The sequence below is a fragment of the Nocardia sp. NPDC004604 genome, assembly GCF_040609795.1.
Lineage (GTDB): Bacteria > Actinomycetota > Actinomycetes > Mycobacteriales > Mycobacteriaceae > Nocardia.
The window spans coordinates 1-57,671 of record NZ_JBEXLC010000032.1 but is presented as its reverse complement, the minus strand read 5'-3'; the positions used below and the strand labels follow the sequence as shown (position 1 = coordinate 57,671).

The window sequence follows — 57,671 nt, the reverse complement described above, 5'->3', positions numbered from 1 at the left end:
ATGGGACGAGTTCAAGGAATGGACGGCCACGGTGTCCGCCGAGACGCTGGACGCGCATTCCTTGCAGCTGAATCGCGCGTTGCTGGGAGCTCCCTCCCCGGCGCCCCGGCAGGTGTTCGCGGTGGGACTGAACTACCGGGCACACGCCGCGGAATCCGGATTCGAAGCACCCGAACACCTTCCGCCGGTCTTCACGAAATACGTCTCCAGCTTCAGCGGTCCCGACTCCACGGTGGTACTGCCCGAGGGCGGAAACGTCGACTGGGAAGTCGAGCTCGTCGTCATCATCGGGCGGGAGTTGCACCGTGTCGAGCCGGACCAGGTCTGGGAGTCGGTGGCCGGACTGACAGTCGGCCAGGACATCTCGGAACGGGTATCGCAGTTGCGGGGCCCGGCTCCGCAATTCGGCCTGGGCAAGTCGTTCCCGGGATTCTCCCCGCAGGGACCCTGGCTCGTCACACCGGATGAGTTCGAGAATCCGGATGATCTGGAGATCGGCTGCTCTATCGACGGCGAGGACATGCAGAAGGGCCGTACCCGCGATCTGATTTTCCCGGTGCCCCAGCTCATCTCGGGACTGTCGCAGATGGTCACGCTGTACCCGGGTGATGTGGTGTTCACCGGGACTCCGGCAGGGGTCGGTGTCGGCCGGGAGCCGCAGCGGTTCCTGCGGCCGGGTGAAAGCCTGAACAGCCGGATCGAAGGCATCGGGACGTTGCGTCAGACGTTCGCAGCCGCCGAATAAGGAACGGGACCATGGCACTGCACGGACTGGGCAAGGTCACCATCGGTGTCCCCAACCTGGATGAAAACATCAGCTATTACACGGATTTCGGGCTCGAACATCTCGGCGCGGGCCGGTTCGCCACGGTCAACGGCGGCGAACAGCTCGAACTCGTGCACGCTCCGCGGCGACGCCTGATCGAACTGTCGATCGCCGCCGATGACGCGGACGATATCGGTTCGGTGGCAGGCAAACTCGACGGTCTCGGAATCGCCGTTCAACGAGAACAGGATTCTGTGCGAACCGTAGAGCCGGTCACCGGAACGGTGGTTCGAGTCGCCGTCCGACCGCGGGTTGTCGTAGCGCCTCCCGTACCGGCGACGCCCTACAACGGGCCCGGACGAATCGACCGGTGGGGGCGGGCGCCGTTCATCTCCCGCACGGACCGGGTGCGGCCCCGCAAGCTCGGGCATGCGGTGATCGGCACCACGGATCTCGAGACCACGATGCGATTCTTCGTCGACGGTCTCGGATTCAAGGTCAGCGACTACATGGGCGACAAGGCGGCCTTCCTGCGGTGTTCCATCGAACACCACAATGTTCTGGTGATGGCCGCCCCGGTCAATTTCATGCATCACACCAGCTGGCAGGTCGACGATATCGATGAAGTCGGCCGAGGTGCGTTCACGATGCTGGAGGATCACCCGGAACGGCACATCTGGGGACTAGGACGTCACTACGCCGGCGCCAACTTCTTCTGGTATCTCAAGGATCCCGCGGGCAACTTCTCCGAGTACTACTCGGACATGGACACCTGCCCGGAGGACGAGCTGTGGAGCCCCGACGTGCTGCACGGGCTGCAAGGTTTGTACTCGTGGGGGCCGCCGCCTCCGGCATCGTTCCTCGAACCCGACGACCTCGCGGCACTGATGACCGGTGCCCACTCCACGAAGGGATGATTGATGAACCTCACCCACGTCGTGGCTTTCGGTTTCCGTGATGACCTGCCCGAAGAGCTGATGGCGGCCCTGGAGGAGGGCCTCGATGCCCTGTCGTCGTCGCTGCCGGGCGTCATGTCCTATCGGCACGGGCGCGATCTCGGCCTGCGGCCCGGCAATGTGTCGTACGCGATCACCGCGGTATTCGACAGTCAGGATTCGCTTGCCGCATATCTCGAGCACCCGGATCATCTGAGTCTGGTGGAACGACTCCGTCCATTCGTCGAAACCCGCTCCGCGGTGCAGTTCCGGTCGTCCGACGCCGCCTGATCACCCGAAAGACTGGGAGGAAGCCTCGCATGGAAATCACTCACTACGGCCACGCGTGCGTGTACGTCGAGATCACCGCCACCGACGGTGCGCCGCGCCGGGTATTGTTCGACCCCGGCACCTACTCGCACGGTTTCGAGCAGCTCCGCGATCTCGATCTGATCCTGATCACGCACAGTCACCCGGATCACCTTGATCCCGGCAGGTTTTCGCAGCTCCTCGCGGACAACCCGGACGCTGAACTGGTGCTCGGCGCGCACAGCGCGGGGGTCCTGGTGGAGGCGGGACAGCGGGATGTGGCGGATTCGCGCGGTCATATCGTGCGACCGGGCGACGAACGGTCGGTTCGAGGAATCGATATCAGCGTCATTGGCGGTGAGCACGCTTGTATCCACTCCGCGCTACCGCCGTCGGACAACCTCGGGTTCATCCTCGGCGGCGACCTGCTGCACCCCGGTGACGCTTTCGACGATCCCGCGCGACCCATCGATGTTCTGCTGCTGCCGATCGGCGGTCCGTGGATGAAGATCGGGGAGGGCATCGACTACCTGCGCGCTGTCGCACCCCGGGTGGCGATTCCGATCCACCAGGCCGGCCTGGCAGAAATTCATCAGAACATGCACTGCGGGCTGCTGAAGAGCCTCGCACCGGCTGGCACCGAGATTGCGGTACTCGAACACGGTGTGCCGCAGCGCGTTTCATGAGGATGCTGTCCCTCTGACTACGTTGCCGCTGGGGTGCCGCCCGGATCCCGGCGGCAACGTACCGCCCGGGTTTCGGATGCGCGCCTGGGCCGTGGGCCCGCTGAAGAGACTTTCAGTCACGCTCTTCAGCGGGCCCCACACTGATTTGGCCGCGCTGTCAGAGAATTACCACTGAGCGCAGCACGTGGCCGTGATGCATCCTGGTGAAGGCCGCCTCGACCTCGTCCAGCGCGATGGTCTCGGAGACGAACCCGTCGAGGTCCAGCCGGCCCTGCTTGTAGAGCTCGACGAGATAGGGGAAGTCGCGCGAGGGCAGGCAGTCGCCGTACCACGAGGACTTCAACGATCCACCACGCGAGAAGAAGTCGATGAGCGGCATCTCGAGGGTCATGTCCGGTGTCGGCACGCCCACCAGCACCACGGTGCCCGCCAGATCGCGCGCGTAGAACGCCTGCTTCCAGGTCTCCGGGCGCCCCACGGCATCGATCACCACATCCGCGCCGAAGCCGTCGGTGAGTTCCTGAACCCGCTCCACCGCATCCTCTTCGGCGGCATTGACGGTGTGGGTGGCCCCGAATCCGGCGGCCCTCTCCAGCTTCCGCTCGTCGATGTCGACCGCGATCACGGTGGTCGCACCAGCCAGCTTCGCACCCGCGATGGCCGCGTTGCCGACGCCGCCGCAGCCGATGACGGCGACCGAGTCACCGCCGCTCACCCCACCGGTATTGATGGCCGCGCCCAGCCCGGCCATGACACCGCAGCCCAGCAGCCCCACCGCGGCGGGGGACACGCTCGGGTCCACCTTGGTGCACTGCCCCGCGTGCACCAGGGTCTTCTCCGCGAAGGCGCCGATGCCCAGCGCGGGGGTGAGCGGGGTCCCATCGGTGAGCGTCATGGGCTGGGACGCGTTGAAGGTCGAGAAGCAGTACCAGGGCTGCCCTTGCGGCAGGCGCGACACGAACCGCACACCGCCCGCCAGTTCAGGATCACGAAATCTCCGGGCTCGACATCGGTGACGCTCTCGCCCACCGATTCCACGATGCCGGCGGCCTCGTGCCCGAGCAGGAACGGGAATTCGTCATTGATGCCACCCTCGCGGTAGTGCAGGTCGGTGTGGCACACCCCGCAGGCCTGCACCCGCACCACGGCCTCACCCGGACCCGGGTCCGGGATGACGATGTCGGCGACTTCCACCGGCGCGTTCTTGGAGCGGGCGACGACGCCTCGCGCGATCTGGGACACGGAAAACCCTTTCTCGGCAACGGTTGATACCCGGCCTCGCAGGTCCGGGAGAAGTCAGAAAGTACGTACTCGGATGATTTCCAAGAAAATTGATGCACCATCACTGGGTGCACTGGAAAGAATATAGTACGTATACATCCTATTTCGATAGTGGGCTTCACGGCTCAGCGGCTGATCAGGAGAGCACAACATGCGGCTGGTTTCGTACAACGATGGTCGAGCAGGTCAGTTGATCGGGGACGACGAGATCGTCCCGATCGCCGGAACCATGCGGAGCGTGATCGAGCGCTGGGCCCGGGACGGTGCGCGACCTACCCCGTTGTCCGAGGATGTGATCCCGCTGCACGACGCCGTATTGCGGACTCCGGTTGCGGATCCCTCGAAGGTCATCGCCGCGCCCGTGAACTACCGGGACCACCAGGTCGAGATGAATGTCGACGCCCAGGTCGGTGCGCTGGGTTTCTTCCTCGAGGCTCCGTCATCCTTGCTCGATCCGGGCGGCACGATCCAGCTGCCCTATCACGACCGGCGATTCGACCAGGAGGGCGAGCTCGCGGTCATCATCGGCCGGACCGCGCGCATGGTGGACGAACACGAAGCTCTCGAGTACGTGTTCGGTTACACGGGGCTGCTCGATATCACCATGCGCGGAGGGGAGGACCGCTCGACTCGGAAGTCGTTCGACACCTTCACCCCCATGGGGCCGTTGCTGGTGACCGCCGATGAGTTCGGTGACCCGGGCAATGTCGAATTGCGTTGCTGGGTCAACGATCAGCTGCGCCAGCACGCGAACACCTCGGACCTGATCTGGAGTGTGGCCAAACTGATCTCGTACGCCTCGTCCGTCACCACCCTCAACCCTGGCGATGTCGTCACCACGGGCACGCCCGCCGGTGTCGGGCCGATCCAGGCGGGCGACAATATCCGGCTCGAGATCTCCGGCATCGGACTTCCTCTCACGGCGCGAGTAGCCGCGGACGAGGCGATCGCGTGCCCGACCTCGGGACGCGATCGACGACCGGTCTCGCCCGCATGAGGTCGGAAGCCGTGTGAGCAGCGCCGACTCCGGCACCGGATCCCCGTAGACTCCGGATCGGCGAGCAGAAGATTACGGAGGCAAGGTGGCAAGCCGTCTTGTCGGAACGGAAGGTACGACGGTGCGAGCGGGTGGACCGCCTGCGTTGACGAGCGCTCCGGGGTATCTCATTCGGTGTGCTCAGCAAGCGCACGTCGCGGTCTGGCAGCACCTCGCACGAACCGAGCTCACCTCCCTCCAGTTCGGCGTACTGCTGGTGCTGGGACAACAACGGGAAGCCGACCAGCGAACCGTCGCCGAGCTGATGTCGCTGGACAAGGCGACCACCGCGGACATTCTGCGTCGACTGGTACGAAAGGGTTTGGTGGCCAGGCACCGCGATCACGCTGATGGCCGCAGGATGCTGGCGCGACTGACCTGCGACGGCCGGACCGCGCTGTTGACCACCGCACCGGCCGTGGTCGAGGTTCAGGACCGGCTGCTGCAACCGCTGTCCTTCGATGACGGTGAGCACTTGCTCGGGCTGCTTCGTGAGGTCGCCTACCGCGGTGAACCACCCAGCGGCACTGCGGATATCGCGGTGAATGCGCCCGTGCCCGGATGGCCATTGCGCCTGCCCGCACTGCGGTTGCACACAGCGCCGGGGCATCTGATCCGGCGAGCACAACAGCTCCACACCCTGTTGTGGACGGATCTGGTGTCGCCCGCGCTGACCTCCGTTCAATACAGCGTGCTGCTGGTGCTGGACGGGCATCCTCCAATGGACCAGCGCATGCTGGGGCGCCTTGCCTCTCTCGACAAGTCGACAGGCGGCGACGTTCTGTCCCGCCTGGAATCCCGCGGGCTCGTCATCCGTACTCGTGACGCGGTGGACGGGCGCCGGAACATGGTCCGGTTGACGACGGAGGGCCATCGCGTGCTCCTGGCGCACGCGCCATCGGTACGACAGGTGCAACAGGAACTACTCCGTCCGCTGAGCGACTCGCAATCGCAGCTCTTCATCGAACTGATGGGGAAGCTGATCGGAACGGTGCAATCGGAAGCGACGCGGCACAGGTCGAACTGACCGTGGCGGTCGCTTCGCTGCCGAGATGCCCTGCGCTTTCTGCACAGCGGAACGACATTGCCTCCATCAAGTGACATCGCCCACAGTTCTTGGCAAGGGTCGTATTCGTCGATCCAGGTGTGACGTGCCGAACGTCCGTCTCCAAAATCTTTCCAGCGCACCTCAAAGGGAGGCAATGATGCCCAGTCCCGAACCGTCCATGGGGGACATTCAAGAGGCGATCGTCGAGCTGCTGCGTGCCGAAGAGATCGGGACCCTCGCCACCATCGATTCCGAAGGGCGTCCCTCGGCGTCGTACATGCACTTCGCGAGCGATGGGCTCATCGTTTACACGCATACGTTCAGCTACACCCGTAAGCACCTGCAAATGCAGCGGAATCCCAACGTCAGCTACACAATCGGCCATCTGCCGCCCGAGGGCTACGCGGGTCGGCGGGAAACTCGTTATCTGCAGATCCAGGGGCATGCCACTCTTGTGACGGATCCGGCAGAGATCCAGCGGGTCGTGGAAGTCAGCCTCGAGCAATTTCCCTGGGCCGCAGACACATCCATGTACGACAACATCAAGGTTCCCGACCAGGGCCAGCAGGTCTTCTATCGCATCGAACCGGTCGAGGGATTGTGGTCCGACAATCGCATTCGGATGCTCTGGCGAGTCCTGCTCGAATTTGCCGACGGCGGCAAAGCCATTACCAATGCCGAGGACTACAACGTCGCGGTCGGCCGGCGAGCCCGCCGATAGCTGCCGGAAGGAACACCGGCGTTACCGCGGTCCAGCGGATCGACCATCGCAGTCTGAGTAGGAGTTGTCATGGGGAAGAACAGTTTTCAGCAGGTTTCCGGACGGGGGGCTCCGTGAGCGGCCGGCGTCGTCTGGTGGTTGTCGGAGGATCCCAGGCGGGTTGCGTCACGGCTGCGGCCTTACGGCAGTTCGGGTTCGATGGCGAGATCACTGTGATCGGCGACGAACGGCACCGGCCTTACGCCCGGCCGCCGCTGTCGAAAGGTGTTCTCGGCGGTACCGAGCCCGATGACAGTGTCTTTCTTTCTACCGCTGACGATCTCGACATCGTCGGTGGTGTGCGGGCGGTTCGTCTCGATATGGAGCGGAAGCTCGTCGAGCTGAGCGATAAGGACAGCATCCGATACGACGGCTTGGTCGTCGCGACCGGGGCCCGGGCTCGCCGGTTGTCGCGGCACGGCGAAGAGGTCACGCTGCGAACCCTCGACGATGCCATCCATCTCCGCGAACGCTTCGACAATGCTCGGGAGGTTGCGGTCGCGGGTGGCGGCTTCCTCGGCCTCGAGATCGCTTCGACCGCCGCGAGTCTCGGCAAGGCGGTCACGGTGATCGATCAGATCACTCCATTGGCAGGCCGTCTCGGCCCGCTGCTGTCGGACATGGTGTTGACCGCCGCCGCCGAGGCGGGAGTGAAGGTCCGCGTGTCCACCGGCGGTGTGGAACTCCGGCCGGGGCGGCACGGGGGTGATCGTTTGCAGTCGACGGACGGAACCGTGCTCGCCGAAGCCGACGTGGTCGTCACCGCGGTCGGCGACGTTCCGAACGTGGAGTGGTTGCACGGCAGCGGTATTGCCTTGAACGGCGGCGTCGTTGTCGACGCGGACTGCCGAGTTGCTCCGGATATCGTCGCGGCCGGCGATGTCACCAGCGCCCCTGGCGTCGACGGCCGATACGGACGCACTCCGCACTGGTGGAATGCGTCAGCACAGGCGACGACCGCGGCCTCGACCCTCCTCGGCCGTGAGCCGGAAACCCGGCCGGGCAGCAGGGCGTCCTTCTGCTGGACGGAGGCTTTCGGGCTTCGTATCCGAATCGCTGGGCAACTGCCTCCGATCGGTGAGCCCGTAGTGGTCGGCGGGTCACTCGAGGATCGGAGCGTACTGCTGGCCTGGTCACCTCCCGACGGAGGCACGGGCATCGGTACCGCCGCGGCGGTGAATTTCCCGATATCAGCGCCGAAACTCCGCCGGCTCGCCGAAGATCCGACCGCTCGAGGAGGTGCGCGGTGAACAGGCCCACCGGCACGATTCCACGCTCCGATGTCGATCTCTTCTCCGAAGCGGTCATGGCCGAGCCCTACTCGGAGTTTCGCGCTCTTCGTGATGCGGGCCCGGGGGTCTACCTGGATCGGCATGATGTCTCGGCCGTGGCCCGCTAACAACGTTCTGCGCGGCCTCGAGTCGTTGCCGGTCACCGTGATCGGCAACTGACATCCTCCGGCAGCCCAGATGCTCGACCCGCATTTTCGCGGGTGATCGGAAAGGAACGACATGATAACTCCTGTGGATTCGGATGAATTCTTCAATCCGCTGAATCCTGCGCACATCCCCGATCCCGACAACTTCATGGCGGCATCGAGAAGAGGATGCCCGGTCGGGAGGGTCAGCGATGTCCTCTACACCGCGAACACCGACGATCTCGTCCGCGCGGTATTCGATGACACCGAACACTTTTCGAGTCGCGGTAACTTCACGGTGGGCGTCGAGGACGTGCAGACCCCCGTCACCATGATCACCCAGTCGGACGAACCGGAACACGGGGTGCTGCGCGCCAGGCTGTTGAAGAATTTGGCGCCGGCGCGTCTGCGCAACCTCACGCCCGAGGTCGAAGGTATCGTCCGCGACGCGCTCGCGGCGCTTCCCAGCTCCGGCCGCGTCGACTTGTACACGGACTACACGCATTTCATTCCCGCTGCCGTCCTGTATGCCCTGATAGGAATCTCCAAGCCCGCTTGGCGTGAAGTCCAGGGGTGGGCCGACGTCATCGTGAGCGTCGTTCCGGAACCCGTCGACGGCTTGCCGGAGTTCGGTGCGCTGATGGGGTTTCTGGCCAAACTGGTCGAGGAGCGCCGGTCTCACCCGGAAGATCGTCACGAGGATGTGCTGGACAACCTCTGCTTCGCCGAACCCGGCGAGAAGGAGCTGCCAGCGCTCGATGTTGTCTGTCATCTCTTCCAGCTCGTCGTGGCCGCGACCGATACGACTCGTGGGCTGATCGCCAACTGCCTGTATCGCCTGCTCGAGAATCACAGTACATGGGAAGCCGTGGTGGCCGATCGATCGTTGCTGCCGAACGCGATCGAGGAGTCGCTGCGTCTGGACTCGCCCGCTCAGTTCATGGTCCGGTCGGTGATCGAGGATGTCAGTCTCGGCGAATGCCCCGTTCCGGCGGGTAAGAAGCTCTACCTGAACATCCAATCCGCCAACCACGACGAGAAGCGGTGGGGTGACGATTCACGCACCTATCGGATCGATCGACCGGATTCCGCCGCGCACTTGGCATTCGGACGTGGAATACACACGTGCATCGGCGCTCCGCTGGCGCGGATCGAGGCCCGCTTGGCTATCGGCGCGCTCATGGACGCCCATCCGTCGATGCGGCTGACACCGGATGCGACCTGGGAGAAATGCGACGGGATCTTAACCCGGCGGGTGGCGTCCGTTCCGGTCTCGATCAACGGGGAGGAGATTTGATGAAGATCGAACTCGATCGCAACCGCTGTGAAGGGCACGCTATGTGCGAGGCCGCCGCTCCCCGATTCTTCTCGGTGGATGACGAGGGTGATCTGACGATCCTCGAGGACGAGGTGCCGGAGTCCGAGAAATCGGCAGTGAACTCCGCTGTGCTCAGCTGTCCCGTCGCGGCGTTGAAACTGTTGTCACCGTAGGAGTTACGGCGCGTTTGGACGCGCACATCAGGGGGTCCCGGGCGCCTGGGCCGGGCACATCGTGGCCGCGGATCGGCTGTCGGGGCGTTGCGCTCCTATGGGCGGTGGCACGCTGGCTGGATAATCGACGAGACCACTGCCCTCATCGCGGCCGTCGCCGACCGCTTCAAGACCCGGCTGGAGAGCCTGGAGTTGGAGATTGCCGAGGCGGTCGTGGTGGAGGTCCCGGCGGTGGCCGCCGACCCCGCCGCGTCCGCCGAGGTGCGGATCGGCATGCGCGCCTCGTTGTCACCATGCCTGTTGCCGAATTGCTTTGCAGCACAGCGGAATCGAAACTGTGTCGCTAGCCGTGGACGTAAGCGGGCGCAGAGTCGGGGTAGGCGCGCCACGCCCATGACAGCGAGTCCAGCAGATTGCGTTTGAGCGTTCGCGCATCACGAGTGTCGCCGGGGCGTTGAACGAGGGCCTCGCGAATCATCTGGACGAACCGCCAGCGGGTGACGCCGAAGGCGACCAGCAATTCGCCGGCACTGGCGCCGCCGGACGGGGCCCGTCGGATCGCGAACTCGACCACGGATCTCGCGTCGGTGTTGAGCGATTTGGTTGCCGCCAGAAAATCGCAGTGCGTCATCGATGAACGAACCCATTCCAGGGCATGGGTGGTGTGTGTCGCCAGGGAAGTCGTCGACTGCGGGCTCTTGGGATCATTCGCGGGCGGGGTGGTGCCGTGCGGGCGCCGTGGATCGGTGGTGTCGATGGCGAAAACCGGGAATCGGTCCGCGGGCGGGTCGGGTTCGTATCTGACACGGATCGGCTGGTCCGATGGTGGTGGGAGCTCACCATCGATCGTGGAGTAGATCCAGGGGCCGTCGTCGAGTTCGACGATGGCGACCGTCGACTGCTCCCACGTCCCGGCGTTCGATGGGTGATGCGCCACTTTCCACGACACGATCGACCCCGTGCCCGAGGAGGGCACCCAGTCCAGAGTGGTGGACCGGCACGATGAGCAGGCGTTGGTCATCGGCGCGACCAACGTCGCACAGTCGGTGCAATGCCGAATCATCAAGGTCGCACCGCCGTGGCGCTCGGAGGCGTCGTTGACGTGTCGTGGGTTCTCCGGCTTGTGGTCGAACATGGGAATCCTCGCCAGTTCTTGCCTGCGCTGTCACTGTCGAGCCTGCGTCACGGACGGCCCTACCCGCGACGGTCGAACTACCAACGGCATACCTATTTCTGCCGCCCCGGCCCAGCGGAGGTGCTGGTCGACGAGGGTTTTCGCCGTGTTCAGGCGATCGGCACAAAAGACGGTCGCGGCCGATGGTATCGAGTGCTCCGAACCCGCGCGGCCTTGTTGCGGCGGTAGATGGTCTGTGGGTTCGCTGGGGATATTCTGATTTGTGGGGCTGTAGGTGGCAATGGTTGAGAACGATCCCCTCGAAACGCAGCGTGATGTCGGTGTGGACGTCGTCACGGAGCTGAGTGCGGCCGGGTTCGAGCACGCCGAGGAGATCGGGCGGGGTGGATTCGGCGCGGTGTACCGCTGCACTCAGATTGCCGCGGACCGTGCGGTGGCGGTGAAGGTTTTCACCGGTGAGCTGGAGGAGAATAGGGAACGGTTCTTTCGCGAGCAGCATGCGATGGGGCGACTCACTGGGCACCCGAATATCGTCAGCATGCTCGAGATTGGTGAGACCGGGTCCGGTCGTCCGTACCTGGTGATGCCGTACTGCTCTCGAGGCTCCCTGGACGCACGGATCCGGCGCGATGGTCCGCTATCGGTTGCGGAAGTGCTTCATCTCGGGGTGAAAATGGCGGGGGCGCTGGAGAGTGCGCATCGTCTCGGTGTTCTGCATCGTGATGTCAAACCGGCGAACATTCTGTTGACCGATTTCGGTGAGCCGGCGTTGACGGATTTCGGGATAGCTCATATCACTGGCGGATTCGAGACGACATCGGGGGCGATCACGGGTTCGCCGGCCTTCATCGCGCCGGAGGTCCTCGGCGGACAGCCGCAGAGCCCCGCCGCGGACCTGTACGGGTTGGGAGCTACGTTGTTCTGCGCCCTGACCGGACATGCAGCGTTCGAACGGCGAAGCGGGGAGGAGGTCGTAGCGCAATTCGTCCGGATCACGAGTCACCGGCTTCCGGACCTGCGCGAGTCGGGCTTACCGGAGGACGTCTGCTCGACCATCGAGGCGGCCATGGCTCGCGACCCGTACGACCGCCCCACGGTCGTACAGTTGGGCGAGCAGCTGCGACGCATACAGCTCGATCACGGTTTCACTGCCGACGAGATGGCGCTGCCGACTCGGCCGGAGCTTGGCCCTGATGCTGTTGTGGCTTCGGAAGACGCAGTGCCGCAGGGAGTTTCTCGCTTGCACGGTGGTGGGTTGCGTGCAGGCGTGGGAAATCTGCCGTTGGAGCTGACAAGTTTCGTCGATCGGCGAACCCAGCTGTCCGAGGTCAAGAACCTGCTGTCCGGGTCGCGGCTGGTGACCCTGACCGGGATCGGCGGAGTCGGCAAGTCACGGCTCGCGCTACGTGTGGCGCACAAGATCCGCAGCAAATTCGAGAATGGGGCGTGGCTGATCGAATTGGGTGAGCTGGACGACGATGCGTCGCTGCCCGATGTCGTTTCCGCGGCTTTCGGTGTGCGTGACCATGGAGGTGGACCGACGCTCGACACGTTGGTAGAACTTTTGACTCCATACGATGTGCTACTTGTATTGGACAACTGCGAGCACATGATCGACGCGGTCACGAGCCTGTCCGAAACGCTCATGCGAGCGTGCCCGCACCTGCGGATCCTGGCGACCAGTCGCGAGGCTCTGGGGATCGGCGGGGAAAGGGTGTATCCACTGCCGCCGCTGGAGATTCCCGATCCGGCCGTCGAACCGGGGCTGCGGACGGTGGCGCGCTACGACGCGGTGAAGCTGTTCGCCGAACGGGCTGCCGCAGCGGTGCCGGGCTTCGAAGTTACCGACGACAACAGGCTGACCTCCGCGAGGATCTGTACCAAGCTCGAGGGTTTGCCGCTGGCGATCGAGCTGGCCGCGGCCCGCCTGAGGACGATGTCCGTCGAAGAGATCCTGTCCCGGATGAACGACCGGTACGCTCTGCTGACTCGCGGCAGCCGGGGTGCTCCGAAGCGGCAGCAGACGATGCGGTATTGCATCGACTGGAGCTATGACCTGTGCACACCGGACGAACAGCGATTGTGGCGCCGGTTGTCCGTATTCGCCGGCGGCTTCGAACTCGATGCGGCTGAGCAGGTGTGTGTCGACAGAGCGGGCGAGCCGGAGCTGCACGATGCAATGTCGGCGCTGCTGGACAAGTCGATCCTCTCCCGGAAGGAAGTAGCCGATACGGTGCGCTTCGGGATGCTCGAGACTGTCCGGGAATTCGGCCGGGAGAAGGCTGAAGAGGCCGGCGAATACCCAGATCTGTTCCGGCGGCATCTGGACTGGTGTACGCAACTCGCACGCGAGGCGGATTCGGAGTGGATCGGTCCGCACCAGATGAAATGGTTCGAACGGCTGGAGCGAGAGCTGCCGAATGTGCGGAAGGCACTGGAATACAGCCTGTCCGAGTCCGACGATCGCGCGGTGCGAATCGTGCCCTGCCTGTTCCTGTTCTGGTTCTTGCGTGGGCGGCTCAGCGAGGGGCGCCGGTGGTATGAGCGCGCCCTGGTTCAATCATCGGGCGGCCGACCTGAGGACCGGGCCAAGGCGCTGTATGCGGCAAGCTCCATGGCAGCGGTGCAGGGCGATATGTCCACCGCCGGCCGCTGGCTGTCAGAGCTCCGGACACTGGCCGAGCAGACTGCCGCTCCCTTGATCACAGCGCTGCTCGCCCACGTCGAGGCGAACCACGCTTTCGCCAGTAGCGACGCTGATTCAACTCGTACGGTTGACCGACTGATTTATGCGATCGGTACTTACGAAGAGACCGGTGATCTCGGACTGCAGTTGTATGCCCGTATCGCGCTGGGATGGTGCTACGCACTGAACGGAGATACGTCGCGTGCCGCTGCCTGTCACACCGAGGTACGCGAGATCACTGAATCGGCGGGCGAGGTGATCTATCGGTCGTGGGCGTTGTGGGGGATCGGATTCGCCGCGTGGCGAGAAGGCGAGCCCGACCGCGCCACGCGTGCGCTGGTAGAGGGTATTCAATTGGCCCATATGTTGACCGATCCCCTCGTCGCCACCGGTTGTCTGGATACCCTGGCCTGGATCGCTGTCGAGAAGCACGATGCCTACCGTGCAGCTGTCCTGCTCGGTGCCGCGGACGCCTCGGGGCGCATGGCCGGCAGCTCCACGTCGTTCATCTTCCGCGCTCTGCACACCTATCGTGATGAGTGCGAGCGGAGCAGTCGTCAGTTACTCGGTCTACGTGCGTTCGACGTAGCGCGACAGGAAGGTGCATCGATGAGTCTCGATGCCGCGCTCGGCTTCGCACTCGGCGAGCGAGTCAAACCTGCCTCGCCGCTTCCGCACTCGCTCGACAGCCTCACCGCGCGCGAGCGCCAGGTCGCGAACCTGGTCGCCGAAGGTCTGACCAACAAGGCGATCGCTGACCGCCTGTCGGTTTCGCCGCGTACCGCGCAGGGACACGTCGAACATATCCTCACCAAGTTGGGGTTCACATCACGCGCCCAAATCGCCGCATGGGCAGTAGCCCAGGCGCACAACACATTCGAATGAACCGATCAGCGGCGAGCGAACTGTCCTCTGCGAGATTCCACAGCGATTGACGACAACGATCTCGAGGTTGTCGAAGAGGACCTGCCGAGAGAGCGACACGCATGGCTGCCCATAGTCGCCACGACGAGCGGGGGCGCGGCGGTGCAGCATGCCTTCCAATGGTTTCGCGACGTCGGTGCGCTCGGGTGCGGCGGTGCCAGCGGCGTTCGGTCCTCGCGCTGGATGCGGGCCGCGTGTTTGCAGCCAGAACCGGCTTCGACGGCTTCCACACAGCATTTGCCGCTATCGGTATCCTCGCCGGTCTCGGAGCCATCGTCGCAGCAACCGGCTTTCGGCGCGGCACTTGAACGGAATCGGCCCCGTTGCTGTGCGTCCGATATCCGACACTCCGCCGATCCGGTGCCGGGTATCGGATGCGGTGCGGGATGATATGCGACCGGCAGATCGCCGCCGGATCGGAGTCCGGGCCCCGGTAGTGGTTGCCGGTGCGGATCAATACGGACGGTGTCGAGATCGTCGCCGATCGTGGCGCGGAACCGTTTCCCGGCGAACAGTTATTCGCGCCGGAGGCATATCTCCGGGTGCAGTATCAGGGGTCATCGGTGAACTCAATGATCTGGAGGTAGTTGCCATCAGGGTGGTCCGCGAATGTCGCGAAGCGGCCCAACGGTCGGTCGGCGGGCTCGGCGATCCAATGTGCACCCGCGTCCCGCAATTCATGGACCAACACAGGGCTCCGATGTGCGTGCCTCGCCTGCTGGATGCCGCTGCCGCAGTGTCGGATTCGGATCTTTCGCTCACTCGCCGCCCGGCGAGTGGTACGCCGGGCGGATCCTGGCACGCGTCCTCGGCAACGCCGCCGTTCGCACCGTCACCGACGCGGTCGGGAACAAACACGATTTACGGCAACCGAATAGCGCTGGATCAGGCCGACAGGCGGCAGCCCTGCGGTGTTCGCTGTGTCCCGGCCAGGGTGTGCACCGCCGTGTGGTGGCGATGCGGTTGAACTGACGTTGTTTGAGTCTCTGTGTTATTGGGTGGCGGGATTCTGAGCGCGGTGTCGAGTGCTTCGGCGTGGGCCCAATCGACAAGCGCTCTCCGGTGAACACGATTCCGCTCACCGACGGCGGGTGAGGGCCTGACCGGCCTCGTCAACACCATGGACCCAAGCGCGTCGCTGCCGGGATGACCCCAGAGGTGACCATGATCTATCTCGCCGACAGCAACGACCCACACGGGCGTCGTCATCACATATAGCCTGGAATCAAAATGCGGCATACTGCCCTTGCGCGGCAGGCCGCTTGACAGGCCTGGGCTGCGGTATCGATGCACGCCCGCATCGCCCACGCTCGGTCCGCAATTCGCGCGGCGAGCATCTCTTCCCGGTCGTTCTTTCACGCTGGACGCTTCGTCTCCCTCCCGAGATCGATCGCTGCGCCGCCGCTTCGTGTCATTCGGCCGACCGACCGCACAAGCCTCAATCCCCCAACAGAATGGAGTGAAAGCCCATGAGTACCAACCGAATTACCAACGGCATCGAGCGAGCGATCATCGAGAACATGCTCGACCGCAACCGCGAAGCGCTCATCGAGACCGTACGCGGTCTGTCCGATGCGGACGCCCGCCGACGACTCGTCACATCGCTGACGACACCGATCTCATTGATCAAGCATGCCGCTGCTGCGGAACGGATCTGGTTTCAACGGTTCGATCGACATCCCCGATGAATTCGCCTACAAGACAGTTCTGCGCGACGAAGAATCCCCTCCGCGCACTACCCGGCTTCGGCGATGAACTGCTGCAATGCTGATCCTGCACACCAGACGGGCCGATCGTGCCTAGTCACACCGGAACCGTTGTGCCGGTGCGGCATCCAGACGTACTTCGGCAATATTCACGAACCCGCGTCTGGGATGTCAACGGCAAGCGAATCGTGGATCAGGCACAAATTTCGTGATTCGGCGAGCTGGATTGGTTAGTCGCTCAACAGGATTCGCTTTCGGAGGAGGTCCGGTTTCGCTCGCCCGAACATCTGGCGTTTGATCATCTTGATTCGGTTGACGTGCCCTTCGACCGGGCCGCTGTTCCAGGGCAGGGTCAGTCCGGCGGTGACCGCATCGAGGTCGCGGCGCAGGCCTCGGACGAACGAGTGCAGGGCCGGGAAGTCGTCGGTGTCGACGGCTTTCATCCACTGTTCGAGTTCACGGCCGCGGAGCTGGCGCATGAGCGTGGCGAAAGCACGGACGTGACCGGCCAAGCTGGTGAGTTCGGGGCTCGCGGCCAAGATCGCCTTGAGCCGTTGACGATTGTCGGGCTCGAGGTTGGCGGGGTCGGTCATGATCCAGGTGACGGCCCGGCGAACCGAGGGTGGTTTGCAGACTGAGCGGGGGACGTGGCCGGTCGTGCGGAATGGCTGTAGATAGTTCATGACGATCTTGGCTCCACCTTGGTAGCCGCGGGCTTTGATCTCGTGGAAGAGCTCGGTGGCGTTGGTGCAGCCCTCGTTCCATCGCTGATGCAGGTAAGGCTTGAACTCCTCCAACAGGCTCGGACGCTGCCCGGTGCCGTTGTTGACCAGCATCTCCTCGACACTGGCCGCCCGGGCGAAGCGCCGAACGGTTCCGCGGGCAAGACCGAGCCGGGCGCCGATCGCCAGGATGCTCACGCCGTCGTCGAGTAGCGCGTGGACTGCGGCATAACGTTCACGCGCCCGCACAGCCCACTTGTCGGTCCTTTCCGCCGGCGACTCGGTCCTCGTGCCGGTTACTGGTATTTCCTGTTGGGCCGCGATATCCAGTTCGCTGGCCGACTGTGCATCGGCCATCGCCTGTTCGGCGACCGCAACCAGACAGTCGCGGTGCCGGGCCACGACGCGTTCGACCGCTTCGCCGAGGTTGTGCCAGATGTGCCAGCGGTCTGCGACCTGCAATGCATGGGGTGCTCCGGCAGCGATGCCTTCGGCACAGGCGCCAGCGCGGTCCCGGCAGACGATCTCGACGCCGGGATGGGCTCGCAGCCAGGCTGCGAGGGTTTCGGCACGGCGGTCTTCGAGCACATCGACCGGACGCCGGGTCTCGATGTCGATCAGAATCGATCCGTAATGATGCCCGCGACGAAGCGCGAAATCGTCGACACCGAGCACACGTGGAGTCGCCCGGTCCGGATCGGGCAGTGCCCGGATCTGCCGCAACAACGTCATCCGGCTGACCGTGGACGCCAGATGCCGGGTCATCCGAGCCCCCGGACGACCGCCCAAGGCCAGCGCGACCGCACACAGCAGCCGTTGCAGGATGCTCGTGCGCCGGGCATACCGCGCCGCTAACCCTGGGACTTGCTCGGCGAAAGTCCTTCTGTCGCAATCGGAGTTGTCGCAGAACAACCGCCTCACCCGCAACCGGATCACTACCTCACGGCCGGTGATCGCGGTGTCGGACAACCGCCGCCGATAACGGCTATGGACCCGGCGGGACAACGTTCCGCAGCCCGGACAGACAGCCTCCTCGTCGCGAGTCCTCGCATCGAGGTTCACTCGAAGCCCGAACGCGGTCATGCCGTCGAACTGCAGCCCATCCAGGTGCGGGAACAGGACCTCGATCGGTCCAAGATCAGAACACTGGCGACATGATCGATCATCAAGCGCCCATTGGCAATCCAGGACCGGTCAATCACGCAAACCGTGCCAGATCCCGGATTCACGTGCTGCCGACATGGGAAATGGTTGACGAAAATTGAATTTAGTCGAGATGAAGCATCGATACATGTTCCGGAGTTGGTGTCCCGAGTACAAGAGACAATTGCAGAGAAGAACTATCGAATGAGCATCGTGTCACGATTTATTTCACCCTCGGGTTGGGTGAAAATAAACTTCAAGGCAAGTAGCTGATGTAGTCGGTAGGCTGCACCTGTTCGCCACGTACGCCGCCACGCACGTCAAGGAGCGACACTGCCTCTGACAGCGCGCGGTCGAGTAGTTCGGTTCGGCGACCGGTCCGACGATGCGCCACATGACAAGCAACATTCGACATGCGGCGGAGCCGCCAGCGTGAGCAGCAGTGCGGAAAGCGTTGTGCACCAGCCTAATCCATTGAACAAACTCATCCGCGGAATCCGGCGGCCGTCGGCATCGCCTTGAATCTCGAACGCGATCGCATCATCGGCCGTTTCACCCTCGACGAATGACACCAGGGCGCACCGGGGTGTAGCGCACAGCGGGGGCATCGCCGCGATACTCGACGAGGCATCCGACACCGCGCCGACCACCGTGTGCGTCCCAGCGGTCACCGCCAGGCTGGAGGTGAACTATGTGCGCCCGCACCGATGAGCGTGACCGCCAGCTTCGATCGGCGCGAAGGCGAGCGCAAGCTGCATATCCACGCTCGCCTCGAACACGATGGTGCACTCGTCGCCGAGGGCAACGCCCGGTTCGTCGCCGTCTCGCCGGACAGTCCCGAATACCCCTGGACCTTGTCCGAACTTGCAGACCAAGCGGGCGCAAGTATTCGTTCGGTACAGCAGGCATTCCGCAATTACCGTGGCTGCAGCCCGCTCGAGATGTTACGAATGGTGCGTCTCGAGCGAGCGCACCAAAACCTGGTGGACCCCGGGCCGAATGACACTGTCAGCATTTTCGCGGCAAGATGGGGGTTCTCCAACATGGGGAGATTCGCCTCGGCTTATCGGCGCCGATATCAAGTAAATCCTAGTGAGGCGCTACGCGGCTTGATCTAGCCGTGCCGTTGCCCGTGTCGGTGATGCTGGCGACCGCTGTCGCTTGTTTCTCGAGAACTGCCGGAAATAAGCATTCGGGCAAGTATCTCCCACTGGGCTCCGATCTGATCGATGTCGTAACCGAGGGCTTGCTCTTGGTATGTGACCAGTTTGGCATCCAGGGGGGCCAGTAACATATCGGCGATCAACATAGTATCGCTCGGTATACCGATTTCCTGTACCAGAATTGCCACATGCTGCCGGAGCAGGCGATATGAAGGCCCGCCGTAGTAGGCGTCCGAAGGATCTGCTTCGGCAGCACGATGTAGCCCACGGTCGGTACTGAGAAGACGTAGTCGGGCCCAGCCGAAGGCGACCAGGCGCTCTGCGGCAGGTGCTCCTGGGCCCAACGGCGGTGGACCGAACATGAACGCAGTCTGGAATTGTGTATCCGACTGACCCAACAACGCAAGAAGTAACCCTGCCCGACTGCCGAACCGCCGAAACACGGTCCCTTTCCCCACTCCTGCCTGACAGGCCAGGGTATCCATTGTCAGTGCGTCGATTCCCTGTTCATCGAGGATCTGTTTCGCCGCATCCAACAATATTTGCCGATTACGCGCCGCATCGCGGCGCTCAGCGGTTTGCGTGACGATCGGCAATTGCCGGATCGGACGTGTGCGGGTCGTCCGGTCCTCATTCGATGGCCGTGGTTTGATCGGTCGACCGGCAGACGGGGAGGTTGATGTCATGGGACCGCTGCTGTGGAGTTGGTCGTCGGGTCGGCCTTCTTGGCGAGTATGGCTTCGAAGACTTTGGGGTCCACCAGGGTCGAGATGTCGCCGAGTTCGCGGCCCTCGGCGACGTCGCGAAGAAGCCGCCGCATGATCTTCCCGGAGCGGGTCTTGGGTAGCTCGGGTACGATATGAATCTCGCGAGGGCGAGCGATCGGGCTGATCTCTCTCGACACCTCGGCTTTCAGTCCCGCGATCAAGTCTTCACCGGTATTCGCGCTTCCGCCGACAAGTATAACGAATGCGACTATGCCCTGACCTGTGGTCGCGTCGTTGGCTCCGACCACTGCGGCTTCCGCGACATTGTGATGGCCGACCAGCGCCGACTCAACCTCGGCCGTGGAGATGCGGTGGCCGGAAACGTTCATGACGTCGTCGACGCGGCCCAGCACCCACAGCGCCCCATCCTGGTCCAGCCTGGCGCCGTCGCCGGCGAAGTACCAACCCTGTGCCGCGAACCGCTCCCAGTAGGTGGCCTTGTAGCGCTCGTCGTCGCCCCATATGCCGCGCAGCATGGACGGCCACGGCTGATCCAGCACGAGGTAGCCGCTGGACTCGGTGGCGCCGGGCCGAACGTCCTCGCCGTTCTCGTCGACTACTCTTGCTGAGACACCGGGCAGCGCCGCCATGGCTGCACCAGGCTTGACCGCAGTGACACCGGGCAGCGGCGAGGCCATGATCGCACCGGTCTCGGTCTGCCACCAGGTGTCCACAACCGGAGCCTTGTTGGCGCTGAACACCTCTCGATACCAACGCCACGCTTCGGGATTGATCGGCTCACCGACCGAACCCAGCACCCGCAGGCTGGACAGATCGTGTGCGTCGGGGATCTCGCGGCCCCACTTCATGAACGTGCGGATAAGCGTCGGTGCCGTGTAATAAATTGTGACACCGTACTTTTCGATGATCTGGAAGTGCCGGTGTTCGTCTGGTGAATTCGGCGTACCCTCATAGACCACCTGGGTGGAGCGGTTCGACAGCGGCCCGTAGACGATATAGCTGTGTCCGGTCACCCAGCCGATATCCGCGGTGCACCAGTACACGTCCTGGCCGGCTTTGTGGTCGAAGACGTTGTGGTGGGTGTAGGACACCTGGGTCAGATAACCGCCAGTGGTATGCAGGATGCCCTTGGGCTTCCCGGTGGTGCCGGAGGTGTAGAGGACATACAGGGGGTGCTCGGCGTCGAACGCCTTGGCCGTGTGTTCTTTCGGCGCATTGGCTACGGTTTCGTGCCACCACAGATCGCGGCCCTCGACCCAAGGCACCTCGATTTCGGTACGTCGCACCACAAGTACGTGCTCAATGCTCGACGCAGTATCGCCGTGCGCGTGTAGCGCCTCGTCGACGGCCGCCTTCAGCGGTGCTGCTTTACCATGCCGCCACTGGCCGTCGGTTGTGATGACCAAGCGGGCATCGGCATCGTCGATGCGCTGTCGCAGCGCGCTGGGGGAGAACCCGGCGAATACCACTGAGTGAGGCAAGCCCAGCCGAGCGCAGGCGAGCATCGCCACGATTGCCTCGGGCACCATCGGCATGTAGATGGCAACCCGGTCACCGGGCTCGAGGCCTAGGTCGGTGAAATAGTTGGCGGCCTGGCTCACCTCAGCTAGCAACTGCGCGTATGTGATAGCGCGAGAGTCACCCGGCTCGCCCTCCCAATATATGGCGACCTGGTCGCCGTACCCGTCGAGGACGTGGCGGTCGACACAGTTGTATGCGACGTTGAGCTTGCCGCCCACGAACCACTTCGCAAATGGCGCGTTGTCCCAGTCGAGCACGCGAGTCCACGGCTCATGCCAGTGCAGCCTGTTGGCCTGCTCCGCCCAGAAGGCGTCGCGATCGGCGGCGGCCCGGTCGTAGACGGACGCGTCGGCGTTTGCCGCGTCGGCGAATTCTGCGGACGGTGGGTGGACGTCCGGTGCGGCAGCGGGGGTTTCTGTCATCTCGACTCTTCTTTCGCAAGTGCAGTGTCGTGAAGCCACCGTTCGGCCACATTCGTTGGAGTGGCCGAACGGTGGCGTCAACAACGTTCGGCCACTCGGTCGAACACAATCAGACGGCGAGGTAGCCGCCGTCGACCGCGATGGCGGCTCCGGTGACGAACGATGAGTGGTCTGACAACAGCCACGTCACCGCATCACCGATTTCGGCGGGTTTCCCGAACCTGCCCATCACGTGCCGGGCACGCAGTGTGGCCATGTAACCGGGTCGACCAGCCGCGCCACCATCGGTGTCTCGGTGATGCCGGGCAGGACAGCATTGACACGGATCGACCGTTGACCGTAGTCGGCGGCAGCGGCCCGGGTCAGCCCGAGGACGCCGTGTTTGGCTGCGACATACTCACTCGCGTTGGGGATCGCGACCTGCGCCAATGAGGAGGCTGTGTTGACGATCGAACCACCGCCTGTCTCGAGCATGGCTGCGATCTGATGCTTGAGGCAGTAGAACACGCCCGTGAGGTCCACCTGTACGGCGCGCTCCCATTGCTCTGCGGTCAGCTCGTGCAATGGGGTGGCGCATTGCTCGACACCTGCGTTATTGAATGCCCCGTCAAGTCGACCGAACCGTTCGACGGTCCGTGCGACGAGGCTCTCGACTTCGGCCTCGACGGTGAGATCGGCCGGGATGAACACTGCTGTGCCGCCGTCGGATTCGATCTCTTTCGCGACGTGTTCGCCTGCGGAACCGATGTCGGTCACGACCACGTTGGCACCCGCTTGGGCCAGCACTTTAGCGGTCGCGGCGCCGATTCCGCCGGCGGCGCCGGTGACGATCACAGTGCGCTTCTCGAGTTCCATACGATCTCCCACTTAGAAGGTGGTGGCCAGGTCACGTGCTTTGGAACAGAACGTGGCCAGAGATGTTTCAGGGTCGGAGTCGAGAACGTTGCCGTCGAAACGGATCTCGGTGACGTCGTCGATGCCCACGAAGTGCATCCAGTCGGTGAAGAAGCTCGCGTGGAAGTCGGAACCGAAATTCGGCGGGCGGCCCGGTGTGTATACACCGGTGGTGTAGACCGCGACCGCTCGCTTGTCCTGCAGCAGAGCGCTGTAACCCTGCTCCGGATGGAATCCGAAAGCCCAACCGGGCTGGGTGACGAGGTCGATCCATTGTTTGAGTACGTAGGGCACGCCGTGGTTCCACATCGGAACGTTGAACAGGTACTCGTCTGCCGCGGCGAATCGGTCGAACACGGCCCGCGCTTCGGCCCACGCCGCACGCTCGGTCTCGGTGTGTTCCTGGCCGCCGAACGCGGCCATTTTCGCTGCCGCAGCGACGGTTCCGAAGTCGGGTAGCGGCTCATCGAACAGGTTGAGGGAATCGATCACGAGCTCCGGATGGCGCTCGTGGTAGGAGCTCAGGAAGGATTGCGCGATGGCCAGTGACTTGCTCGCGCCGGCGCGGGGCGAGGAGTTTATATGCAAGAGAGTTGTCATGGTGGTCTCCGTGATCAGCGGGTATGCAGGACAGTTCGGTGCTTCGGCGGCTGGGGCGCGGGACCGCGGATCAGTCGGCCTGCGTGGTCACACGGATATTGCGCCAGACCGCGGAAATCCCTTGGCCGCGAAGCGAACTGCTGGCGTTGCCGGTGCCGGGATGCAAAGTGAAGATGCCGAGCCCGATCTTCAGCGTGGCCGGAAGTTCGGACACGGTGGTCTGGAAGATCGTGGCGTCGTCGGCCTCCCAGCAAACCGATCGCGTCGCAGTGTCAATGGTGATGCGCGCGTGCACCGTACGGTCCGGGCCTGCTGTCACGTCGGCGAGCGGGTCTTCGATGATGCGTGTATAGGGCTGTTCGACCTGAGGCACAGGCAATCGTTCGTCGATGGCGAAGACGGCATCGCTGGAGGTGCAGAGATCGAAGACGAAACCGGTGGTCATGTCGACGAGTACGAAGGATGCGAAGCCGTCGCGGTAGTCGCGGGCGGCGGCGTTGATGTTGCGGGCCGCTATGTCGGCCTCGAATACGATCTGTCCCCGTTCCGGGAGGGGGAAGTCGGCAGTGGACAGTAGGACGTATTTGCAGTTGTCCATGATCTGGACGGGGTGGCTGGTTTCGAATCGCTCGATGTGGATTCGGACTCCACCGTCGAGGAGTTCGGTGAGAGCGCTGGGGTCGGAGCAGACGAACGGCTCAGCGTCGGGTTGCGGAAATTCCAGAAAGCTCCATCGCTTCGAGTCCAGTTCTTTGCCGGAGAAATCATCGTAGACTTCGGTGCCGGGAGTAGCGCTGGTGGTCATTGTTTTCCTAATGGTGGACCGTCTTCGTCGACGGTATTGTTGGGCACTGCATTTCGAGCGCCGAATCAGAGCCACCGTGGCGGTGTTGCCTGGGGGCCGTTGATTCGGATACCGATGGAGCCGCGTCCGGCGGCCCATCGGACGATTGCGGCTAGCGAGCCGGACACTGTTGTCTGCTGTGATGTCTGATCGCAGATGGCGATCGGGGCACGGTTGTCGACAGCGAGGATGAGGTCGCTGCCTGCTTCCCGGCTGCGCCAGGCGTTCACGATGTCGGTGAGCAGTCCGTCGAGTACGACCGGCGGGAAATCATTGAACTGCGCCCCGTTGCCGAGGTCGACGGCGTGAATCCACACTTCGCGCGTGCGCATCCAAACGGTTTGCGAGGTCGGAACGACTCGGCCCTGCGCGGTGCGTACCTTCGCGGACCATGCTGCGGCTGGCAGGTGCCGCCATTTCTCATCCAGTCGTGCGGCGGTGTGGGACACCAGGTTTCGCAGCGCTCCCGCGTTCAATGTTGCACCTTCGGCGATCTCGGCTGCGCGCTGGTCAGCCGAGGAGTACATCGGGGTCTCGATGCCGGTTGCCGCCCAATCGAGCAGTCGGCACAGCGCAGCGGCGTTGTAGCCGACGTGGGCTATGAGGTGTCTGCGAGTCCAGCCGCGCAGCGGAGTGTCGTGGTCGAATTCGCCATTGGTGAGCTCGGCCAGCTTCTGGCTGAAGTAGGCGGTCCCTCGGCGCGCGGTGCGCAACTGCTCGTCGAGGCTCAGGTCGTGGAACTGCATGGTGGCACTACTTGACGATCGCCTTGTTGCGGACCGAGCCGAGGCCGTCGATGGTGACTTCGACGGTCTGACCTGGCTGGATGAAGCGCGCGGGGGTGCGAGCGTGGCCGACTCCGCCGGTGGTTCCGGTGATGATCACATCGCCGGGCTGCAGCGTGACGATGTGGGAGATGTAGTCGACCAGTCGGCTGGGGGTGAAGACCAGGTCGTCGGTGGTTGCGGACTGGACCAGTTCGCCGTCGACCCTGGTCTCCAACCGGCTACCGAGGGCGTAATCGGTGACCAAGTACGGCCCGAAACCGGCTGTCTTCTCGAAGGATTTGCCCTGATCCCACTGCAGTGTCCGGTACTGGTAATCGCGCATCGTGTAGTCGTTGATCACCGAATAGCCAGCGATGTAAGTATCGGCTTCCTGCTCCGGTACCTGATAGGCCTTCTTTCCGATCACCACAGCCAGTTCACCCTCCCAGTCCATCTGGGCTGCGGCGTAAGCGGGGACAACGACATCGTCGTAAGGTCCGGTGAGCGCCTCGGAGAACTTCGCGAAAAGCGTTGGGTATTCCGGTAATTCACGGCCCATCTCACGAATATGGCTCTGGTAGTTGAGGCCGATGCACACGATCTTTCCCGGTCGCGGTACGACGGGAGCATAATCGGCCCCCACCAAGTCGACCTCGGCACCGGATGCACTACGCGCCAGCTCTTTCCACTCCGGGTCGGTGAGCAGGTCGGAAAGGTCGGTGTATCCATCGATGATTGTTGCGGTTGCGCTGTCGACGCGAACCGCCGCGGACGCGCCCTCGATGCGCAGGGTGGCAAGTTTCATTGCGGCTCAGGCTTTCTCGGTGATCTGGGTGCGGGCAAAGCGGAGGCCTTCGACGATGGGCGCGTCGGAGAAGACGAACAGGTCGAGTTGGGTGTCGGCCTCGATAGACCATTCGGTCCAGGACGGCACTGCGACCAGGTCACCAGTGCTGACCGGGGTGACCTCATCACCGAGTCGGAATCGGCCGGTCCCGTCGAAAACCTGGAACACGGCGGAGCCGACGTCCCGCCGTGGTCGGGTATGGGCTCGGGAGCGCAGGCGGTGGAATTCGGCACGGATGGTGGGCATGACGTCACCTCCCGTCGTGGGATTGGTATAGCGCACGGCGGCGTGTCCCGGTTCGGTGGTCGCGGCGAATCCTTCGTCCTCGAGGGACAGCTGTTCGCGCAGCGCGGCATCGGTGTGCTCCCACCGGTACGCCGCAATGGGGGAGCTGTCGCGTGCACCGACGCCGACCAGCGGCCGCAAGCCCGGATGGGCCCACAACCGTTCCGATCGAGATACATCGGGGGTGGTGTCGTCGGTAATACCGTCGGCCCCGAACTCGAAGAAGGCGGTGTCGGTGTAGTGGACGAAGGGTATGTCGAGGCCGTCGATCCAGGCCATGGGCTGGTCGGTGTCGTTGTGGTGGCCGTGGAAATGCCACCCCGGCGTCAGCAGCAGATCACCGCGTCGCATCGCGACGGGATCACCATTGACGACGGTCCACACGCCCTCGCCCTCCACCACGAACCGGAACGCGTTCTGGCTGTGCCTATGTTCGGGCGCTGTCTCCTTCGGCCCGAGGTACTGGATCGCTGCCCACAGGGTAGGGGTCACGTAGGGCAGTCCGCCCAGTCCGGGATTGGACAGGGCGATGGCACGTCGTTCACCGCCGCGTCCGACCGGCACGAGCTCGCCAGCCCGCTGGGCCAGCGGATACAGCGTCGACCATCGCCAGATGTAGGGAACAGCTTTCGGTGTGGGAGCAATCGGCATGAGTGTGCCCAGCTGCGTCCATAGCGGTTCGAGGTGCTGCGTGTAGAAGTCCGCGTAGAGCTGCTCGAGCTCGTCGTCCGAGGGCTGTGTCGTCGTCATGATGATGTGTCTCCGATCAGTTGCTCACGCGCCGCCGATGCCGATTTGCCGCGGCGTGCCGACGAGCAGTTCGGCGCCACCGGGACGCACGACCATGAAGTCCGACAGCATGCAGCCGACGTCGGGCTTCCAGTTCGGGTCATGCAGGTCTATGTTGTTGCCGAACGTCATCCCCTCTTCCAATACGAGATCACCGATGCCGCTGCCGTTCAGGGCGGCACTGCCGTAGCCGGGCCGGTAGATAACGGATGGGAATTCCGGTGAGGCCAGGCCCATGGCGTGAAATCCGAGTTCGACGAAGTCGAGACCGGCCCGCTCGCAGGGGCGGCGGATGGCTTCCCACGCTTCGCGCAACGTAACGCCGGGCTGGAACGCCTCGCGACTGGCGTCGAGGCACTCCAGCGAAACATTCCAGATCTCGCGCAGTTGTGACGGAACGTTAGGCCCTACGTGCACGGTGTACTCGGTGTGCACCAGGTAGCCGCCGTATTTGGTGTGCCATTCGGTCACGATCAGGTCGCCCTCGGCGAGCGGCCGCGTAGTCGGCGAGGTCGGCTGGTCGACACCGTGCAATAGGTGCCACAGCTCGTCGGTCGGGTGCTCGACCGGTCCCGATGCAAGCAGGTTGAAGATGTTCGGCTCGGCCCCGTTCGCGATCTGAGTACGGACCATCTCGGCATAGACTTCGGCCTCGGTCACGCCCGGCCGGGCGTTGTCCACCAGCGTGTCGAGCACCTTTCGCGAGATTTCGGCGCCCCGACGCATCAGGCCGATCTCTTCCTCGCTCTTGACCAGGCGCATGTGCTGCAGCGCATGACTGAAGTCAACGATGTCGGCTTCGGGCAGCGCCTGCCGCAGCGCTTGTTCCTCCCCCGACAGGAAGGTCGGTGTGGTCTGAATGGTCGAGCTGAAAGCCACGAGCCCAATTCGCGCCCGAGCAAATCCACGGTCGCGCAACTCGGCCGCGATTTCGGGTACGCCGTGGCCGATCCGAATGTCGGTCACCCAATCCTGCACGCTGAGTTGATGGTTGAATGGCCGGCTCATGTGCGGCACCGCGTTGTAGAGCACCGGCTCCCAGTCGAGGAAGAACAGCGCGTGCGAACCCATCTTCGCGCCAACACCCATGACGTAGCGCAGGTTCGCCAGCCCCATATCCCAGTAGATGTCGTTGCCGAGCACGACAAGAACATCGACGCCGGCCATGAGCATCCGCTTCCGCAAGCCGTCCCACCGTCGATCACGCTCGGTCAGGGACAACTGCGGCACATATTGTCCGGGGACCGTCGTCGGACGCGCGTTCCGCGGCACCCTGTGCGGCGGAAACGGGGGGAGCAAGCCAAGGCTCCCTACCGCTGGTCCCGGGTTGTCAGTGGCACCCGTCAGCTCAACAAAGACACTCTCTTCGCTGAGCGTCTCGGTCGTAACGGTCGTAGAATTTTGGTCTGTGGACATTTCCAACCTCATTGCTCGGCAATAGAATTCATCAAAGTTGTTGCACGTCTGCGCTTCTCATAGTGCTTGCAGCACCGATTCACACTGTCAACTCCTTATTCGCCGTTTCCGGCATGGTCAGACCGCTTGCGATGGTGATCAACCCCGCCGCCGCGACCAAGACCCCTGGGATTCGGGCGTCGTGTGTAACCGAGGTCAGCCACGTCGTCAAATAGGGTGCTGAACCGCTGAACACCGCGGTTGCGATCCCATATGAAATGGCGACCGAGCTGACGCGGGTCCGAGTTCCGAATGCTTCGACCAGAATGGCCGGTACCGGTGCGTGCATAATGCCGAGCACGATTCCCATCACAACCTGGGCGGCAACAATGGCGGCCACCGACTTCGTGCCGATCAACATGTAGGCGGGGTACGCCAGGGCGGTCGTTATCAGTGCACCGGCCAGGAAGACCGGACGTCGCCCGACCGAATCTGTCAACGCCGCCGCCGGCGGTATCACCACCGTGAAAACCCCGAGTCCGATTATCGTGCTGATCAGGCCCGTACTCAGTGGCACTTGCTCTGTGGCGACAAGATAGGCCGGCATCGAGACGAACAGCGCGTAGACGGCAATTCCCGGCAGGCAAAGCACACCGATGCCATTCAGCAGTTGCCGCCAGTTCCGCCGCAAGCTGGTACGCAGCGGCGCCGCCTCGGTGCCGACTTTCTCTGCGCGTTCGAAGACCGGGGTGTCCGCGAGCCGCCACCTCACGTACATCGCAACAGCGATCAGTGGAACTGCCAGCAAGAATGCCACTCGCCAGCCCCACACCCGCGCGGCATCCGGAGACAGCACGTTGATCATCGCTCCAGAGACGACAGCACCTGCGAACAGTCCAGCCATCTGACTGAACATTTGCCAGCCTCCATACCGTCCGCGCTGCCCCGGCGGGGCGTACTCGACGATGAAGGCCGAGGAACTGGCGAATTCCCCGCCGATCGCGAACCCTTGTATCGCCCTCGCACAGACCAACACGATGGGACCGACGATGCCGACCTGCGCGAACGTGGGGGCGCATCCCAGCATTGTCGTGCCGACGGCCATCAGTGAAATCACCAGCACGAGCGACAGGCGCCGACCATATCGGTCGCCGAGCGGGCCCAGCACGAGGCCACCGATCGGTCGCAGTCCGAACCCGACACCGAATACCACGAAAGTGGCCAGCAGAGACGTAACGAAATCAGCCGATGGAAAGAACAGCGGAGCCAGAATCGGCGCGACAAAGCCGTAAACGATGAAGTCGTACCATTCGATGAAGTTGCCTATGCCAGCAGCCAGAAGCACTTTCGATCGCATTGACGCGGTCGAATTCTCCTGCGTTGAGGCGGTTTCCGATCCGTGGATCTCTGTCACGATTACTCTTTTCAACCCGGGAACTGTCAAATCCCGTTGTAGATCCAGGAGAAACTTTCGCGGGCGGCTTCGACCGGCCACCCGTCCAACATCTCGCGGCGAACCGAGCGGGCAACCCCTGAGGCGTGGTAGAGCTCGCCATACAGGCGTGACATCAGGGTCACACGACCGGTTCGCACGACGCGACGTTGTTCGTATTCGTGGAATGCCGTCGGCACGTCGGGGGACTGTGCGAGGCGCTCGGCCAATGTCCACGCGTCTTCGATCGCCATGCCCGCACCCTGGGCGAGATATTGCAGGGTCGGGTGGGCGGCGTCGCCGAGCAGCGTGATACGCCCGAAACTCCAACGATCGACTGGGTCACGGTCGCGCTGCACCCACATGCGCCATTCGTCGATCTTTCCCAGGAGCGTGTCGACCTGCTCGCAGACGCCGGAGAAGTGTTCGTGGAGCTCCTCGGTGTCGCCGAAGACGTTGGCGCCGCGCTGGAACCGGTGGCTGTGGAAGATCGCGCCCATGTTGAACAGCTCGCCTCGGCGCAGTGGGTAGTGCGCCATGTGTAGGTCGGGGCCTGCCCACAGCACAACCGAGTTGCTGCGGAGGTGTTCAGGGACTTCCGTCATCGGCAGCACCGCCCGATAGGCGACGTGTCCGGTGATGCGGGGTTCACCATCGCCCAACACGATGCCGCGTACCCCGGACCACACGCCGTCGGCGCCGATCAGTGCGGTGCCGGTGAGTACCTGGCCCTCGTCTGTGTGTGCGTGCACGCGGTCGGGAGTCTGCTCGACGCTGACGATCTTGCACCCGGTCTGTAGTCGTACCTGGGGTTGGGCACGACAGGCCTCGGTGAGTACCGCGTGCAGATCAGCGCGGTGAATAGTGGCGTACGGATAGCTGAATCGCTCACGGAACGCGGCATCCAGCGGCAGCCGGTAGACCTCGCTGCCGTCCATGGCGTCACGGAGGATGAGGTTCTCCGGAAAGAACGCGATTTCGGTCACGGCGTCGAGCACGCCCAGCCGGTCGAACATGCGCATCACGTTCGGGCCGACCTGCAGGCCCGCGCCGACCTCGCCGAACTCGGCGGCCTGCTCGACCAGGTGGACCGAGCGGCCGGTCTTGGCTAGCGCGAGCGCGGTGGACATTCCACCGATTCCGCCGCCGATGACGATGATCGGGTCGTCAGTAGGCACGACGAATCCCCTTTCTACTCAGATGGTTACGGGTGTCTGGTTTGCGGGGACAGGCTGGACACCGAACTGGCCGGTCTCCATCGGCTGCGCCGCGGCGAGGCCTGCTGCGGTGAGTCGGAAGGTGCCCTTGCTTTCGCACAACCAGGCGAGATAGCCCTGTGGTACGTCTTCCGTCGGTCCCCAGTGGGTGACTGACTTCGGTGTCCACGCCAGCTGACCCGGTGAGGTCAGTGCACCGTAGGCGCCGGGGCCGCGGAAGTAGAAGATCAGCTCGTCGAAGTCGGCGTTGTGGTGTATCGGTGGCCGGGCGCCGGGACGGGCGCTGAGCGTGTAGAGCAGCAAGTCCTGATCGGTGGTCTCGGCGAAGGACCCAGGAGGACCACCGTGTGGGAGGTAGGTCAGCGGCTGGATCGCAGTGAGGTTCAGCTTCCACACTGGGATCTGGCCGCCCAATACCGCGTCGATCGCGAGCGGGTCGTGGGGGACTGTATAGCGTGTAATGCCGTCGTAGGCCTTGACCAACAGTTCAGTTGGACCATCGACCCGCGAGCTCAACGAAGGATCCGGATGTGTGACGTCGCGTGACAGATTGAGCATGCCGAATGGCGCGGGGGGCTTCAACAGGAGCTGGCCGGGTGTTTCCACGATGACCCGCAGGGTAGGTGTCGAGACAGGCGCTACACGATATGCGACAGCACGCGGCAGGCATACGAAGTCGCCCGGTGCCGCACGCAGTGTGCCGAAATCGGTCACATAGTCCAGTTCGCCCTCTTGAATGAAGTGCAGCTCGTCGTTCTCGGCGTTGCGCCATGCAAAAGGTGTCGGCGCATTGCGGCCCGACACAGCGATACTGACCTCGTTGCGACTGGTCGCGATGACAGTCGGCGGAGCGGCCGGATCGTCGCGATCGGCCAGTTCGACATCGCTCAGGTCCAGGCGATGCGGGGCATGTGGCCCCCGCGCCTCGGTATAGGCGAAGATCGGGTGCGGGCGGGCGGTGACGCATATGTCGCCGTTGAACCCGTCGCGGCTCCACAGGTGAGGACTCGCTGGTGGCCCGGCATATCCGTTCTGCTGGCTGGACATCTCAGTTCCTTAGAAAGTTTTGGACGTAGCGATCAAGACAGGTCAGCCGACATTGGCGGGAAACGCGATCGGTGCAAGGAACTCGAGCGCGAGCGCTGCGGCTTGGTCGGATCCCGGTGGCTCGCAAATGTCGTAATGGCCGATCGAGAGTGTGCGCAGTTGCTTGGGTTCGCGCGCGTGGTCGTAGAGCGACTGGCATTCACTGAATGGGATAACGCCGTCATTAGCGGAGCCGATGATCAGTAGCGGCCGAGGTGCGAGCTGGTCGACCACGCGTTCGGGCCGGTATTCGAAACTCCGCTCAACTGCCTCGAGGGTGAACGTCAATTCTGGGCGTTCACCCACGCCCTCTCGGACCGACCGCGCAATTGCCTTACGCGACTCGTCGTTGTCCAAAATACGACCCGATGAGATACGTTGCGATAGACCGGTTTTCACCCGCTCTACCCGGTCTGCAGCGAACTCGGCCACTAGTTCGCCGTAGCTGCTGGCTGGCAGAGTCTCCCGCATGACCCTGCCCCAGTCCCCGAACGGCACCTGGGTGACGACTGCTTGCACCCGCTCGTCCACTGCCGCGGCCGAGATCGCGTTGGCGCCACCGAAACTGGTGCCCCACAGCACCACCCGACCCGGGTCCACCGTCGGCAGCGTGCTCAGGAACGTGATCGCATCGCGGACGTCTTCTACCTGCTCTGCTGGAATCACCTGGCCAGGTACCCCCTCGCTCGCCCCCAGGCCACGATGATCGAATACCAGCGCCGTGTACCCAGCCGCAGCGAAGAGCTCAGCAAACGGCGGAACGATCCACTCCTTCACCCCACGCATCCCGTTGCACAGCACCACCCCGGGCCCGTGATGGTCTATCGCGTCGCTCGGGGTGTAGATCACAGCGGACAGACGATGTCCGCCGCTGTAGAACTCGGCCGGGACGGTCGACACGGAATACTTCCGTGTTGGTGAGGTTACGGTGGTGTTCTCGGGACTCACAAGCACTCCGCATTCGCTCGATGGGTAACTGGCGTGACCAGCGTCGTTCCCGAGCAAGCGCAAGTCTGTGACTTAAGTCACGGATGGTGTGAAATGAACTCCTGACCGCTTGGAAACGGGCGGGCGATCGGTATCCAAACTGTTGCCGGCCAACTCATAGCTATGCTGCGAGGCGAGGAGGTGGAGTTCGATGGAGTACTCCTCGGCGAGTCTGTCGAGTGCGGTTCTGACTGCATGGTCTGAGAGTTTCCTGGCAGAACTGCCTGGCGAGACCCGCGACGTCCTGTTGCGTGACGCGACAACTGTAACCGTTTCCGCTGGCAGCGTGATCTATCAGCCGTTCGGACCTGCACGGCTTGCTCTGTTGCATCGAGGCCAGGCACGAGTGAAGGTGCTGGCCAAGAACGGGCGAGCCGCGACCATCCGGTATGCGGGACCTGGTGACCTGATCGGGCTGCCCTCGGCAATCGCCAGTGGAGCGAACGAGACTGCCGAAGCCGTCACCGATTGCCAGGCATCCATGCTCAATGTAGCGACCGTTCGCCGGGTCGCGAGTACCGATGCTCGCGTGGCGTGGCTGTTCGCGCATCGGCTTGCCAAGATTGTCTTCGAAGTGGTCGAATTCCTCAGCGATGACGTTTTCGATACTGTGCAGCAACGTGTCAGTCGTCACCTTCTCGATCTCGCCGCCAACTCACCTGACGGCTTGATCGTCGGAGTTGACCAGCAAGTACTCGCCGACTCTATCGGTTCGGTGCGGGAAGTAGTGGCACGGGAACTGAAGAAACTCCGTGATTCCGCTATAATAGAGCGTCATCCTGACGGTCTACGAATCAACGCACCCGAACGACTGCATCGTATTGCCGATAATGCCGGAAATTCAGAACTAGCAACTTAATCCGGAGATCCAGAACGGCTGGAAAGCCGCCAGTTAATCAACTCTTCAAGGAGCTTGGATGGAGGAATTTCATCGACGAGGACGTATAGAAAAAGTTAAGGCCCTAGCGATTTTTGTGGTGGCAATGTTTACTTCTGGAATTATAATTGGACTTGTACGCAATACGCCGAGAATTGACGCCGCGATAATGGTTGCCCTGGTCGCGGTACTGGGCGGCTACGTATTTCTATCTGTTATCCGACGCAGGCGCTGAAGCATCACTCAATACGCCGATTTCCCGTAAATCCAACCAAGATGAATATTGCCACTATGACCATTGTTGCGATTAGGATCAACGGAAGAGTTATCAGGATCCCGGAAACGCCCGCTGCAATGAACAAAGTCAACGACACCGCCGTGACAATCCGCTCTGCTGTGTCGAAACCATCTGTCGCGATCAGAAACAACGCCATCCCGAGCGCGAACAGGATTCGGCCAACCACGATCACGTAAACAGTGGCCGAGTCGGCCCCGCGGTCGGGTGGGACATTACTTGCTCGGTACTTACGGCTGTGATGATGATGCCAGCAACCAGCAGAGCGTGCGCGTGCGCGTAGCCACCTCGACCGAGCCGAGCTGGGTCGTGCGATCGAGACGTGCGAAACGCGGCGGCGCCGGATCTGCGGGCGAAGTACAGCCACCAGAACCCGAAGGGCTCCGCAAACATCACAGCAAGTGGAACCAATGAATCGAGCGTGATCGGCAACTCGGCGAAAACCCGGCCGGTAGCGAGAACAGATTCTCCGAGTGCATGATCAGAATCAGTCGGCTCTGCCTCCTATCAAGCCCGGTTTGTTGAACACCCACGGACGTGTCGACCGTTGACGTCCTTCCGGCCTGCTTCACTTGGCAATCTACTGAGCATCGCTTGCATTGCGGCCCGACGCCTTGTGCGCGGCCATCGCCGCGACGAAGGCCCGATGTGTGCCCGGTCCGGGTCGACACCAAGACGGCTTGGGTGCAGAACAGGTGGGCACCGTCGGTCCCGGCGAGCTGGGCGATCGGTCATCAGGCCGGCGAAGTCATCGAGGGGGAGACTGCTCATGGACGATCGGCTGAATGACGCGATGGATCAGCTCTGGCCGACCGTCGGCCCAAAGCATATGACTTAAGTCACAGACCGTCGGGCTTCCATGATCCAGGCTGTGTCATCGCAGCCATACCTGATCAGGTCCGCATCGCAGATGGCAACCGCGAGCCCCACTACGAAAGTGGTTCATTCAATGATGAGCGCGTAGGTCCTTCGACGACGCTTCCACACCAAGCGCCGGCGCGGGGCGATGAGAGCGTGCCTCGGCGACAGACCGATGACATGGCTGGATTTCCATCCCAGACGAGGAATATGATGCCTGACACTTTCGGATCGATGGACGCAGCGGCGTTGCAACGCCTGTTCGATCGCGACGCCATTCGCGAACATCTCGACCACTTCGCATACTGCGTCGATGACAAGCGCTGGCGGGACTGGGAGAATTGCTTCACCGAGACGGCGACAGTAACCTTCCCCTTCGCGGCGTACGAGGGGCGATACGGGCTCGCCCAGTGGGGCGAAACGGCTCTCGCCCCATTCCAAGCGACCCATCACCTCAGCTCTAACCTCGCGATCACAATCGCGGGTGATGACGCCGAGGTGCGCTCGAAGCTACTGGCCGCCCACGTTCCTCAGTCCGAACACACCGATAACCATTTCGACATCGCCGGAACGTATCACTGGCGCCTGGTGCGAACCCCGGATGGTTGGCGGATTCAATCGCTGCGTCTGGACATCACCTACACCAATGGCCTCGATGAGACCGGCCTGGCCGGGTAGACCAGCCATATCCCACCAGCTGTCCAAACACAACAGGCGCGAGAGTGCCTCGGACCGATCCCAAACGACCCCACCGTACATCGGAGTACAAATGACAGACACCTTCGTCACCAATGATTCGCTGGGTACTCCCGATTCCGGCAGCAGCTCTGCCCCGGGACGCCCCAGTCGCCTCCACAACAAGCGGGTCCTGATCGCTGGTACCGGTGGAGGACAGGGTGCGGCCGCACAGGCGCCTCGCCAGCTACTGACAAGGCAGTTGACGCTGCAGGGCGCGAATACATGATGAGTCTGCATCTGATTCAACGGCCCGGCACTGGCGAGGACACCGCTGCGCTGGCACTTTATCTGGCATCCGACGAATCCAGCTGGGTAACTGGCCAGAACATCTGCATCGACGGCGGCTGGACCGCAGGCTACCGATGACAGGAGACCTGACATGACCTTCACTGACGACGAGATCAACTTCATGCGCACTCAACCCCTCGCACGAATCGCAACGGTTGGCCCCGATGGACAGCCCGATGTTGTGCCTGTCGGATTTACCTTCGACGGGACTTACATCATCATCGGCGGCGCGAACCCGACTACGACCCGGCGTCACCGAAATGTCCTCGCCGGCAATGACAAGATAGCGCTGGTTATCGATGATCTTGTGTCACAACAACCGTGGACGCCGCGGTTCCTGAGAATCTACGGAACTGGCCAAGCAGTCGACACAGTGCAGCCGCACTTACAGATCCGGCCCGAGATCTCCTGGAGTTGGAATCTCGGCGGCCTGCCGCTCGCCCAAGCGGGCGCGATACCTCCACGCAGAACCGTCCATCATCGCTGAGAGTTGAATCTGGCGTGGAATATTTGAGATCCGCTTCTGGTACACATTCGGTGGTCGTGCCCGCATTCGGGCGTCTTAATCGGTCCCCGTTGACGAGATGAAGCGGTCTCTTTTGCGGGGGCCGGTCAGCGATTGCCGACGGCTACTGCGAGTCGACCGAGTCGTGGCGGCGGGGTGCCCTCGGCGTAACCACCCCGATGCTTGCCGTCGGTAACAGATGCACCGGAATCGCCATGGCCTACAAGCTGATCAAGGCCAGAGGGTGCAAGGTCGACACGCCCGAACTGGTTGCCCTCCTCCGCGCTGGTGCCCTGTTTCACAAATGCAAATCGCTAGAACGCCCCGCGGTTAACCTCGATGTTTCGCCGGGCCTTCGGCCCGGCATGATCGGGTTCGGATTGGCCGTTTGCTGCTGATCAGCGGCTTTCGGGCAAATCCGGGTGGCCCGGTCAGCGGGTTGGCTGCCGGGTTCCACGGGCCCGGAGTGGTTGTCCTTCCTGGATGTTGGAGCGGGTTGGTGCTGGTCAGCCGGGTTGCAGGCGGTTGAGCGCGGTGACCAGCAGTCTGGTGTGCGGGTGGTGGCTCGGTAGTCGCAGCCAAGTTCGGCGGGCGTGGCGGATGACTCGGGCAGGTAGTGAGAACAGATGCAGGCGAGGGGTTTTCGGTTCCCACCGGCGCGCGTATGTGTCAGGCAGAGCGATGGTTTGCAGCCACGCGGTCAGATCCAGCGCGATTGCGGTGATCGCCGTCCAGATCCTGTTCTGGTCTTTGACGTGTTCTCGCGCCTCTGCTGGGGTTGCGTGGAACATCGGTCTCGTGGACGGCGCGGGCCTCGCCGCGTGTGCGTCGCAGACCGGCCACCCGCCAAGGCAGTGAACCTCGATGTGCCGGAGGGAAAAGCGATCGACTCCGCAATCGCGTGAACTTACCGTTCAGCCATGTCCGTCAACGGTTTCAGCATCGGTAACGTGATTCTGCGCTCCCCTCGCATGGGCGACGAGAAGGTCGTACGAGCAGCCCACCACGTGATGGCTGCCGAGGACGGCTTCGACTTCGCTCTCGGTCTGGAACCTGCGATGGACTGGAAGCAGTACCTCAACGTGCTCAAGGACTACCGTCAGGGCCGTACTTGCCGGACAGCATCGTTCCCGCGACCTTTCTGATCGCCACCGTCAACGACGAAATCATCGGCCGCGCCGACATCCGGCACACGCTCAACGACTACCTGGCTCGCAGAGGCGGGCATATCGGTTACGCCGTCCTTTCTCTGCGGGTGCCCGGAGAGTGAGGCCCGGTTCTGAGAAAGTCTGTGCAGCTCAGCGGCTTCTGGGGAAGGGTAACAGATCACGACAGGTGTGGTGCTGGATCTGCGGAGTGGCGAGGTCTAGCTGGTTTGCGCCACCTGGAAGGGGCGAACTCGGTACTCCTCGATCTGTTTCGTTCGGGATCGGCACGGGCACGCCGGTCGTCGTGAGGAAGGATAGGCCGACAGGGTCGAGAATGGCGCGTGGACGACGTGCGGTAAACAGTCGCTCAGTCCGGCTGTTCGGCAATAGCTTTCGCTCGCGGGGTGTTCCGTGGGCCTGTATTCTGATCTGGCTTCAGGTCGCCGCTCGCGAACCATCATTGGGGGGGATTGGTGGATATCACTGTCCGGGTTGATGCGCCGGCGATTCCGCAGGAGCTGACGTCACTGTGGCAATGGCTTGTGGCCGAGGATGAGTTGCGCGGTCGGATACAGGTGGTCGACTCAGTCCCCGAGCCCGGAACGCTGGGCGCGATCACCGACACCCTCATCGTCGCAGTCGGAACGGGCGGCGCAGCCACGGTTGCCGTGCGAGCGTTGTCTTCAGCGTTGATCGTCTGGCTGCAACACCGATCCGGTGACGTCTCGGTGAAGGTGGCCAGGTCCGACGGCTCCACACTCGAGTACAGCGCGACCAACGTGCACGCCATGTCACTACCGCAGATCGAGGCCGCTGCAACGGATTTGGCGCGCGCATTGGGTTCCATCGATGAGCCCGAGTGAGGTGGCCGAGCCGAGAATTTCGGCGCTGGGGCTGAGTTCGTCGGGCACCCGGGTGCTGCTTGTCGGGTGTGGCAGTTTTGTTGACGGCTCGGCGCTGCCGGACGTGCCGTCGGCGGCCGCCACGATCACCGATTTGGCGCACGCGCTGACCGGCCGGTGCGGAGTTCGCCCGGAGAACGTGACGACTGTCGTCGACCCGCCGGACCCGATGTGTGTGGACACGGCGTTGGTGGAAGCAGCGCAGCAGGCCAGCGATGTGCTGGTGTTCTACTACGTCGGCCATGGCCTGCTCAGCGCCGGTAACAGTCTGTATCTGGCCACGCAGGCGACTCAGAATCTTACTGAACTGCGGTACAAGGCTTTTCCGTTCCAGGCGGTTCGTGAGATTGTCGGCGACTGTCCCGCGCGCTCGATCGTCGTGGTCATGGACTGTTGTTTCGCCGGGCGCGCCCGCGGCTCGGTCGCTGCAACACCTACGGAGGCGTTGCAGCTGACAACGACCGGCGGCACATATCTGCTGACGGCGGCCTCAGCGACGCAACAGGCGCTCGCCCCGGAGGGCGCGCGCCACAGCGCGTTCACCGGGGCGCTGCTGAAGTTGCTCGACGACGGTGATGCGGCTGAACCGGCCATGATCACCCTGGACAGCGCCTACCGACATCTCCAACGGCTGCTGCCACGACACAACATTCCCGCGCCGCGCCGCCACACCAGCGGTAATGCCGGCGAATTGATTCTGGCTCGCAACCCGGCTACTGCGGTTGCCATCCCCCGAGTCCGTATCTCGGGCATCGACGAGAGCGGCGTCGGTGACGCGCCGTGCCCATACCGGGGGCTGGATGCGTACACGGCTCAGGATGCCCGGTACTTCCACGGCCGGGCTGACCTGACCGCCGAAATCCTCGACGAGCTTGCCGATTTCACCGCCAGCGATGGCCCAGTGATGATGGTCGGCGTGTCCGGGGTCGGCAAGTCGTCATTGCTGCAGGCCGGGCTGCTGCCGGCTATCGGCCGCGGAGAGCTGCCAGTCCCCGGCTCGCAACGGTGGCCGCACCTGACTATGACCCCGGGCGAACATCCGGTCGCAACGCTCGCGGCTCGCCTGCGCGGCCACCACGATCATGATGCTCTCGCCGCAGAACTCCGCACGGATGCGACTCAGCTCGGCGCAATCATCACTGAAGCTGTCCGGGACTTGGCCCCCGAAGGTCCGGCCCGACGTCTGTTGCTGGTGATCGACCAGTTCGAGGAGCTTTTCACCGCCTGCACCGACGAGGAGGAACGCCAGACGTTCGTCACGGCCGTATGCTCGGCTGCAGGGTCGGCGGCGGTGGTGATCGTGTGCCTACGGGCCGATTTCTACCCACACTGTCTGGCCTATCCACCGTTGTTCGACGCCGTCAAAAACCGGCAGATTCCGGTCACCGCAATGCCCACTGAACAGCTGCGGATGGCGGTCGAGGAACCGGCCCGCATAGCGGGGCTGACACTCGAAGAGGGGTTGACCGACCGACTGCTGCACGATGCCGCTGGTGGCCGCGACCCAGCCGCTGCCAGCCTGCCGCTGTTGTCGTATGCGCTGCAGTTGACCTGGGCCCGACGCGAGAATTCGCTGCTTACTCTCGCTGGTTACCAAGCCACCGGCGGGATTTGGGACGCGGTCACCCGCCAAGCCGACCTCGCCTACGACGGCCTCACCCCACACCAACAGCGCGCCGCCCGGACCCTGCTGCTGCGCATGGTGCACATCGGAACCGACACCGATGACACTTGCCGCGCGGTCGACCTCACCACCCTGACCGCCGAATTCCTCGGCGACACCACGGCTTTCGACGCCGTTCGCGACGCCCTTGCCGCCCGCCGACTGATCACCGTGGATGACAACGCGGTCGCGCGCCTGTCCCACGACGCGCTGCTACGCGCATGGACTCGGCTGCGTCGCTGGATCGACGAAGACCGCAACGGTCTGCTTCTGCGACAGCAACTCGCCGACGACGCCCAACAGTGGCGCGACAGCGACCGCGATCCCTCTCGCCTGTACCGCGGTGCTCGCCTGGCCACTGTCGAGGCCCACATCGGACACGCTCAGCTCGGCACCGTGACCACCGAATTCCTTACCGCATCACGGATTGAACGCCACCGGCTGCACCGGCGGTCCGTTATCACGCGCTCCGTCCTCGCCATGCTACTGGTGGTCGCGGTCACCGTTTCGATCGTAGCCACCATCGGATTCCGCGCTGCGACCACCGCCCAACACCGGGCCGACGCCAGTGCCCGCCGCGCCGTAGTCGAAAAGCTCCGTTCGCAGGCCGCCGCGATGCTGGCTCAAGATCAGCCCGGCGGCGATATCCGCGCCATCAAGCAGGTCCTCGCCGCCCACGCTCTCAGCCCCGACCCGGAAACCGTCGACGCGATGATCGACATCCGCTACCGCCGCCGATACCTGCAGAAGGTCATACCAACGTCTAATGTGGTTCACGGAGTCGCCGTCAGCCCAGACGGCACCCGCATCGCCTCCGGGGGAGACCGCAGCATCCGGCTGTCGGACACGCGGACGGGACGTCAGATCGATCCCCCGCTGGCCGGTCATACCGCCGCAGTAACGAGTGTGGCGTTCAGTCACGATGGCGCTCTGCTAGTCTCCGCAAGCCGTGACAACACCGTGCGGATCTGGCATACCGGCACGGGCCGCCAGATCGGTGAGCCGCTCAGCGGACACACCGCCTGGGTGAACAGCGTCGCCTTCAGCCCCGACGACACCCGCATCGCCTCCGGAAGCGATGACGGCACAATCCGGATCTGGGATGCGAGCACCGGCCATCAGATCGGGCCGCCTATCGCCGGGCAAGCCCGCTCGGTGAACAGCATCGCGTTCACCCCCGATGGCACCCACATCGCTACGGGCAACGCGGACGGCACGGTGAGCATTTGGGACAGTCGAACCGGCGAACGCCTCCAGGTCGTTTCAGCAACGGCCGAAGGCTCCGTGGAGACTGTCGCATTCAGTCCGGACGGGACCCGCATTGCTTCCGGAAGCGATGACGGCACAATCCGGATCTGGGACGCGAGCACCGGGAGCCAGATAGGGCCGCCCCTCGGCGGTGACCTCGGTATCGTGTTTGGTGTCGCCTTCAGCCCGGACGGCAACTACCTGGCCTCGGGAAGCTCGGACAGTACCGTCCGGGTCTGGGATCCCCGGACCGGCCAAGCGATCGGCAGCCCCCTCATCGGCGACACCGCCAGCGTCTTCAGCGTCGTGTTCAGCCCCGACGGCACCCACATCGCCTCCGGAAGCTGGGACAGCACCATCCGGATCTGGGACCTCCCCATTGTCCAGCAACTCGATCAGCCCATCCCCGGAGAACTCGACGCGGTGGCTACGGTGGCTTTCAGCCCTGACGGCACCCGCCTCGCCACCGGCAACGCCGACAACGGAGTATGGCTGTGGGACCCCCACACCGGTCACGCCTTAGATCAACTGAACGACAATCCCGACATACCCGGCCCAGTAAACAGCCTGGATTTCACCCGAGACGGCAAGCGCATCGTGTCCGGCAGCGCTGACACCACTATCCGCGTGTGGGACATCCACACACTTCGAGAGATCGGCCCGCCCCTCACCGGACACGACGACCAGGTGAGCAGTGTCGCGTTCAGCCCCGACGACACCCGCATCGCCTCCGGAAGCTGGGACCGCACCATCCGCACATGGGATGTACACACCGGCCAAGAAATCGGCCCACAGATGACCGGGCACACCGACCGCGTGTACAGCGTCGCGTTCAGCCCCGACGGCACCCGCCTGGCCTCCGCCAGCGGGGACAGTACCGTCCGGATATGGGACGCTCAGACCGGGCAGCAACTCGGCGCACCGCTGAAAGGCCATACCGGTGTAGTACTCTCAGTGGCCTTCAGCCCCGACGGCACCCGCATCGCCTCTTCCTCGAGCGACGACACCATCCGGATCTGGGACACCCGCACCGGTCAGCAGATAGGCCCACCACTGACCGGGCACAAGGGCTTCGTGAGAACGGTCTCGTTCAGCCCGGACGGCTTCTACCTCGCCTCCGGCGGAGCCGATCACACCGTACGGCTGTGGGACGCACGCACCGGCCGTCAGCTCGGTCCACCACTGACCGGGGACACAGCACCGCTCTGGGGCGTCGCATTCAACCCCGACACGACCTTACTCGCCACCGCAGGGGGAACAGACGGACAAGTCAGACTGTGGCCGATATACCGACCGGTCCCTGAAGGTCTGTGCACCATCTTGACTTCCAACATTACCCCCGGTGAGTGGAACGACTGGGTCTCACCCGACATCCCCTACATCAAACTGTGCCCCGATCTTCCCGGCTGAGCTCACCGGTAAGCACGGTTTCCATACTCAGCTACGCACCGGTCGCGGTGATCACCGAAGGAAAGACGACCAATTCCGCTGCATACCAGCGAACAAGCCAACACAGCCAGCTCCGCTTCCAGCTCAGAGATACGTTTACACGCCGCTGCCAGCTCGTCGGCCTCCACGCTGGGCACCCCGTCGCGGATTCCCGCATCGACAAGCGCTTGGGCCTTCCATCGAAACGACGTGGCCTCCGATATGCCTGTCTCCGAGGCGATCTCAGCGACAGGCTCACCATCACGCAGCCGCGCACACACTGGACGACGCACGGATGACGAGTACGACTTCGGCACAGTGACCTCCTGATGATCACTTTGCCTCAGCTCTTACATCGACGGACCACTTCCAGGGGGCCGCATCACCCGGACCGAAATCATGGGGTCAGGTCAGTCGTTCTAGAAAATCTTCAGTTACGTTGAGCGCCTGTTCGTTTCGGGATTCACGGACAGTTACATGTGAACCATCTCGATATTGAGACGTGTGGGGATGTATTTCGACCGGCGGACTCGACTACCCAGAGGGCGGCCTACGCCAGCGCCTGACTTGGCGGTCCGCCCCAGAGCCACGCGTGGATCTCGACAACCCACCGAGCCCAGCAATATTCTCTTTCGCGCAGCGGCCGTGGGGTTCGAAGTCGGTGGCGCGAAGCCATAGAGCGATCTGCGTCGCCCGCCAGCGCCGTAGTGTCGGACGCCGCGACTTGCAGGACGACAGCGCGGACAAGCCCTCAATCGTGCGTTTGGTCGTACGGTGGTCGGCCGGAGATGGCATTGCTGCGGAGTCCTTACAGGACCACGACAACTGGAGGGTCAACGGCACCCGCAACGGGGTCCAAATCGAAGTCATCGTCGCTCCCGACGGCTCAGTCGTGACCGGCTAGCCCATCGGCGGTGATGGGGTAGTCAGGAACGACGCGAATGGCAACCCGATCAACCCACCACCGAGCCGCCCCGCCGTCCGTCTCACCGTCCACTGGTGGAAGCACGTTAACTTCGTCTCGAACTGCAACATCGTTCGGTGGGCGCAGCGGGGTTCGAACCGCCAACCGCTAGTGTGTAAAAGCGGGCCGAATCGTCCGACCGGCACTGGCCCATCCTTTTATCCGAGGTAAGAGGAATATTCATGTCCGCCCAGTATTGCCGCGTCCGTCCCATATCGGCGCGTTTAGAGACACCGTAGGGATACTCGCGGGGCGCCCGGAAGTGAGCCGAGCTCGAGCCCGCCGAATCTGTCGGTGCCCAAATGCATCGGCGCCTGCCGATCATGATTCGGCCGCGATCGGTGGCCAATCCGCTGGTTCGATATTCGCAGGTTTCCCCCCTCCGCTTTCGTCCCAATCGAACTCAGGAGACGGCGGCCCCCATTGCCGTGGCGCGGTGAAATCGATCCGTTCAGAACCGAAATCGGTGGCTACGAAGCGGGTTTGACCCACAAATGCAACGTAGCTGAACCAGGTGTCACTGTGGAAGGTGGCCCTGCCGAACCAAGCGGCGTCGATGAAGGTCGCTCTGCTGAAATCGGTGTCACCGTTGAAGGTCGCGCTGATGAACTCGGTGTCACCGTTGAAGGTCGCGCCACCGAACATAGCTTCACCGAAACCTCTTTGGTGCACAAGGACATGACACGGCGGGCGTCGGGCGTGGCCGCCGGGAGTTCCGTTGCGGCCACGACCAGGGTGACCAGATCCGGTGCTATGGACACGCCCACCGGTGCGGACGTACGCACGGACCAAGTCCGGATCGCGGCCCCAAGCTATTCCAGGTTGCAGTGGCACCGGCTCAAGGATGGTGTGGGCGGCGGTGGCTTCGTTGAAGCTGCTGGTGGCCAGTAGTTGCCGCAGCAGGGAGCGGCGTGCGCGTGCAAGTACGTCAGCGACGGCGTCGGGGTACATGTCGTCGGCGGGGGTCTCGGTGGCGAGTTCACCGAAGCTGCTGACGGCCAATACACGAGACGAGTGCGGAGACGGCATCGCCGCCAGGCCGGTGATCTTCACACGAGTGGTTCACCCGAACAGACCGGATCCCTACCACCCGTGCCCCAGCGCGACCAGGCACGCCGCACCTCTTCTGCCGTCCCGCACACGATCTCGGTCGAACCGCCGCGCGCTCAGCCCAGCGTGGACGTCGCGTGGCCCGCGATGTGCTCCAGATCCACATTCTGCGGATAGACCTGGGAGTACGTGTCGATAGACGCCTCCACCTTCCCGGCGCCCGGCGCCATGCCCATGCCGGTGATCACGTTGTCCGGCATGCCGACCACCGTGGTGCCTTCGATGCGTTGTGACTGTCCGCTGGTCAGGCCGGTGTTGACGTTCCGCCAATTTACGGTGACGTAATAGGCCCCGCAGGAGTCCCCGCTCTGCGTGATCTTCACCCGAACACCGAACACACCGGACTGAGGCTGCGGCACGGTCTCGGCATTGATGATCGCGGCACAGTTGGGACCCGGAACCCGTGTGAGGGTGGGGGTGAACCGGGCAACCGGATCGGTAGAGTTGGCACCAGCAGTCCCGGCGAACCCGCTCCACGCGGCCACCATCGCCGCCGCGACCACACCCGCACGGAACGTGAACTGTTGTAGGGAAGCGTTTTTCAGGCTCATGCTAGTCTGTCGTCCTGCGTACGGATGGCGTTATGGCTTCCCGAGCCCCCAATCTCAGGGGCTGGCCAACGCCCGGCGCAAGGTGAGGCCTTGGCGGCGGTGCGACACCACATGCGAACTCCCGGCCCCGCAATCGAGACCTTCGCCATCGAAACAGTCCTGGTGCCGGTCAAACTGGTTCGCGACACTAGTGCCATCCGTAGGCGGCCACCCCAACTACCTCGATGTCTGCAGATGTCGCCGCAGATCCGCAGTCACGAGGCCGAGGCAATCGCGGAGATCGAATCACGTGTCGCCGACCTAGCCGGGTCTACAGGCTGGGCCATTGACCAGTTCTGGAATCCGAATATTCTCAAGGCCGTCGCCATTCGATCGCGTCGCTCGAGTCTGTACGGCGCCGGGTCGGAATCGGGAACCTTCGACTACTTCACCCAGGTGATCAACGGCCAAGAAGGCGCCAGCCGCACCGACTACCAGCCCAGCGAGGACGACAACGTCACCGTCGCGGGCGTGGCCAGTGCGAAAGGCGCACTTGGTTATTTCGGCTACTCCTACTTCGAAGAGAACACCGACAAGCTGCGCGCGGTCGAGATCAACAGCGGCAAGGGCTGTATCGCACCGTCGGTACCGACCGCTCAGGACGGCAGCTACAAGCCCTTGGCCCGTCCGCTGTTCATCTACCTCACCGACACCGCCTTGAAGAAGCCACAGGTCGAGAAGTTCGCCGAGTTCTATATCAACAACAACGCCAAGATCGTCGACGCGGCCGGATTCATACCGATGACCAGCCCCCAGATCTCCCAAGCCCGCGCAGAACTCGCCGACATCATCGAAACCACCGGAAAATAACCGGCCCTGCAGTCCCTGCCTCGATGCCCGGTGTCGACCGTGCGGTCGACACCGCTGGGCATGGACGCGCAATCCGCAACGCACCGTACTCACGGTGTGTGCGACCGCGAGCGCCCCGCTGGCTGGGAGTCCGTGTTCGAAACCGACAGAGTGGTGTGGGTGAAGCAGCCGTCATAGGCGCTGTCCGGTTGCTACCAGCAGCTCGATTCGCTTGGCCGCCACCGCGGTTCGCCCGGTCAGCCGCCGCGAAGCACTGGTAAGACCTTCCTGGATTTCGCAGGCGTCGATCATGACGATCAGCCCATCCACCGGGAGCCGGGTTTGCAGATGTCATCGAACGCGCTGTGCTCCAACGGAAACGGATAGTGCCACGGCAGCAAACTCTGCCGTGCGGCTTGGCCGTAAGATGCGGCGGTGTCGGTTGGCCGACGGTGAGTGGAGGCATTGCGATGAGTGATGAGAGCGAGCTGTGGCGGCACAACCTCAGGCAGCTGATGTTCTTCGTAGAGGTCGCACGGGGACAATGTCGAAGCCGCCCCCGCCTCCACGGGGGTCGCGGAGAAATCGACCAAGGAAGGCTTGCGGCAGGGAGTATTCCATCACCTATTGGAAGAGCACCAGCGGAAGACGATCTACAGTCCCCAGCTGCGTGACATCGTCAAGCCTGTACTGGACGCCGTTCTCGTGTTCCTCGACAAGTCGCTCACGACTCCGCAACTGCTGGTGCAGAGTCTTGGTGAGATCGATGCGCTCGCGCGTGACGCGATCAAATCCATCGACAACATGACCGACGAAGAGGAGGTCGAGCAGGTTGTCGAAGCGTTCGAGACCCGATATCTCGCGACGTTGGCCACCACGCTCTCGGCCCACTCCACACTCGCTCAGAAGCTCGCCGTGCGAAAGGCTGGCGACGGTGAGTACTTCGACGTGGGGCGGTACGTCTTCGCCCGGGATCCCGGGCCGGGCAGGGTGCATTCCGCCGATCTGAACAAGGCGATGGACAGTGGATCCATCTCACTCAGTATCAAGCGTGGCATGGTGTCGTACGAGCGGTTCCCGCCGATCCAGATCATGACCTACGGGCAGTGGTTCGCTTACATCCACGCGATCTGGGACGAGTGGTATCGACCGCGTCTTGCTGCAGCGTACTCACGGCGGCTCGGTGAGGATTTCCTGAAGAACGACATCAAGAGCGCGTTTATGGGAGAACTGAACAAGATCCGAAACGACGTCATCCACAACAAATCTCGCGTCAAGCAGAGCACAACAAACAAGATCCTCGACTGGGCCACCAGCGACGGTCTCGTGGGGATGACAACCGAGCGGATGAGCGGGCTGCGAACGATGTTTCCCCGCGACGAGCTCCTGACCCCACCCGTCCACAGCGCCGCCCCGAAAACGCAGAACATGCCATGGACGGCGGACGTCCAGCTGATCGATTCCGTAAAGCGACGCCTCGCTGACGGGGGCCTGTCCAAGCGTCAACAGAAGGATCTCGGGGACGAGATGCTTCGACTCTGGCTGGCGGAGAACCCGGCTCCGGACAGTCGCTCGCCCGCTTGATCGGTTCGGCGGCTCGCCAAGTGCTGTCGCCTGTCCTCGACGACAACGATGGGCCTGCATCACCATGTTGTTACGCTCGACATAGATGCTCTGTCGGCGGGAGAGCTGAACGCGGCGGTGTAGCACGAGAGGCAGTCTCGCCTGTGGTCGACGCCGGGGCCGAATGAGGGGGAGTTGACCGGTGCAACGCCTGGAATTGAGTTCTGTGGACGGTATCTGGCTGGACTTCGCGGTCCACCACTGCACGGTCGAGCCTCCACTGGGAGTGGTGCTGTTGGTGCATGGCATCACGGTGGATATGGACGAGGGCGGGGGCATGTTTGTTCGGTTGGCGCAGCAGTTGGTGTCGCAGGGGTTCGATGTCGTGCGGTTCTCTTTCCGAGGGCACGGTGCGAGCGGTGGAACTCAGCAGGGGGTGACGATCGCTGGTGAATGCCTGGATCTGCAGGCCGCGGTGACCGCGGTCCGCGAGCGATTCGCTGGGCAGCGAATGTCGATTGTGGCGGCGAGCTTCGGTGCTGTGTCGACGGCGCTGTCGCTGTCGTGGCTCGATGATCTGTATCGGCTGGTGCTGTGGAATCCGGTGCTGGATCTGCGGCGCACGTTTCTGGTTCCGGAGTTGGCGTGGGGCGAGGAGAATTTCGGCGCTGTTGGGCAGAAATGTCTGGCCGACAACGGTTTTCTGCTCGTTGACGGTGAGTTCCAGCTCGGCCGTGTCCTGTTCACTGAGTTCGTGCATTACCGGCCGCTGGATGACTTCCATGCCGCAGACGTGCCGACGCTGATCGTGCAATCATCGGGGAGATGATGGCCAAGTGGATCTCCTCGCATCGGGATCTGCCGATGCTGCTGAACCAGTGGGCGAACGTGGTCCGGTGGGAGATGAGGCCGCGAATGTTTCTGCGCACCACCGAGTTTTTGTGGCAGGAAGGCCATACCGCGCATGCTGATGAGGAGCAGGCGCGTGAGGAGATGATGCTCGCGTTGGGCATCTATGAAGAGGTGGCGCGTGAGTACGCGGCGATGCCGGTGGTGCCGGGTGAGAAGACGGCCGGTGAGCGGTTCGCGGGCGCTGTTTCGACGGTGACGATCGAGTCGATGATGCGTGACGGCAAGGCGCTGCAGGCCGGTACATCGCATTACATGGGCACGAATTTCTCGGCCGCGTTCGGTATCCGTTACGCCAGCGCTGATGGGCGAGAAGTGTTGTGCCACACCACGTCGTGGGGGATGAGTACCCGAATGCTCGGCGGTATCGTGTTGACGCATGGCGATGATCGGGGTTTGGTGCTGCCGCCTCGGCTGGCGCCGTATCAGGTGGTGATCGTGCCCATCACCCGCGGCGATGGTGCCGATGTGGTGGCGGCTGCCCATGCGCTGGCCGAGGGGTTGCGTGGTGCTGGTGTGCGGGTGCATGTCGATGACCGCGATCAGCTCAGTCCGGGATTCAAATTCAATGATTGGGAACTCAAGGGAGTCCCGGTCCGGGTGGAGTTGGGGCCGCGTGATCTCGCGGCCGGGACCGCGGTGTTGGTGCGTCGTCTGGGCGATCAGGGTAAGCAGTCGGTGCGGTTGGATACGTTGCCGCAACTGATGCCGGGCATCCTGGAAGAGTTCCAGGCGTTCCTGCTGGCTCGGGCCGCCGATTTCCGCGACACACATACCGCCGATGTCGAGGACTGGGCCGCGTTCGAGACCGGTGTCGCGACGGGATGGGTGCGAGCGCTGCATTGTGGGCAACCGGCTTGTGAGGACGACATCAAAGCGGTGACCTCGGCGACGCCGCGATGCGTGCCACTGGACGGGCCGCCGGAGACGGGACGGTGCGTGCGTTGTGGCTCACCGGCCATCTACGGCAAGCGGGTGATCTTCTCCCGCGCCTACTGAAACCGACGGCGGATCACCCTGAGTTCAGGGTGATCCACGTGGTCTTGAGGTCGGAGTATTTCTCCAGCACGGCAAGGCTTTTCGATCGTCCATACCCGGAGGGTCCCCGGCCACCGGCTGGCACCGTCAGGTCGTCGGCTTCGAACCCGTTGACCCATACCGTGCCGACATGCAGCCGTTTGGCCAGTCCTAGGGCAGTATCGAGGTTACGGGTCCAGATCGACGCTGCGATACCGGTTTCGAATCCGGCTGCGAGTTCGGCGGCGCGGTCGGGGCTGTCGACTTCCAGCACGGTCGCGACCGGACCGAAGACCTCTTCGGTGAGGATGCGGGCACGCGGTGCGGCGCCGGTGAGTAACGTCGGCGCGACGTACGCCCCGCTGGTAGGCGCTGCTCGGAAAGGTCCGCCGCGCAGGATCGTCGCGCCGTCATCCACGGCGGCGTCGACGAGGTCGGTCACGGTGCGTGCCGCTGCGGCGGTGATCATCGGCCCGATATCGGTGTCCCAGGTCATCGGGTCGCCGAGCACCAGGTCGTCGATGGCGTTACTCAGCGCGGCGAGGAGGTCGGTGGTGATGGCGCGTTCGACGAGGACGCGACTGATGCCGGTGCACATTTGCCCCTGGTTGAAGTAGGCGCCCCACACCAGGTTTCGAGCCACCCCGTCCAGATCGGGTGTGTCGGCGCAGACGATTGCTGTCGACTTTCCACCGACCTCGGGCCACACCCGTTTGGCGTTGCTGCTGGCGCTATAGGTCAGGAATGCGCGCCCAGCCGCCGGGGAACCGGTCACGCTCACAACGTCGACGCCCGGGTGCAGACCCAGCGCGGCACCGGTACGGCGCCCACCGGGCAACACGGCCAGCGCTGCGCCGGGAATGCCTGCAGTGTGGGCGAGTTCGGCGCAGCGAAGCACCGCGAGCGGGGCGTGCTCGGAGGGCTTGATCACCACGGTGTTGCCCAGTGACAGCGCGGGTGCGACCTCGTAGCCGAGTTGGGCGAGCGGGAAATTCCATGGTGTGATCGCTGCGATGACTCCGGCTGGCTCGCGAGCGACGAACGCCAGCGACTGTATTCCGGTGTCGGGGTGCGCGCCAGCGTGTTTGCCGATCGCTGCGGCGTACCAGCGGATTGCCCGCGCTACTCCGGTCACGTCGATTTCGAGGCAGTCCCGTACAGGTTTGCCGGTCTCCCAGCAGATCAGCACCGCCAGCTCGTCAGCGTGGGCTTCGATTGCCTCGGCCCAGCTAGTGAGCGCGGCTGAGCGTTCGGGCGGCGGTGTTCGTGGCCAGTCGCCGTGATCGAATTCGGTGCGAGCCGCCCGCACCGCGTCATCGACGTCGCGGTCATCGCAGTCTGGGGCGAGGGTGATCACAGTGTCGGTGATCGGTGAACGTATCTCGAATGTGGCGCAGTCGAGCAGGTCGCGGCGCGCACCGCCGACCAGCGGACGGCAGTCGACCCGAAGCCGATCGGGGTAGCCGCGCCACAGCTGGGCGGTGCGGTCGATTGGGCTGGTGGGGGATGTGGTCACGGTCGCCTCCGCAGCAGGTCGGCGTTGATGTCGGAGATTCGGGCGCACCCGGCAAGCAGCATCGTGCGGCGCAATTCGGCGAGGAACAGCTCCATTACCTTCGCCACTGCGGCCCTCCCGGCAAGTGCTAGCCCCATCGCGACAGAGCGGCCGAGCAGCACCGCGTCCGCACCGAGGGCCAGCGCTTTGAACCAGTCGGTGCCGGTTCGGAATCCGCCGTCGATGGCGACCTGAATCTGCCCGTCGATCACCTCGAGTACTTCTGGGAGTTGGTCGAGTGTGGCTGGCGCCGAATCGAGTTGGCGGCCACCATGATTGGACACAATCACCGCCTGCGCGCCGCAGTCGAGTGCGTGAGTGGCATCCGCGCCAGACAGGACACCTTTGATCACCAGGGGAAGCGGGAGCCGTGCCGCGACATCGGCGAGGGTGCGCCAAGTCCATGCGGATCCGGTTTCGCCGAGCAGTTCGGCGGCGAATCGGCCGTCGGGGTGGTTGCCCGAGAAGTGCGCTGGGTCGACGGTGACGCTGAGGCGGCGTAGTCGCTCCCGCCATCCCAACACCGGGCAGTCGATCGTCACACAGAGCGCCGCATACCCGGCCGCGTGGGCGCGCTCGGCCAAGGCCAGGACCTCGCCCACGTCGCCGCGGGCGTGGACCTGCATCAGCTTCGGGCCCGCCGCGACGGCGGCGAGGTCCTCGAGTGCTAAGCCGGATGCCTCCGAGATCACCGCTGCGATGCCGCATTCGGCGGCGGCCTCGACGATGCCACGCTGCCCGTCCGGATGTAGGAGTCCGTCGCAGCCGATCGGGGCGATGAGAATTGGAGCCGCCAAACGCAGGCCGAGGAAGTTCGCGGTGGTGTCCACCGTCGTAACGCCAGCCAGCTGCCGCGGCAATATCCTCCAGGCTCGGAAGGCGTCTTCGTTGTCGTCGACGGTGGTCTCCGAACCCGCGCCGGAGTCGATGTAGGCCCATACGTCGGGCAGCAGCTCGGACTGAGCGCGCTTGTGCAGGTGCGGCAGGGTCCTGATCAGTGCATCGTCATCTGTGGTCGGTGCGGGCCGGGCAGCGGGTTGGGAGGTCATCGCCGGGCCGCCCGCCTCGCGACAAGAGTGGTGTGGGCGGTCTCTGTGACGGTGTCGCCACCGACATAGGTAGCGAAATCGTCTGCGGCCGTGACGGTCGTACCGACGAACAATTCACCCGAGTCCCATAGGTTGCTCACCAAGTCGGTCAGCCGCTGTCCGGGATTGAACCCTTGATACCAGGCGCAGAACGCCGTCCAGTCCACTGGCCGGTCCTGGGCGCTCACCCACGCGGCCATGTCATAGACGGTGGGCAGTTTCCACCGGTAGATGCCGCCCTCGAGTGCGCCGGTGGTCAAGTGGGGGAAGTTCTCGGCAACGAAAACCGCGCCCGCTCGGGTCACGCCTTGGCGGAACGGCAACAGCGTCCCCAGGATCGCGTCCAGACCGCAGTTGACCGCACTGTCGCGCTCGAATTGCAGTTCATGCGGGTAGGCGGCGCGGAATGCCTCGAGCGAATCGAGGTCATCGGCCGCAGCCTCCATCACATCGTAAAACGGCCCCCACCATGCCTTTTGCGCGCCCAGCACTGCGTTGAAGACGTGGCGACCCGACAAGCTACCCAGCTCGTAGCCGAGCTCATCCATCTGCGCAGCTGAATCCTGCCCCTCGGCCTCGATTTGATGCGGGTGCGGCGCACCTTCGACACCACCGCGCTCGCCGCCGCGTTCCCCTTCGACTCCCCGCAACTGCCGGTCGCGGACCCGGTCCGGGCCGCACGCCCCGAGGGGGTGCTCTACGGCCGCGACGCCGCCTCGGGGCTGCTGTTCGTGGACCAGTTCGCCCCCGAAGCACACAACCACAACATGGTGGTGCTCGGCCGCAGCGGCGCGGGTAAGTCCTATCTGGTCAAGACCGAGATCCTGCGTTCGCTGTATCGCGGCATCGAGCAAGTGGTCATCGACCCCGAAGACGAATACCGCCGCCTGGCCGAGGCGGTCGGCGGCACCCACATCCGCCTCGGCGCCCCGGGCGAGCGACTCAACCCCTTCGACCTGGAAATCCACACCCGACCCGACGGCCGCCGCAGCGCCCCCGCCGACGCCCTCACACGACGGAAACTGTTCCTGCACACCCTCATCCAGGTCCTGCTCGGCGAGCAGACACCCACACAACGAGCGGCCCTGGACACCGCCCTTGCAACCACCTACGCCGCCGCCGGGATCACCGACGACCCCGCCACCTGGACCCGGCCCGCACCGACACTGAGCGGATTGCGTGAACAACTGGCCCGGCTCGCCCGCCGCCGGGGAGTTGGCCGCCGGGTTGCATCCCTTCATCGGCGGCGGCGCCTATGCCGGACTGCTGGACGGCCCTACCACCACCGACCCCGAGGGCGGACTGGTGGTGTTCTCCCTGCGGGAGCTGCCCGAGGAGTTGAAGACGATCGGGACCCTGCTGGTGCTGGACGCGACGTGGCGGCGGGTGTCCAGTCCGGCCGAGCGGCGGCCCCGCATGATCACAGTGGACGAGGCGTGGCTGCTCATGCGCCAACCCGCCGGAGCGCAATTCCTGTTCCGGGCCGCGAAGAGCTTCCGCAAACACTGGGCCGGACTCACCGTCGCCACACAGGACTGCGCCGACGTCCTCTCCACCGAACTCGGGCGCGCGATCGTGTCCAACGCCGCCACCCAGATCCTGCTACGCCAGGCACCCCAAGCCATCGACGAGGTCGCCGCCGCGTTCCACCTCTCCGACGGCGAACAACACTTCCTGCTCTCCGCCGCCCGGGGCAGCGGCCTACTCGCCGTCGGGGGCACCGACCGCGCCGTGTTTGGCTCCCTGGCCTCGTTCACCGAAAACGCTCTGATCACAACCGATCCCAACGAACTCGCCACCACAGGCGATGATGGCGACACCGACATCGACATCGACATCGACATCGACACGCTGCCACCGCTGCCTCCACTCACCGACCCCGGCGCCGTCGGGACCGCTGCCGCGGACCTCGGCGACGACGACATCGATACCGACACCGGGGAAGAGGTAGTGCTCGACAGGCGGTCGGCATGAGCCCACATTCGCCACACCCGCGCCGCCGATCACAGCCCTCGACCAACCCCGGTGCGACGGCTGCGCTCAGTGCGCGCCGACGGACCACAGCAGCCGGTTGCGGCCGACGCTCCGGTGCTGGGGTGGCTGGGTTGCGCTGCCACACGAGCATCCGGATGCCCACGCACGGCGCCGTCGCCGATTACGGGAGACCGGATTCACACACTCCGGTTGTGGGCTACACGCACACCCGACGCCGGGACCGGATCAGGTGCCGCGCCGCCCAAATGCGCGGCTGCCGCCATCTTGCGGCGCGGCCGGATTTCCCACCTACCCCACCCGGAATCAGCGGCACCACGGCCCCACACGAGTCGCGCCGAACATCGCCCAGGAACCCACACATGGTGGTGCGCGCAATCCGGGGTTCGCTTGACGACGGCCGGTGTAGGGAGCGTTCATGAACCCGCATTCGGGCACAGCCGACACGACATTTGGACGGGAAGGAGATGAAATGACCCACACACCAGAAGAACTCGACTTCTCGAAGCGTTCACGGAAGTCGCTGTCGTCGCGTCGGAATGCGACCGCGCGGGGGCAGGGGCTACCGGAATTCCGGAGGCGGACATCGAGATTCGGATCGCCGAGCGCGCGGACGATGAGAGGCTCACCGCTCGGCAAGCCCGGATATTGCGGGAGGTCACCAAATGGCAGTTGGGCAAGAACAATTCAGAGAATGGCCAGGAGAACGCAGCCTAATGGGAGCTACCGGGTCAGTTATTAGGGCAGACTCGGTGCCGGTAGCCCCGGCAGGTGAGCACTCCCGCAGCCTGAACCGTTCGAGTTCTGGTGTCAGACCGTGCCCCTGCCGGTGGCCGGGAGCAAACAACTTATGGGATGTCGTGCCCGCCAACAGGTTTGGCGTGAGTACTGGTCCATTAGGGCGATGTGTCTCCCGCCGCGGCTGCTGACAACCGAACATGGCGAATGTCAGGAGCGTAAGTGCTGTTCGTCGGAGACGACTGGGCCGAAGACCACCACGATGTGGAGATACAGGATGAACAAGGCCGCACGCTGAAGGCGGCCAGGCTGCCCGAGGGCATCGAGGGCATGGCGCGGTTGCATGAGCTGATCGCCCGGTTCCTGCCGCAGGATTCCGATCCCGGGCAAGTGCTGGTATGCATCGAGACCGACCGCGGTCCCTGGGTGCGAGCGTTGGTCGCGGCCGGTTACCAGGTTTATGGGGTCAACCCGAAACAGGCTGCGCGACACCGGGAACTGCTGTCACTGTCGGGAGCCAAGGACGACAAGGCCGACGCTCGGACCCTGGCCGACATGCTGCGGACCCGCCGCCACCAGCTGCGCCGGGTTGCCGCCGACTCCGAGGAGGCCGAGGCGGTCAAGGTCGCAGCCCGCGCCCATCAGACGTTGATCTGGGAACGCACCCGGCACATGCTGCGGCTGCGCACGGCATTGCGCGAGTACTTCCCGGCTGCGCTCGAGGCATACAAACCGCTCGGACTCGCCGGTGCCGACACCCTCGAACTGCTGGCCAAGGCCCCCGACCCCGCCGCCGCGGCACGGCTGACGATCGGCCAGATCACCACCGCACTCAAACGGGCCAGACGCCACCACGTGCCCGCGAAAGCCGCCGCGATCCAAGCGTCGCTGCGCGCCGAACATCTGGGCCAGGCCAACATCGTGGCCGGCGCCTACGCGGTATCGGTCCGCGCCACCGTCGCGGTCCTGGCCACCCTCAACGAACAGATCAAGATTCTCGAGGGCGAGGTCGATGCGTGTTTTGGCCGGCACCCGGACGCTGAGATCTACCTCAGCCAACCCGGCATGGGCGTGATCACCGGCGCCCGGGTGCTCGCAGAATTCGGCGACGCCGAGAACCGTTACACCGACGCCAAATCCCGCAAGAACTACGCCGGCACCGCACCGATCACCCGCCAGTCCGGCAAAACCAAAACCGTCCACGCACGATTCATCCACAACGACCGACTCCTCGACGCCCTGCACATGCAAGCAGGCGCGGCGATCCTGCACGACACAGCCGCACGCACCTACTACGACGAACTACGAGCCCGCGAGATCGGCCACAACGCCGCTCTACGCCAGCTCGGCAACCGGCTCGTCGGAATCCTGCACGGCTGCCTCAAAACCAACACCCTCTACAGCCAAAACGCTGGATGGGCACACCGCTACCAACACCTCGCAGCCTGACTCCCTTGACAGCAAAGCTCCTGGGATGTCTGACACCCGTGTCCCATCGAGCGGACGCCAGCGATGCAAATCGGCCCAAGGTCAGGAGCCCTGGACGGCTTATGTCGATCGTCACCTTGTTTGCCGTGGAAATCCCCACCGTTTCCGATAGGGGGTTGACGACTGCGTGTGTACCGAGCGTGGATGTGACCGTGTGTTCGGTGAATGTGTCGATGGTCCCGCCCCTCACCGGCTTCGAAGGAGTAGTTGATGAGTGATGCATTACAGGATGGCGATACCCGCCCAGCTGCTGGGCGGTGGGTATCGGCGGCCGGGTCGGTGATCAGAAGGGGGATTACGTCATGAGCAGGCGACGACGTGGCGATGACTCGGATTCTGTCGAGGGGTTGGTTGTGCAAACCCCGTCGGATCCACCGATGTTGGGACCGGCAGCAGCTGATGCGATGCTGCGTCTGCTGTACAACGCCGCGCAGCGGCAGGCGCGGGACAAGTCTCAGCAACCAACTCAGCGACAGAGCGAGTTCCGCGGTGAACGGAGGGCGGCGTAGTGGTGAGGTTCGCGTTCTACGGGCGAGTGTCGACCGAGGATCAGCAGGATCCGGAGGCGTCCCGGAATTGGCAGCGGGCGCGGGCGCGGTCGTTGACCGATCGGCATGGCGAGATTGTGGCCGAGTTCTTCGATGTCGGTCAGTCCCGGTCGATTCCATGGAAACGTCGACCGCAAGCGACGCGGCTGCTAGAGGCGATACGTGACCCAGATCGTGGTTTCGACGCGGTGGTGATCGGCGAGCCGCAGCGAGCGTTCTACGGCAACCAGTACGGCCTGACGTTCCCGGTCATCACCCACTATGGACTGCAATTATGGGTACCCGAGGTCGGCGGTGCCGTCGATCCGGACTCCGAGGCCCACGACTTGGTGATGTCGGTGTTCGGGG

At 63.8% G+C, this 57,671-nt stretch carries 46 protein-coding genes and 8 pseudogenes (1 of these 54 running past the window's edge); 31 read left to right on the top strand and 23 right to left on the bottom strand.

Translation table 11 applies throughout. The features are described from left to right. The 4 genes in view from ABZW16_RS14620 to ABZW16_RS14605 are tightly spaced (at most 29 nt apart) and all read left to right on the top strand, a layout consistent with a single transcriptional unit that may run on beyond the window. Window positions 1-745, top strand: the 3' portion of a protein-coding gene (locus tag ABZW16_RS14620) for a fumarylacetoacetate hydrolase family protein (RefSeq protein ID WP_354955917.1). 128 nt of this gene lie to the left of the window's left edge; 745 of the gene's 873 nt are visible here — the last part of the coding sequence; its start codon lies beyond the left edge, outside the window; the stop codon is at window positions 743-745. Between the two features lie 11 nt (window positions 746-756). Next, on the top strand, window positions 757-1,683 hold the full coding sequence (locus tag ABZW16_RS14615) for a VOC family protein (protein ID WP_354955915.1): 927 nt from the start codon (window positions 757-759) through the stop codon (window positions 1,681-1,683). A 3-nt stretch (window positions 1,684-1,686) separates the two neighbouring features. Then, window positions 1,687-1,992: a Dabb family protein gene (locus ABZW16_RS14610; RefSeq protein WP_354955913.1), complete on the top strand. Its 306-nt coding sequence runs from the start codon at window positions 1,687-1,689 to the stop codon at window positions 1,990-1,992. Window positions 1,993-2,021: 29 nt separating this feature from the next. After that, on the top strand, window positions 2,022-2,696 hold the full coding sequence (locus ABZW16_RS14605) for an MBL fold metallo-hydrolase (protein ID WP_354955911.1): 675 nt from the start codon (window positions 2,022-2,024) through the stop codon (window positions 2,694-2,696). A gap of 157 nt (window positions 2,697-2,853) precedes the next feature. Here ABZW16_RS14605 and ABZW16_RS14600 read toward each other — a convergent pair. Beyond that, a pseudogene (locus ABZW16_RS14600) lies at window positions 2,854-3,938 on the bottom strand (S-(hydroxymethyl)mycothiol dehydrogenase). Window positions 3,939-4,128: 190 nt separating this feature from the next. Between ABZW16_RS14600 and ABZW16_RS14595 the strand changes: the two are divergent. The 7 genes from ABZW16_RS14595 (at window position 4,129) to ABZW16_RS14565 (ending at window position 9,729) form a co-directional block, all read left to right on the top strand. After that, complete coding sequence (locus tag ABZW16_RS14595) at window positions 4,129-4,974, top strand: fumarylacetoacetate hydrolase family protein (protein ID WP_354955909.1); 846 nt, start codon at window positions 4,129-4,131, stop codon at window positions 4,972-4,974. An 85-nt stretch (window positions 4,975-5,059) separates the two neighbouring features. Next, on the top strand, window positions 5,060-6,040 hold the full coding sequence (locus ABZW16_RS14590) for a MarR family winged helix-turn-helix transcriptional regulator (RefSeq protein WP_354955907.1): 981 nt from the start codon (window positions 5,060-5,062) through the stop codon (window positions 6,038-6,040). A 124-nt stretch (window positions 6,041-6,164) separates the two neighbouring features. Further along, complete coding sequence (locus ABZW16_RS14585; protein WP_354955905.1) at window positions 6,165-6,782, top strand: pyridoxamine 5'-phosphate oxidase family protein; 618 nt, start codon at window positions 6,165-6,167, stop codon at window positions 6,780-6,782. A 113-nt stretch (window positions 6,783-6,895) separates the two neighbouring features. Beyond that, window positions 6,896-8,071: an FAD-dependent oxidoreductase gene (locus tag ABZW16_RS14580; protein WP_354955903.1), complete on the top strand. Its 1,176-nt coding sequence runs from the start codon at window positions 6,896-6,898 to the stop codon at window positions 8,069-8,071. After that, on the top strand, window positions 8,068-8,220 hold the full coding sequence (locus ABZW16_RS14575) for a hypothetical protein (protein WP_354955901.1): 153 nt from the start codon (window positions 8,068-8,070) through the stop codon (window positions 8,218-8,220). Before ABZW16_RS14580 ends, ABZW16_RS14575 begins: the two co-directional genes overlap by 4 nt. A 124-nt stretch (window positions 8,221-8,344) precedes the next feature. Then, complete coding sequence (locus ABZW16_RS14570) at window positions 8,345-9,535, top strand: cytochrome P450 (protein WP_354955899.1); 1,191 nt, start codon at window positions 8,345-8,347, stop codon at window positions 9,533-9,535. Next, window positions 9,535-9,729 (top strand): ferredoxin, encoded by a 195-nt coding sequence (locus tag ABZW16_RS14565; RefSeq protein WP_354955897.1) that lies wholly within the window; start codon window positions 9,535-9,537, stop codon window positions 9,727-9,729. Before ABZW16_RS14570 ends, ABZW16_RS14565 begins: the two co-directional genes overlap by 1 nt. A 343-nt stretch (window positions 9,730-10,072) precedes the next feature. Here the strand turns inward: ABZW16_RS14565 and ABZW16_RS14560 are convergent, their stop codons facing one another. Continuing rightward, window positions 10,073-10,864, bottom strand: coding sequence for an OB-fold domain-containing protein (locus ABZW16_RS14560; protein WP_354955895.1), 792 nt, complete (start codon window positions 10,862-10,864; stop codon window positions 10,073-10,075). 280 nt (window positions 10,865-11,144) lie between these two features. Here ABZW16_RS14560 and ABZW16_RS14555 point away from each other — a divergent pair, with 280 nt between their 5' ends. Beyond that, complete coding sequence (locus ABZW16_RS14555; RefSeq protein WP_354955893.1) at window positions 11,145-14,435, top strand: protein kinase; 3,291 nt, start codon at window positions 11,145-11,147, stop codon at window positions 14,433-14,435. A 1,508-nt stretch (window positions 14,436-15,943) separates the two neighbouring features. Continuing rightward, window positions 15,944-16,144, top strand: a pseudogene (locus tag ABZW16_RS14550) (DUF664 domain-containing protein); the annotation flags it as partial. Between the two features lie 266 nt (window positions 16,145-16,410). Here the strand turns inward: ABZW16_RS14550 and ABZW16_RS14545 are convergent. Further along, entirely contained in the window at window positions 16,411-17,985 is a 1,575-nt protein-coding gene (locus ABZW16_RS14545) for an ISL3 family transposase (RefSeq protein WP_354955891.1), read from the bottom strand. Window positions 17,986-18,752: 767 nt separating this feature from the next. Here ABZW16_RS14545 and ABZW16_RS14540 point away from each other — a divergent pair. Continuing rightward, window positions 18,753-19,163 (top strand): helix-turn-helix transcriptional regulator, encoded by a 411-nt coding sequence (locus tag ABZW16_RS14540; RefSeq protein ID WP_354955889.1) that lies wholly within the window; start codon window positions 18,753-18,755, stop codon window positions 19,161-19,163. Here ABZW16_RS14540 and ABZW16_RS14535 read toward each other — a convergent pair. The 13 genes and pseudogenes from ABZW16_RS14535 to ABZW16_RS14475 form a co-directional block, all read right to left on the bottom strand. Then, on the bottom strand, window positions 19,160-19,804 hold the full coding sequence (locus ABZW16_RS14535; protein ID WP_354955887.1) for a helix-turn-helix domain-containing protein: 645 nt from the start codon (window positions 19,802-19,804) through the stop codon (window positions 19,160-19,162). The genes ABZW16_RS14540 and ABZW16_RS14535 overlap by 4 nt on opposite strands. Before the next feature lie 86 nt (window positions 19,805-19,890). Further along, entirely contained in the window at window positions 19,891-21,879 is a 1,989-nt protein-coding gene (gene acs / locus ABZW16_RS14530; RefSeq protein ID WP_354955886.1) for an acetate--CoA ligase, read from the bottom strand. A gap of 109 nt (window positions 21,880-21,988) precedes the next feature. Further along, window positions 21,989-22,734: pseudogene (locus tag ABZW16_RS14525) on the bottom strand (SDR family oxidoreductase). A 12-nt stretch (window positions 22,735-22,746) separates the two neighbouring features. Then, window positions 22,747-23,373, bottom strand: a complete 627-nt coding sequence (locus ABZW16_RS14520; protein ID WP_354955884.1) for an NAD(P)H-dependent oxidoreductase — start codon at window positions 23,371-23,373, stop codon at window positions 22,747-22,749. A 70-nt stretch (window positions 23,374-23,443) separates the two neighbouring features. Next, window positions 23,444-24,178: a DUF6081 family protein gene (locus tag ABZW16_RS14515; protein WP_354955882.1), complete on the bottom strand. Its 735-nt coding sequence runs from the start codon at window positions 24,176-24,178 to the stop codon at window positions 23,444-23,446. Between the two features lie 65 nt (window positions 24,179-24,243). After that, window positions 24,244-24,963, bottom strand: coding sequence for a maleylpyruvate isomerase family mycothiol-dependent enzyme (locus ABZW16_RS14510; RefSeq protein WP_354955880.1), 720 nt, complete (start codon window positions 24,961-24,963; stop codon window positions 24,244-24,246). 7 nt (window positions 24,964-24,970) lie between these two features. After that, a complete protein-coding gene (locus tag ABZW16_RS14505; protein WP_354955878.1) occupies window positions 24,971-25,789 on the bottom strand; it encodes a fumarylacetoacetate hydrolase family protein in 819 nt (272 codons plus the stop codon). A 6-nt stretch (window positions 25,790-25,795) separates the two neighbouring features. Continuing rightward, window positions 25,796-26,866: a cupin domain-containing protein gene (locus tag ABZW16_RS14500; RefSeq protein ID WP_354955876.1), complete on the bottom strand. Its 1,071-nt coding sequence runs from the start codon at window positions 26,864-26,866 to the stop codon at window positions 25,796-25,798. A 24-nt stretch (window positions 26,867-26,890) separates the two neighbouring features. Further along, complete coding sequence (locus tag ABZW16_RS14495) at window positions 26,891-28,135, bottom strand: Xaa-Pro peptidase family protein (RefSeq protein WP_354955874.1); 1,245 nt, start codon at window positions 28,133-28,135, stop codon at window positions 26,891-26,893. A 265-nt stretch (window positions 28,136-28,400) separates the two neighbouring features. Next, complete coding sequence (locus ABZW16_RS14490; protein ID WP_354955872.1) at window positions 28,401-29,645, bottom strand: MFS transporter; 1,245 nt, start codon at window positions 29,643-29,645, stop codon at window positions 28,401-28,403. Window positions 29,646-29,740: 95 nt separating this feature from the next. Continuing rightward, the gene (locus ABZW16_RS14485) at window positions 29,741-30,910 is read right to left on the bottom strand and encodes a 3-hydroxybenzoate 6-monooxygenase (protein ID WP_354955870.1); all 1,170 of its coding nucleotides are present in this window, start codon (window positions 30,908-30,910) and stop codon (window positions 29,741-29,743) included. An 18-nt stretch (window positions 30,911-30,928) separates the two neighbouring features. Beyond that, the gene (locus ABZW16_RS14480; protein WP_354955868.1) at window positions 30,929-31,996 is read right to left on the bottom strand and encodes a homogentisate 1,2-dioxygenase; all 1,068 of its coding nucleotides are present in this window, start codon (window positions 31,994-31,996) and stop codon (window positions 30,929-30,931) included. 42 nt (window positions 31,997-32,038) lie between these two features. Next, the gene (locus ABZW16_RS14475; RefSeq protein WP_354955866.1) at window positions 32,039-32,935 is read right to left on the bottom strand and encodes an alpha/beta fold hydrolase; all 897 of its coding nucleotides are present in this window, start codon (window positions 32,933-32,935) and stop codon (window positions 32,039-32,041) included. A gap of 238 nt (window positions 32,936-33,173) precedes the next feature. Here ABZW16_RS14475 and ABZW16_RS14470 point away from each other — a divergent pair, with 238 nt between their 5' ends. Beyond that, on the top strand, window positions 33,174-33,881 hold the full coding sequence (locus ABZW16_RS14470; RefSeq protein WP_354955864.1) for a Crp/Fnr family transcriptional regulator: 708 nt from the start codon (window positions 33,174-33,176) through the stop codon (window positions 33,879-33,881). Between the two features lie 484 nt (window positions 33,882-34,365). On the opposite strand, the pseudogene ABZW16_RS14465 reads toward ABZW16_RS14470, so the two are convergent. Beyond that, a pseudogene (locus ABZW16_RS14465) lies at window positions 34,366-34,659 on the bottom strand (low temperature requirement protein A); the annotation flags it as partial. Between the two features lie 606 nt (window positions 34,660-35,265). Here ABZW16_RS14465 and ABZW16_RS14460 point away from each other — a divergent pair. The 4 genes and pseudogenes from ABZW16_RS14460 to ABZW16_RS14445 form a co-directional block, all read left to right on the top strand. Next, complete coding sequence (locus ABZW16_RS14460; RefSeq protein WP_354955862.1) at window positions 35,266-35,730, top strand: nuclear transport factor 2 family protein; 465 nt, start codon at window positions 35,266-35,268, stop codon at window positions 35,728-35,730. 276 nt (window positions 35,731-36,006) lie between these two features. Further along, a pseudogene (locus ABZW16_RS14455) lies at window positions 36,007-36,156 on the top strand (SDR family oxidoreductase); the annotation flags it as partial. A 13-nt stretch (window positions 36,157-36,169) separates the two neighbouring features. Then, window positions 36,170-36,565 (top strand): PPOX class F420-dependent oxidoreductase, encoded by a 396-nt coding sequence (locus ABZW16_RS14450; RefSeq protein WP_354955860.1) that lies wholly within the window; start codon window positions 36,170-36,172, stop codon window positions 36,563-36,565. A 209-nt stretch (window positions 36,566-36,774) separates the two neighbouring features. After that, window positions 36,775-36,981: pseudogene (locus ABZW16_RS14445) on the top strand (IS256 family transposase); the annotation flags it as partial. Window positions 36,982-37,089: 108 nt separating this feature from the next. Here the strand turns inward: ABZW16_RS14445 and ABZW16_RS14440 are convergent. Further along, entirely contained in the window at window positions 37,090-37,374 is a 285-nt protein-coding gene (locus ABZW16_RS14440; RefSeq protein WP_354955858.1) for a transposase, read from the bottom strand. Window positions 37,375-37,503: 129 nt separating this feature from the next. Here ABZW16_RS14440 and ABZW16_RS14435 point away from each other — a divergent pair, with 129 nt between their 5' ends. The 4 genes from ABZW16_RS14435 (at window position 37,504) to ABZW16_RS14420 (ending at window position 42,954) form a co-directional block, all read left to right on the top strand. After that, window positions 37,504-37,728, top strand: coding sequence for a hypothetical protein (locus ABZW16_RS14435; RefSeq protein ID WP_354955856.1), 225 nt, complete (start codon window positions 37,504-37,506; stop codon window positions 37,726-37,728). Continuing rightward, window positions 37,695-37,853: a hypothetical protein gene (locus ABZW16_RS14430; protein ID WP_354955854.1), complete on the top strand. Its 159-nt coding sequence runs from the start codon at window positions 37,695-37,697 to the stop codon at window positions 37,851-37,853. The genes ABZW16_RS14435 and ABZW16_RS14430 overlap by 34 nt, the downstream gene beginning before the upstream one ends. Window positions 37,854-38,204: 351 nt before the next feature. Further along, complete coding sequence (locus ABZW16_RS14425; protein ID WP_354955852.1) at window positions 38,205-38,594, top strand: hypothetical protein; 390 nt, start codon at window positions 38,205-38,207, stop codon at window positions 38,592-38,594. Continuing rightward, entirely contained in the window at window positions 38,581-42,954 is a 4,374-nt protein-coding gene (locus ABZW16_RS14420; protein WP_354955850.1) for a caspase family protein, read from the top strand. The genes ABZW16_RS14425 and ABZW16_RS14420 overlap by 14 nt, the downstream gene beginning before the upstream one ends. Window positions 42,955-42,956: 2 nt before the next feature. On the opposite strand, the gene ABZW16_RS14415 is transcribed toward ABZW16_RS14420, so the two are convergent. The 3 genes from ABZW16_RS14415 to ABZW16_RS14405 form a co-directional block, all read right to left on the bottom strand. After that, a complete protein-coding gene (locus ABZW16_RS14415; RefSeq protein ID WP_354955848.1) occupies window positions 42,957-43,289 on the bottom strand; it encodes a transposase in 333 nt (110 codons plus the stop codon). Window positions 43,290-44,257: 968 nt separating this feature from the next. After that, on the bottom strand, window positions 44,258-44,581 hold the full coding sequence (locus ABZW16_RS14410) for a pentapeptide repeat-containing protein (protein ID WP_354955846.1): 324 nt from the start codon (window positions 44,579-44,581) through the stop codon (window positions 44,258-44,260). A 521-nt stretch (window positions 44,582-45,102) separates the two neighbouring features. Beyond that, window positions 45,103-45,597, bottom strand: a complete 495-nt coding sequence (locus ABZW16_RS14405) for a hypothetical protein (protein WP_354955844.1) — start codon at window positions 45,595-45,597, stop codon at window positions 45,103-45,105. A gap of 99 nt (window positions 45,598-45,696) precedes the next feature. On the opposite strand from ABZW16_RS14405, the gene ABZW16_RS14400 reads away from it, so the two are divergent. The 4 genes and pseudogenes from ABZW16_RS14400 to ABZW16_RS14385 all read left to right on the top strand — a co-directional run. Beyond that, a complete protein-coding gene (locus tag ABZW16_RS14400; protein WP_354955943.1) occupies window positions 45,697-46,446 on the top strand; it encodes a substrate-binding domain-containing protein in 750 nt (249 codons plus the stop codon). Window positions 46,447-47,052: 606 nt separating this feature from the next. Then, window positions 47,053-48,009 carry a hypothetical protein gene (locus tag ABZW16_RS14395; protein WP_354955843.1) on the top strand — a complete coding sequence of 319 codons (957 nt, stop codon included), beginning with the start codon at window positions 47,053-47,055 and terminating at the stop codon, window positions 48,007-48,009. Window positions 48,010-48,190: 181 nt separating this feature from the next. Beyond that, window positions 48,191-48,817 carry an alpha/beta fold hydrolase gene (locus tag ABZW16_RS14390; RefSeq protein WP_354955841.1) on the top strand — a complete coding sequence of 209 codons (627 nt, stop codon included), beginning with the start codon at window positions 48,191-48,193 and terminating at the stop codon, window positions 48,815-48,817. After that, a pseudogene (locus tag ABZW16_RS14385) lies at window positions 48,802-49,896 on the top strand (His/Gly/Thr/Pro-type tRNA ligase C-terminal domain-containing protein); the annotation flags it as partial. The gene ABZW16_RS14390 and the pseudogene ABZW16_RS14385, both read left to right, overlap by 16 nt. A gap of 13 nt (window positions 49,897-49,909) precedes the next feature. On the opposite strand, the gene ABZW16_RS14380 reads toward ABZW16_RS14385, so the two are convergent. Both ABZW16_RS14380 and ABZW16_RS14375 read right to left on the bottom strand, forming a co-directional pair. Continuing rightward, the gene (locus ABZW16_RS14380) at window positions 49,910-51,430 is read right to left on the bottom strand and encodes an aldehyde dehydrogenase family protein (RefSeq protein ID WP_354955839.1); all 1,521 of its coding nucleotides are present in this window, start codon (window positions 51,428-51,430) and stop codon (window positions 49,910-49,912) included. After that, window positions 51,427-52,518: an alpha-hydroxy acid oxidase gene (locus ABZW16_RS14375; RefSeq protein WP_354955837.1), complete on the bottom strand. Its 1,092-nt coding sequence runs from the start codon at window positions 52,516-52,518 to the stop codon at window positions 51,427-51,429. Before ABZW16_RS14375 ends, ABZW16_RS14380 begins: the two co-directional genes overlap by 4 nt. Before the next feature lie 623 nt (window positions 52,519-53,141). Between ABZW16_RS14375 and ABZW16_RS14370 the strand changes: the two are divergent. From ABZW16_RS14370 to ABZW16_RS14355, 4 genes and pseudogenes are all read left to right on the top strand, one after another. Further along, window positions 53,142-53,459, top strand: a pseudogene (locus ABZW16_RS14370) (DUF87 domain-containing protein); the annotation flags it as partial. 277 nt (window positions 53,460-53,736) lie between these two features. Continuing rightward, window positions 53,737-54,531 carry a hypothetical protein gene (locus tag ABZW16_RS14365; protein ID WP_354955835.1) on the top strand — a complete coding sequence of 265 codons (795 nt, stop codon included), beginning with the start codon at window positions 53,737-53,739 and terminating at the stop codon, window positions 54,529-54,531. Window positions 54,532-55,509: 978 nt separating this feature from the next. Next, window positions 55,510-56,736, top strand: coding sequence for an IS110 family transposase (locus ABZW16_RS14360; RefSeq protein WP_354955833.1), 1,227 nt, complete (start codon window positions 55,510-55,512; stop codon window positions 56,734-56,736). A 547-nt stretch (window positions 56,737-57,283) separates the two neighbouring features. Beyond that, the coding region (locus ABZW16_RS14355; protein ID WP_354955831.1) for a recombinase family protein at window positions 57,284-57,671 on the top strand (388 nt) is incomplete at its 3' end.

What these genes read in the sequence shown, in the direction of transcription:
- ABZW16_RS14615 (WP_354955915.1), top strand. Translation starts at nt 757, where the DNA reads ATGGCACTGCACGGACTGGGCAAGGTCACCATCGGTGTCCCCAACCTG.
- ABZW16_RS14610 (WP_354955913.1), top strand. Translation starts at nt 1,687, where the DNA reads ATGAACCTCACCCACGTCGTGGCTTTCGGTTTCCGTGATGACCTGCCC.
- ABZW16_RS14605 (WP_354955911.1), top strand. Translation starts at nt 2,022, where the DNA reads ATGGAAATCACTCACTACGGCCACGCGTGCGTGTACGTCGAGATCACC.
- ABZW16_RS14595 (WP_354955909.1), top strand. Translation starts at nt 4,129, where the DNA reads ATGCGGCTGGTTTCGTACAACGATGGTCGAGCAGGTCAGTTGATCGGG.
- ABZW16_RS14565 (WP_354955897.1), top strand. Translation starts at nt 9,535, where the DNA reads ATGAAGATCGAACTCGATCGCAACCGCTGTGAAGGGCACGCTATGTGC.
- ABZW16_RS14560 (WP_354955895.1), bottom strand. Translation starts at nt 10,864, where the DNA reads ATGTTCGACCACAAGCCGGAGAACCCACGACACGTCAACGACGCCTCC.
- ABZW16_RS14555 (WP_354955893.1), top strand. Translation starts at nt 11,145, where the DNA reads ATGGTTGAGAACGATCCCCTCGAAACGCAGCGTGATGTCGGTGTGGAC.
- ABZW16_RS14545 (WP_354955891.1), bottom strand. Translation starts at nt 17,985, where the DNA reads ATGACCGCGTTCGGGCTTCGAGTGAACCTCGATGCGAGGACTCGCGAC.
- ABZW16_RS14540 (WP_354955889.1), top strand. Translation starts at nt 18,753, where the DNA reads ATGAGCGTGACCGCCAGCTTCGATCGGCGCGAAGGCGAGCGCAAGCTG.
- acs (WP_354955886.1), bottom strand. Translation starts at nt 21,879, where the DNA reads ATGACAGAAACCCCCGCTGCCGCACCGGACGTCCACCCACCGTCCGCA.
- ABZW16_RS14520 (WP_354955884.1), bottom strand. Translation starts at nt 23,373, where the DNA reads ATGACAACTCTCTTGCATATAAACTCCTCGCCCCGCGCCGGCGCGAGC.
- ABZW16_RS14515 (WP_354955882.1), bottom strand. Translation starts at nt 24,178, where the DNA reads ATGACCACCAGCGCTACTCCCGGCACCGAAGTCTACGATGATTTCTCC.
- ABZW16_RS14510 (WP_354955880.1), bottom strand. Translation starts at nt 24,963, where the DNA reads ATGCAGTTCCACGACCTGAGCCTCGACGAGCAGTTGCGCACCGCGCGC.
- ABZW16_RS14505 (WP_354955878.1), bottom strand. Translation starts at nt 25,789, where the DNA reads ATGAAACTTGCCACCCTGCGCATCGAGGGCGCGTCCGCGGCGGTTCGC.
- ABZW16_RS14500 (WP_354955876.1), bottom strand. Translation starts at nt 26,866, where the DNA reads ATGACGACGACACAGCCCTCGGACGACGAGCTCGAGCAGCTCTACGCG.
- ABZW16_RS14480 (WP_354955868.1), bottom strand. Translation starts at nt 31,996, where the DNA reads ATGTCCAGCCAGCAGAACGGATATGCCGGGCCACCAGCGAGTCCTCAC.
- ABZW16_RS14470 (WP_354955864.1), top strand. Translation starts at nt 33,174, where the DNA reads ATGGAGTACTCCTCGGCGAGTCTGTCGAGTGCGGTTCTGACTGCATGG.
- ABZW16_RS14460 (WP_354955862.1), top strand. Translation starts at nt 35,266, where the DNA reads ATGCCTGACACTTTCGGATCGATGGACGCAGCGGCGTTGCAACGCCTG.
- ABZW16_RS14450 (WP_354955860.1), top strand. Translation starts at nt 36,170, where the DNA reads ATGACCTTCACTGACGACGAGATCAACTTCATGCGCACTCAACCCCTC.
- ABZW16_RS14440 (WP_354955858.1), bottom strand. Translation starts at nt 37,374, where the DNA reads ATGTTCCACGCAACCCCAGCAGAGGCGCGAGAACACGTCAAAGACCAG.
- ABZW16_RS14435 (WP_354955856.1), top strand. Translation starts at nt 37,504, where the DNA reads ATGTCCGTCAACGGTTTCAGCATCGGTAACGTGATTCTGCGCTCCCCT.
- ABZW16_RS14420 (WP_354955850.1), top strand. Translation starts at nt 38,581, where the DNA reads ATGAGCCCGAGTGAGGTGGCCGAGCCGAGAATTTCGGCGCTGGGGCTG.
- ABZW16_RS14410 (WP_354955846.1), bottom strand. Translation starts at nt 44,581, where the DNA reads ATGTTCGGTGGCGCGACCTTCAACGGTGACACCGAGTTCATCAGCGCG.
- ABZW16_RS14405 (WP_354955844.1), bottom strand. Translation starts at nt 45,597, where the DNA reads ATGAGCCTGAAAAACGCTTCCCTACAACAGTTCACGTTCCGTGCGGGT.
- ABZW16_RS14375 (WP_354955837.1), bottom strand. Translation starts at nt 52,518, where the DNA reads ATGACCTCCCAACCCGCTGCCCGGCCCGCACCGACCACAGATGACGAT.